This is a genomic window from Vreelandella rituensis (assembly GCF_003336665.1).
Lineage (GTDB): Bacteria > Pseudomonadota > Gammaproteobacteria > Pseudomonadales > Halomonadaceae > Vreelandella > Vreelandella rituensis.
Map to the genome: position 1 here is coordinate 1 of NZ_QPIJ01000030.1, position 49,826 is coordinate 49,826.

At 58.1% G+C, this 49,826-nt stretch carries 42 protein-coding genes and 3 pseudogenes; 24 read left to right on the forward strand and 21 right to left on the reverse strand.

Annotated elements, in window-relative coordinates:
• Positions 1–116: 116 nt before the first annotated feature.
• Both DU506_RS12550 and DU506_RS12555 read right to left on the reverse strand, forming a co-directional pair.
• The gene (locus tag DU506_RS12550; RefSeq protein ID WP_114487255.1) at positions 117–551 is read right to left on the reverse strand and encodes a hypothetical protein; all 435 of its coding nucleotides are present in this window, start codon (positions 549–551) and stop codon (positions 117–119) included.
• Positions 499–780: a hypothetical protein gene (locus tag DU506_RS12555; RefSeq protein WP_114487256.1), complete on the reverse strand. Its 282-nt coding sequence runs from the start codon at positions 778–780 to the stop codon at positions 499–501. The genes DU506_RS12550 and DU506_RS12555 overlap by 53 nt, the downstream gene beginning before the upstream one ends.
• 56 nt (positions 781–836) lie before the next feature.
• Here DU506_RS12555 and tnpA point away from each other — a divergent pair, with 56 nt between their 5' ends.
• Together tnpA and nhaD are read left to right on the forward strand one after the other, a co-directional pair.
• Positions 837–1,253: an IS200/IS605 family transposase gene (tnpA, locus tag DU506_RS12560; RefSeq protein WP_114487257.1), complete on the forward strand. Its 417-nt coding sequence runs from the start codon at positions 837–839 to the stop codon at positions 1,251–1,253.
• A gap of 398 nt (positions 1,254–1,651) precedes the next feature.
• Positions 1,652–3,148 carry a sodium:proton antiporter NhaD gene (nhaD, locus tag DU506_RS12565; RefSeq protein ID WP_114487258.1) on the forward strand — a complete coding sequence of 499 codons (1,497 nt, stop codon included), beginning with the start codon at positions 1,652–1,654 and terminating at the stop codon, positions 3,146–3,148.
• Between the two features lie 125 nt (positions 3,149–3,273).
• Here the strand turns inward: nhaD and DU506_RS12570 are convergent, their stop codons facing one another.
• Positions 3,274–3,492 (reverse strand): DUF2835 family protein, encoded by a 219-nt coding sequence (locus tag DU506_RS12570; protein WP_114487259.1) that lies wholly within the window; start codon positions 3,490–3,492, stop codon positions 3,274–3,276.
• 191 nt (positions 3,493–3,683) lie between these two features.
• Between DU506_RS12570 and DU506_RS12575 the strand changes: the two genes are divergently transcribed.
• Positions 3,684–4,334: a putative metalloprotease CJM1_0395 family protein gene (locus DU506_RS12575; RefSeq protein WP_114487260.1), complete on the forward strand. Its 651-nt coding sequence runs from the start codon at positions 3,684–3,686 to the stop codon at positions 4,332–4,334.
• On the opposite strand, the gene DU506_RS12580 is transcribed toward DU506_RS12575, so the two are convergent.
• The 5 genes and pseudogenes from DU506_RS12580 to DU506_RS12595 all read right to left on the reverse strand — a co-directional run bounded on the left by DU506_RS12580 (position 4,331) and on the right by DU506_RS12595 (position 10,271).
• Positions 4,331–6,055 carry a putative bifunctional diguanylate cyclase/phosphodiesterase gene (locus DU506_RS12580; RefSeq protein ID WP_114487261.1) on the reverse strand — a complete coding sequence of 575 codons (1,725 nt, stop codon included), beginning with the start codon at positions 6,053–6,055 and terminating at the stop codon, positions 4,331–4,333. The two genes, DU506_RS12575 and DU506_RS12580, sit on opposite strands and share 4 nt — an antisense overlap.
• 132 nt (positions 6,056–6,187) lie before the next feature.
• On the reverse strand, positions 6,188–7,513 hold the full coding sequence (locus DU506_RS12585; RefSeq protein WP_114487262.1) for a sensor domain-containing diguanylate cyclase: 1,326 nt from the start codon (positions 7,511–7,513) through the stop codon (positions 6,188–6,190).
• A gap of 267 nt (positions 7,514–7,780) precedes the next feature.
• Positions 7,781–7,888: pseudogene (locus DU506_RS21665) on the reverse strand (zinc ribbon domain-containing protein); the annotation flags it as partial.
• Positions 7,889–7,897: 9 nt separating this feature from the next.
• Positions 7,898–8,047, reverse strand: a pseudogene (locus DU506_RS21670) (helix-turn-helix domain-containing protein); the annotation flags it as partial.
• 301 nt (positions 8,048–8,348) lie between these two features.
• On the reverse strand, positions 8,349–10,271 hold the full coding sequence (locus DU506_RS12595; RefSeq protein WP_235825599.1) for a methyl-accepting chemotaxis protein: 1,923 nt from the start codon (positions 10,269–10,271) through the stop codon (positions 8,349–8,351).
• A gap of 334 nt (positions 10,272–10,605) precedes the next feature.
• Here DU506_RS12595 and DU506_RS12600 point away from each other — a divergent pair, with 334 nt between their 5' ends.
• On the forward strand, positions 10,606–11,280 hold the full coding sequence (locus DU506_RS12600; protein WP_114487265.1) for a hypothetical protein: 675 nt from the start codon (positions 10,606–10,608) through the stop codon (positions 11,278–11,280).
• Between the two features lie 18 nt (positions 11,281–11,298).
• Here the strand turns inward: DU506_RS12600 and DU506_RS12605 are convergent, their stop codons facing one another.
• Entirely contained in the window at positions 11,299–13,098 is a 1,800-nt protein-coding gene (locus DU506_RS12605; RefSeq protein WP_114487266.1) for a bifunctional diguanylate cyclase/phosphodiesterase, read from the reverse strand.
• Positions 13,099–13,374: 276 nt separating this feature from the next.
• Here DU506_RS12605 and fliD (DU506_RS12610) point away from each other — a divergent pair, with 276 nt between their 5' ends.
• Positions 13,375–14,778 (forward strand): flagellar filament capping protein FliD, encoded by a 1,404-nt coding sequence (gene fliD / locus DU506_RS12610; protein WP_114487267.1) that lies wholly within the window; start codon positions 13,375–13,377, stop codon positions 14,776–14,778.
• 128 nt (positions 14,779–14,906) lie between these two features.
• Positions 14,907–16,277: a flagellar filament capping protein FliD gene (gene fliD / locus DU506_RS12615; protein ID WP_114487268.1), complete on the forward strand. Its 1,371-nt coding sequence runs from the start codon at positions 14,907–14,909 to the stop codon at positions 16,275–16,277.
• A gap of 36 nt (positions 16,278–16,313) precedes the next feature.
• Here fliD (DU506_RS12615) and DU506_RS12620 read toward each other — a convergent pair whose 3' ends face one another.
• Positions 16,314–17,645, reverse strand: coding sequence for a UDP-glucose dehydrogenase family protein (locus tag DU506_RS12620; RefSeq protein ID WP_114487269.1), 1,332 nt, complete (start codon positions 17,643–17,645; stop codon positions 16,314–16,316).
• A gap of 178 nt (positions 17,646–17,823) precedes the next feature.
• On the opposite strand from DU506_RS12620, the gene DU506_RS12625 reads away from it, so the two are divergent.
• The 3 genes from DU506_RS12625 to DU506_RS12635 all read left to right on the forward strand — a co-directional run bounded on the left by DU506_RS12625 (position 17,824) and on the right by DU506_RS12635 (position 20,598).
• Entirely contained in the window at positions 17,824–18,123 is a 300-nt protein-coding gene (locus tag DU506_RS12625; protein ID WP_114487270.1) for a hypothetical protein, read from the forward strand.
• A 429-nt stretch (positions 18,124–18,552) separates the two neighbouring features.
• Positions 18,553–19,581, forward strand: coding sequence for a serine hydrolase domain-containing protein (locus tag DU506_RS12630; protein WP_181870764.1), 1,029 nt, complete (start codon positions 18,553–18,555; stop codon positions 19,579–19,581).
• Positions 19,582–19,683: 102 nt separating this feature from the next.
• Positions 19,684–20,598: a YihY/virulence factor BrkB family protein gene (locus DU506_RS12635; RefSeq protein WP_114487271.1), complete on the forward strand. Its 915-nt coding sequence runs from the start codon at positions 19,684–19,686 to the stop codon at positions 20,596–20,598.
• On the opposite strand, the gene DU506_RS12640 is transcribed toward DU506_RS12635, so the two are convergent.
• From DU506_RS12640 to DU506_RS12665, 6 genes are all read right to left on the reverse strand, one after another.
• Positions 20,586–21,047 carry a tellurite resistance TerB family protein gene (locus DU506_RS12640; protein WP_114487272.1) on the reverse strand — a complete coding sequence of 154 codons (462 nt, stop codon included), beginning with the start codon at positions 21,045–21,047 and terminating at the stop codon, positions 20,586–20,588. The two genes, DU506_RS12635 and DU506_RS12640, sit on opposite strands and share 13 nt — an antisense overlap.
• 55 nt (positions 21,048–21,102) lie before the next feature.
• Entirely contained in the window at positions 21,103–21,627 is a 525-nt protein-coding gene (locus DU506_RS12645) for a DUF1269 domain-containing protein (RefSeq protein ID WP_114487273.1), read from the reverse strand.
• A gap of 59 nt (positions 21,628–21,686) precedes the next feature.
• Positions 21,687–22,682: a nucleoid-associated protein YejK gene (gene yejK, locus DU506_RS12650; protein ID WP_114487274.1), complete on the reverse strand. Its 996-nt coding sequence runs from the start codon at positions 22,680–22,682 to the stop codon at positions 21,687–21,689.
• 53 nt (positions 22,683–22,735) lie between these two features.
• Positions 22,736–23,497 carry an ABC transporter permease gene (locus DU506_RS12655; protein ID WP_114487275.1) on the reverse strand — a complete coding sequence of 254 codons (762 nt, stop codon included), beginning with the start codon at positions 23,495–23,497 and terminating at the stop codon, positions 22,736–22,738.
• Positions 23,497–24,444, reverse strand: a complete 948-nt coding sequence (locus DU506_RS12660) for an ABC transporter ATP-binding protein (RefSeq protein WP_114487276.1) — start codon at positions 24,442–24,444, stop codon at positions 23,497–23,499. The genes DU506_RS12655 and DU506_RS12660 overlap by 1 nt, the downstream gene beginning before the upstream one ends.
• Positions 24,445–24,527: 83 nt before the next feature.
• A complete protein-coding gene (locus DU506_RS12665; RefSeq protein WP_114487277.1) occupies positions 24,528–24,806 on the reverse strand; it encodes a peptidylprolyl isomerase in 279 nt (92 codons plus the stop codon).
• Between the two features lie 183 nt (positions 24,807–24,989).
• On the opposite strand from DU506_RS12665, the gene DU506_RS12670 reads away from it, so the two are divergent.
• From DU506_RS12670 to DU506_RS12715, 10 genes are all read left to right on the forward strand, one after another.
• Positions 24,990–25,955 (forward strand): exopolyphosphatase, encoded by a 966-nt coding sequence (locus tag DU506_RS12670; protein WP_114487278.1) that lies wholly within the window; start codon positions 24,990–24,992, stop codon positions 25,953–25,955.
• Between the two features lie 146 nt (positions 25,956–26,101).
• Positions 26,102–27,295 (forward strand): NnrS family protein, encoded by a 1,194-nt coding sequence (locus DU506_RS12675; RefSeq protein ID WP_114487279.1) that lies wholly within the window; start codon positions 26,102–26,104, stop codon positions 27,293–27,295.
• 86 nt (positions 27,296–27,381) lie between these two features.
• Complete coding sequence (locus DU506_RS12680; RefSeq protein WP_114487280.1) at positions 27,382–29,496, forward strand: methyl-accepting chemotaxis protein; 2,115 nt, start codon at positions 27,382–27,384, stop codon at positions 29,494–29,496.
• Entirely contained in the window at positions 29,493–30,569 is a 1,077-nt protein-coding gene (cheB, locus tag DU506_RS12685; RefSeq protein WP_114487281.1) for a chemotaxis-specific protein-glutamate methyltransferase CheB, read from the forward strand. The genes DU506_RS12680 and cheB overlap by 4 nt, the downstream gene beginning before the upstream one ends.
• Complete coding sequence (locus tag DU506_RS12690; RefSeq protein WP_114487282.1) at positions 30,566–32,032, forward strand: CheR family methyltransferase; 1,467 nt, start codon at positions 30,566–30,568, stop codon at positions 32,030–32,032. Before cheB ends, DU506_RS12690 begins: the two co-directional genes overlap by 4 nt.
• Before the next feature lie 2 nt (positions 32,033–32,034).
• Positions 32,035–34,194 carry a hybrid sensor histidine kinase/response regulator gene (locus DU506_RS12695; RefSeq protein ID WP_114487283.1) on the forward strand — a complete coding sequence of 720 codons (2,160 nt, stop codon included), beginning with the start codon at positions 32,035–32,037 and terminating at the stop codon, positions 34,192–34,194.
• A gap of 116 nt (positions 34,195–34,310) precedes the next feature.
• Positions 34,311–34,667: a response regulator gene (locus DU506_RS12700; RefSeq protein ID WP_114487284.1), complete on the forward strand. Its 357-nt coding sequence runs from the start codon at positions 34,311–34,313 to the stop codon at positions 34,665–34,667.
• A 45-nt stretch (positions 34,668–34,712) separates the two neighbouring features.
• Complete coding sequence (locus DU506_RS12705; RefSeq protein ID WP_114487285.1) at positions 34,713–36,389, forward strand: diguanylate cyclase; 1,677 nt, start codon at positions 34,713–34,715, stop codon at positions 36,387–36,389.
• On the forward strand, positions 36,386–36,943 hold the full coding sequence (locus DU506_RS12710; protein ID WP_114487286.1) for a chemotaxis protein CheW: 558 nt from the start codon (positions 36,386–36,388) through the stop codon (positions 36,941–36,943). Before DU506_RS12705 ends, DU506_RS12710 begins: the two co-directional genes overlap by 4 nt.
• Entirely contained in the window at positions 36,940–37,329 is a 390-nt protein-coding gene (locus DU506_RS12715; RefSeq protein ID WP_114487287.1) for a hypothetical protein, read from the forward strand. The genes DU506_RS12710 and DU506_RS12715 overlap by 4 nt, the downstream gene beginning before the upstream one ends.
• A gap of 39 nt (positions 37,330–37,368) precedes the next feature.
• Here the strand turns inward: DU506_RS12715 and moaB are convergent, their stop codons facing one another.
• Together moaB and DU506_RS12725 are read right to left on the reverse strand one after the other, a co-directional pair.
• Positions 37,369–37,905, reverse strand: a complete 537-nt coding sequence (gene moaB, locus DU506_RS12720; RefSeq protein ID WP_114487288.1) for a molybdenum cofactor biosynthesis protein B — start codon at positions 37,903–37,905, stop codon at positions 37,369–37,371.
• Positions 37,902–38,234, reverse strand: a complete 333-nt coding sequence (locus DU506_RS12725) for a DUF1244 domain-containing protein (RefSeq protein WP_114487289.1) — start codon at positions 38,232–38,234, stop codon at positions 37,902–37,904. The genes moaB and DU506_RS12725 overlap by 4 nt, the downstream gene beginning before the upstream one ends.
• A 147-nt stretch (positions 38,235–38,381) precedes the next feature.
• Here DU506_RS12725 and mobA point away from each other — a divergent pair, with 147 nt between their 5' ends.
• On the forward strand, positions 38,382–38,969 hold the full coding sequence (mobA, locus tag DU506_RS12730; RefSeq protein ID WP_114487290.1) for a molybdenum cofactor guanylyltransferase MobA: 588 nt from the start codon (positions 38,382–38,384) through the stop codon (positions 38,967–38,969).
• Between the two features lie 11 nt (positions 38,970–38,980).
• Here mobA and DU506_RS12735 read toward each other — a convergent pair whose 3' ends face one another.
• A complete protein-coding gene (locus DU506_RS12735) occupies positions 38,981–40,261 on the reverse strand; it encodes an MgtC/SapB family protein (RefSeq protein WP_114487291.1) in 1,281 nt (426 codons plus the stop codon).
• A 173-nt stretch (positions 40,262–40,434) separates the two neighbouring features.
• Here DU506_RS12735 and ftsH point away from each other — a divergent pair, with 173 nt between their 5' ends.
• Together ftsH and DU506_RS12745 are read left to right on the forward strand one after the other, a co-directional pair.
• Positions 40,435–42,378, forward strand: a complete 1,944-nt coding sequence (gene ftsH / locus DU506_RS12740) for an ATP-dependent zinc metalloprotease FtsH (protein WP_114487292.1) — start codon at positions 40,435–40,437, stop codon at positions 42,376–42,378.
• 187 nt (positions 42,379–42,565) lie between these two features.
• Positions 42,566–45,595, forward strand: coding sequence for a bifunctional diguanylate cyclase/phosphodiesterase (locus tag DU506_RS12745; RefSeq protein WP_235825601.1), 3,030 nt, complete (start codon positions 42,566–42,568; stop codon positions 45,593–45,595).
• On the opposite strand, the gene DU506_RS12750 is transcribed toward DU506_RS12745, so the two are convergent.
• Positions 45,556–46,644, reverse strand: coding sequence for a CobW family GTP-binding protein (locus DU506_RS12750; RefSeq protein ID WP_235825603.1), 1,089 nt, complete (start codon positions 46,642–46,644; stop codon positions 45,556–45,558). The two genes, DU506_RS12745 and DU506_RS12750, sit on opposite strands and share 40 nt — an antisense overlap.
• Before the next feature lie 130 nt (positions 46,645–46,774).
• On the opposite strand from DU506_RS12750, the gene ilvD reads away from it, so the two are divergent.
• Both ilvD and DU506_RS12760 read left to right on the forward strand, forming a co-directional pair.
• Complete coding sequence (gene ilvD, locus DU506_RS12755; protein ID WP_114487294.1) at positions 46,775–48,481, forward strand: dihydroxy-acid dehydratase; 1,707 nt, start codon at positions 46,775–46,777, stop codon at positions 48,479–48,481.
• 314 nt (positions 48,482–48,795) lie between these two features.
• Positions 48,796–49,710 (forward strand): hypothetical protein, encoded by a 915-nt coding sequence (locus DU506_RS12760; RefSeq protein WP_147273752.1) that lies wholly within the window; start codon positions 48,796–48,798, stop codon positions 49,708–49,710.
• Positions 49,711–49,724: 14 nt separating this feature from the next.
• Here the strand turns inward: DU506_RS12760 and DU506_RS12765 are convergent.
• Positions 49,725–49,826: pseudogene (locus tag DU506_RS12765) on the reverse strand (IS5/IS1182 family transposase); the annotation flags it as partial.

Sequence of the window (49,826 nt, forward strand, 5' to 3'; positions counted from 1 at the left end):
GGCGCAATAGCGCTTTCTGACCTTGGATGGAATGTGCTTCTGTTTGCCTTTCTTGGCGAGGCCGGCCTTGTTCTTGTTGTACATGGCATTGATCGACTTGATCACCTTGCCCTTGATCAGACAGGACGATAGTCCGGCTGATTGGAAACGAGAGCTACAAGGTTGTCGATACCGATATCAATGGAAAATGCACGACGCATGTCAAGTAAGGTGGTGGGGGTAGCCTCCTTTTCATAGCCGACTTCAATGCAGAACGATGTGCCCAGTGGGACGATTCGGATGTCGGTGACAACCGCCTTGTCCGCCTTTTCGTTGAACGCTTGATGCTGACAAACCGTGGTCTTGACCGGCTGGAAGCCAACTGCCTTGGCGCCGCTCAAGTGGATCATGCCGTCGACTATTTTATAGCCGTTGCGATTGACGACATAGGTGCGAGCGCCCTTCGAGTAACCGGGGATTCTCGGGCACGCCTGGTACTTGTGAGGATTGATCTTGAAGTCATCTTTCGCCGCGAGCCAGCCCTTCCAGGCGTCGCCGACTATCTGCGTCATCCGTTGCCCCCCCCGCCGAAGGGAGTAGCTGATAAACGTCCTTGTGCTCTTTCTTCAGCAGCTTGTCGGCCTGGCTGGCACTGATCGGTGCCTCGGCGAACAGCGCCTGACGCATGTGATAGAGCGTTGCGTTCGCCACTTTTCTCGCGGCCGAACAATACCGATGGCAGGCCAGGTAGTTGGCGTGACCGGGACGGATCATGATGCGTTCGACGCGACGGACAGGCATGGATTGCTCCCCTGTGACGATTGAACTAACATTAGTGGCAAAGGAGATTAGTGTCAATGTCAAAAGCCTCATTAAGATCACACCCACATTGTGTTTTTAATCTAAAGCGTCACTTAGTGTTAGTGACCGCTTATCGGCAAGAGGTGATTACTTCGGCGATCATGGAGGACCTGGAAATACACATCCGTCGCGTTTGCGAGATGTCCGACGTGGGGGTGCTGGAATTTTCGGGTGAAACGGATCATGTCCATGTCCTGTTGGAACTTCACCCCTCCGTCATGCCGGACAAGCGGGTCAACAGCATCAAGACAGTGACGAGCCGGCGGATCAGGAAAGACCATTGGGAAACCATCAAGACACAGCTCTGGGGCGAGCGCTTCTGGTCCAGGTCGTACTGCATGCTCAGCGTGAGCGATGGTGCGAACACGGAGATCATCAAGCGCTACATCCAGAACCAGGCCAGGCCGTCCTGACGGACGGCGCGCTATCCATCCACGCCCAATGCGTGGCTTGGACGTGGAATTCCGCGCGAAATGTTAAATAAACTTTCAACGGAACGCCGCCTCACCAAACAAGTCGACAAATCAAGCACCCGTAGGTGCTTTTTTTGTGCCTGAAATCTTGTCTTCCCAAAATTCTGACTTCCCAACTTTTCTGCCATTGAACCAACCTCTGCCTTTCAGGCATAACTGAACCCTGTCAAAGAAAAAACTACAATTATCAATACGTTTTAATTACTAAAAAAAGACCGGATCAAGGAGCTATGGCTTGTTTCCTTTCGGATTTTTTCCATATTGCAGCGCAATATAGCCTGTTAGAATGATGCCGATTTTTCCTCCTTCTATAAACACACTTTAGGAAGCTCAACGCCATGCTCACTTTGAGTAATCTCTCCTTCAGGCCCCGACTAGGTTCTCGGCGGTCGTGGCTTGCTATGCCCGCTATTCCCATCCTCCTCACGCTACTGTTTTTCAGCCCTGGCGCTTACGCCGTTACTGGCAGCATGGACCTGACCAGTACCGGTGTCGGCTTTTTTGCCATTGCCATCTTCGTGCTCGCCTACATGCTGGTGATGCTCGAAGAAAAAATACACATGCGTAAGTCCAAGCCGGTATTGATCGCTGCCGGTATCATCTGGGGCTTGATTGGCTGGGTGTACGTACAGAATGGCATGTCGAGCGACTCGGAATATGCGTTCCGGGTTACCTTGCTCGAATTCACCGAACTGATGCTGTTTCTTTTGGTGGCAATGACTTACATCAATGCCATGGAAGAACGCAAGGTGTTTGATGCGCTGCGCTCCTGGATGCTACGCAAGGGTTTCAGCTACCGCACGCTGTTCTGGTTGACCGGTGGTCTGGCCTTCGTGATTTCACCGATTGCGGACAACCTGACCACGGCACTGCTGATGTGCGCGGTGGTCACCAAGGTGGCCGAAGGCGACAAGCGGTTTATCAACCTTTCTTGTGTGAATATCGTGGTTGCGGCCAATGCCGGCGGTGCCTTCAGTCCGTTCGGGGACATCACCACCCTGATGGTGTGGCAGGCCGGCATGGTCGAGTTTCAGGAATTCTTCGTTCTTTTTGTTCCCTCCCTGGTCAACTTCCTGATTCCAGCGGTGGTGATGAGCGTCTTCATCAAGAACGAGAAGCCCAAAAGCGTTTACGAAGATGTCTGGCTCAAGCGCGGGGCGCGCCGCATTGTGGCGTTTTTCCTGCTGACAGTGGCCACCGCGGTCATGTGCCATGTCTTCCTGCACTTGCCGCCGGTACTCGGCATGATGACCGGTCTGGGCTACCTTCAGTTCTTCGGCTACTACCTGCGCCGCAGCTTGCCACGCTCCCTGGAGCGCAAGCGTGAACGCTACAGCCGTCGCGGTGATAACAAGAAGCTCGAACAGCTAGGCAGCGTGGTGCCGTTCGATGTCTTCAACCGTGTGGCACGCGCCGAGTGGGATACCTTGCTGTTCTTCTACGGGGTGGTGATGTGTGTCGGTGGTCTGGGCTTCATGGGCTACCTGGGCCTGCTTTCAGAAGCCTTGTACACGGGTTGGAATGCTACCTGGGCCAACGTTGCACTGGGCGTCATTTCAGCGGTGATCGATAACATTCCGGTGATGTTCGCCGTTCTCACCATGGAACCCGACATGTCGCATGGGCATTGGCTATTGATCACCTTGACGGCGGGTGTCGGTGGTAGCCTTCTATCAATCGGTTCAGCGGCGGGCGTCGCGGTAATGGGCCAAGCGCGCGGCTCTTATACCTTCATGGGCCATTTGAAGTGGGCACCGATCATAGCGCTGGGGTATGTCGCCAGCATCCTCGTCCATCTATGGCTGAATGCTGAAACGTTTACCGTGTTTGGCTGATTTGCTTAGCCGCCTTCTTCGCGGCGTTATATTCGTGACGTTATCTTCGCCACTTCCCCCCACCGCCCGGTGGGGGTTCAAGTAAGCTCCCATACCCACCCCGGCAGCACTTTCCCACGTTGCGCTCATAACGGGCGAATGCTCATGAAGCGTCCTTCCTGCGAAAAATCCAACCGATACACCCCTTGGATACCCTCCGGGGTTATTACTCGGCGTATCGCCTCGGCAGGAAAAATCACGCTACGCCCATCGAGACTGCGGGTACGCACGTAGCCCGCCCGTCCTTCGTAATGAGCCAGGCATTGGTCGTAACTAAGTTCAATCACCACATCAATACTGGGCATAAGTAAACGCCTGAGCAGCCATACCAACAACCTAGCTTTTAGAAATAAAATTTAAAAAAACTAGCTTTAAAGAATTAGTCTTTACAAACTTGATGCTCAACCTTGCAGCTGGCAAGCCCCTCGCCGATACTGCATTTTACCTATCCTTAGCCTGTCGGTAACGCCTTATGCTCGTCTCGCCAGTGAATTTCATGCCAGTGACGGTGTTTTCCCCCGAGCCTACCCCTGCCTCGGCTCGCGTCGATGCCGCTTCACCTTCAAGGGGCGCGCCAGGCACGGGAACCCCGATACAGGAAGAAAAATCCGAGACTAACGCGGCCAAGAAAGACACACAGGCAACCAAGGAAGAGACTAAGGCCACCGGCGGCCCGACCCGGCCGGACGGTACGCCTCTTGACGACCAGGAGCTTCGGCACCTCGGTCAGCTCAAGCAAACCGACCGTTCCGTGCGTCAGCATGAACAGGCACATGAGGTGGTGGGCGCTCAATATGCCGGCAGCGCCAGCTATGAGTATGAACAGGGGCCGGATGGTCAACGTTATGCAGTGGCCGGTGAGGTTCCGATTGATTACGGTCCGGTGAGTGGTGACCCGGACGCCACCATCGAGAAAATGCAGACGGTGATAGCGGCGGCCCTGGCACCCGCCGACCCTTCCACGAAAGATCTTCAAGTCGCCGCTCAGGCCCGCCAATATCTATTGGCCGCGCAGTTGGAATCCGCCATGCTACGCAGCGAAATGGATCAAGCTCGCAGCGGCGTTGATACATCCAGTGACGCCGAGCCTTCTGAAGCGGTACCGGATGAGAGCGACGTTAGCGCACCTGCCGCCTCCGCCGCTTAGTGATTAAGCGGCTGGTTGACTTGCCGCCGGCTCAGCGAATTCCAGCCCTCTCGCCGGGGCCAGTTTCTTAACCACTGCGGGAGCTGATCAGCGGGCATCGGGCGTGCAATGCCATAGCCCTGAGCCAGCGCACAGCCCAACCCAACCAATGCCTTGGCATGTTCCAAGGTTTCCACGCCTTCGGCTAGCATCGGCCGTTTGAAGCGATTCGCCATGTAGATGACGCTTTCCACGATTGCCATGTCGTCTTCATCGGTCAACATGTCGCACACAAAGCTCTTGTCGATCTTGATCAAGTTGACCGGCAGCTGGCGCAAATGAGTCAACGACGAAAAGCCGGTGCCGAAATCATCAATCGCAAAACTCACGTCCAATTCCTGGCAGCGCGACATGGTGGCTAACGCTGCCTGAATATCGTGCATGGCGGCAGTTTCCAGCACTTCCAGTTTGAGCATGCCGGAAGGCACCGATGCATGGCGCTCCAGCAGTTGCTGAATACGGTTACTAAAATCCTCGACCAGCAAGTGGGTCGGGCTGATGTTGACGTTGATGGGCAGATGAATTCCCTGCGCCTGCCAACGCTCCTGTTGCAGCATGGCTTGTTCCAGCACCCATTCACCCAGGTCCACTTCCAGCAGAGTAGCCTCGATGATCGGCAAGAACATTCCCGGTGCCAGCAACCCTTCTTGCGGATGCTGCCATCGGATCAGGGCTTCCACTCCCACTACCCGCCCGCTACACATCTCGACCTGCGGCTGGTAGTACAGGCACAATTCGTTATTTCGCAAGGCCTCGATAAAGCGTTCACGCTGCTCATGACGCACCTGCAAAAGACGGTCCTGGCTCGGGTCGAAAATATGGAATGTATTGCGCCCTCGCTGTTTGGCGCGATACATGGCCTGGTTGGCATGGCGCAACAGCACATCGCCCTCGGCATGATCATTGGGGTAGAAGGTTACCCCCAGGCTGGCCGTCAAGTTGACGCAATGTCCTTCCACCATCAAGGGCTGACGAATGGCTTCCAGCAGCTTGTGAAAAAACGCTTCATCCACCCCGTTATGCAACAACAACACAAATTCGTCGCCACCCACTCGGGCCAGAACGTCATCACCAAACAAAAGATGGCTGATACGATGCGCAAACGAGGAAAGCAATAAATCGCTCTTGCTCACGCCGAGACGATCATTCACTTTCTTGAAAAAATCGATATCCAGTGAACATACCGCCATCGGCTTTTGGGTAACCTGCGCATGCTGCATGGACTCCTGAATCAGCTGGGTCAACAACTGCAGGTTGGGTAGGCCGGTCAGCGCATCGAAGAATACTTCACGGTTCAAATGCCGCGCATGAGAAGGGATAGCGGAAAGATCCGACAGCACAATGACATGGTGGCGAACAGCGCCTTGCTCATTGCGCACCCGGTTGATCGACATCATGCCCGGATATATGTGTCCTTCACGATTCTTGTAACTCACCTGCCCCTTGGTGCGATCACGCAACTGGATCTCTTTTTGCATCACCTGGGCAGTTTGGGCATCCTCCAGCGGCAGTATGCTGAAGGCTTCCAGCGTTTTGCCCGTCATCTCTTCTAGCGTGAACCCGGTCAACTCGGTGAAAGCAGGGTTAACATCAAGCACATGATTTTCTTCGTCCGTGAGAATAATCGCTTCGTTGGCATGGCAGAACACACTGGCGGAAGCCAGCTCATGCAGGCAAGGCATGGCCAATGGCGGCTCTCGCCTTTTACCGGGGCAAGTGCCACTGCTATTTTTTGGGCGTAAAAGTTGACACATAAACGTTAACTCTCCCTATTGGCCCATATCCATGCCATGCCTCGGCTGAGGCAAGTGACGTTAACTTTCCTCACAGCCAAACGGTTCCCGACATGCCACTACCTGATTGCGGCCTTGATGCTTGGCCAGGTAGAGCGCCTTATCCGCACGCACCAACAGCCTATCCTGATGTTCACCGGGCCAGTATTCAGCAATACCGATGCTGATGGTGATGTCATGCCCCGAGAAGGAGCGATTGGCCACGCGGCGCCGAATGCGCTCGGCAAATATCTCACCGCCCTCCAAGCCGGTACCGCGCAGCAAGACGGTAAATTCCTCACCGCCCCAACGCGCCAGAACATCACTGTCTCGCAGGCAGCCCTTGATGCATACGACCAGCTGTTTGAGTATCTCATCGCCCGTTTCGTGGCCATGGGTATCATTGACGGCCTTGAAGTGGTCGATATCAAAGATCAACAAAACGAACGAATCATCGGAATGGGCAACCTGGGCAACGCACTCGCTTATAGCACCATCAAAGGCCCGACGATTGTAGGCGCCGGTCAAGTGGTCGCGTGTCGCCTGGTCTTCCAGTTCGCGCTCAAGCGTCTTTCGCTCACGAATGTCATGAAATACCGAGACAAAATTACGCACACTGCCCTCAGCGTCCACTACCGCGGTAATCGATTGCCATAAGGGATAGATATCTCCGTACTTATTGCGGTTCCAGATCTCTCCTTGCCAATGTCCGGTCTCTCGCAAGGCTATCCACATTCGCTGATAAAAGTTTTTGTCATGCCGCCCGGACTTGAACAACCGGGGTGTTTTGCCAATCACTTCTTCGCTGCGATAGCCGGTAATATCGGTAAAGGCCTGGTTAACGCGCTCGATTACCATATCCGCATTGGTAATCACCGTGGCCTGACCCGTTTCGAATACCGTCGCCAATAGCCGCAGTTCGCTTTCCTGCTGGCGGCGTAAGGTGATGTCTTCCTTCACCGCGACAAAGTTGACGATCTCGCCCTGGGCGTTCTTGACCGGGGTAATGGTTTCCGACTCCCAATAAAGCTCGCCATTCTTGCGCCGATTAAGCAGTTCTCCTTGCCATACGTCCCCGGCGCGCAGCGTTTTCCACATATCTTGATAAATCACATCCGGGGTCATGCCGGATTGAATCACTGCCGGTGTCTTGCCTACCAGTTCCTCACGGCTGTAGCCGGTAATGGCGCTAAAACGCTGGTTAACGAATTCGATGACACCCTCGGCATCGGTAATGGCTGTGGCGATGGGGCTTTGCTCTACCGCGATATAGAATTGCTCAAAGCGTTTTTCCAGTGCCTTGTAAGCAACATCCAAGTTCGCCTCCGGCGAGGGCGTCAAAGATGAAAGGGAAGTCGGCTCAGTCATCACGGTGGTTCTCCTGCTACCGATCAGCGTCATTTCGCGTCTGATTGAGATGCCATTTTTATCCTGTTATGAGCATTCATCAAGACGTATGACAGGGTGGAGTTGACATCCTCCCCCACCTTCAGCGCTAGCGCGCTTGTGGAAGGGAATTTCCAGGTCGTCACCTCCCAGGTTCCTGCTTCGCTGTCCGTCGCCTCAATGCCTTGGCATTGCCGGTCTTACACAAACTCCACAGGCGTAACTTCCCGAGTGCCCCTCGGTAGTGCCTCAACTCTCAGCACCGGCTAACAGCGCGGTGCCGGCTTGTAGGATGTTGCGGGCGGCATTGACGTCGCGGTCGATGCCTTGGGTGCCGCAGTCCGGACAGTCCCAGGTGCGAACATTGAGCGTTTCCTGGCGTTGATAGAACGCATCGGTGCGATAGCGCAGCACTGCGTTCCAGACAAACCGCACACACCCAAACGTCCGCGCCAGCAGGATTTCCTGCTCGGGCGTCGGGTAGAATCGGTACTTGTAGGCGCGTTCGGTTTTCATGGCTTACAGTTTATGGTCATTTTCGTAAGAACTCAAGGCGTCCTCTCGGACGCCGCGCTTGTATCACCTCCCTTCGCGCTACGCGACTCAGGAAGAGGTATTACGCGCTTCTAGATAAGTATTGATCATAGCGAAACCAGACAACGAAAATGCTGCACTCATACTTTTTGACCGATCTGACTCCCTAACTTTTGATACACATCAACAAAACCCAAGATACCATCGGCATCTCGGGCTGTCCTATACCGCTTGAATCCTATACCAACTTGAGCTGCGGCGAATTGAGCTTGGTCGAATTGAGCTAGGCCGAAGGCAGCCGCGCCGTTGCTCGGCCCGTGTTGTCGCTCACCTTGTATTTGCTGATGACTCCCACCACTTCCTCGGCCTGTTCATCCAGCGAACGACTGGCCGCCGCCACCTGCTCCACCAACGCCGCGTTCTGCTGGGTAACCTGCTCCAGCTGGGTCATGGCGCGGTTGATCTCTTCAATTCCCACGGACTGCTCGGTGGTCGCGGAAGACATTTCAGTGACCAATTCGGCCATTTGCTGTGCCTGCCTGGCGATGGTACCCAAGGTCTCACTGGTGGAATTCACCAAGGTTTCGCCTTCACTGATGCAAGCCACATTATTATCGATCAGCTTACGAATCTCGTCAGCCTCTTGTGCGCTACGGCTGGCCAGCTTGCGCACTTCCTGGGCGACCACGGCAAAGCCACGCCCGTGCTCACCGGCCCGCGCGGCTTCCACAGAGGCGTTCAGCGCCAGCATGTTGGTTTGAAAGGCAATACTATCAATCGCCGCAATGATTTTGGTCACTTGACCATTGGCTTCGTGAATCTGGTGCATCGCCCCTTGGGCTTTAGCGGCAATATCGGTGGCCTGCCTTGCAGAGTCGGCCACATCGGCGGTCATCGCCTGGGCCTGATGCGCATTATCGGTGCTCTGGCGCACCGTCGCGGTGATCTCTTCCATGCTCGATGCCGTTTGCACCAGCGATGCCGACTGCTCTTCGGTACGTTGCGCCAAGTCCTGGTTACCCTGAGCAATTTCTCTACTGGCGACTTCCACCGATTGGGCATTTTGCTTGAGTTCGGCCACCAGCGCCTCGGTAGCGGCGGAAGCGTCGTTGAACGCCAGGTACAGTCGCGACAACTCATCATTGCCGGGCACGTCCAAACGCCGCGTCAGATCATTCCCCCTCGTCTCGATGCTTTCCAGCGCACGGATCAAGGGGCGCGTGATGCTGTGAACGATAAGGGTGGCCACCAGTATCGCGATGCCCGACGCCGCCACCGCAATAATCACATACAACCACAGGGCCTTGCGTGCATCGCTGCGCAAGGTTTGGGTCGTGGCGACAATCGTGCCCGCCACGCTGTCTTCCAGGGCTTTCAAGCGCCCGATCTTGACAGTCTGCCATTCGAACCATTGTTCCGGATTGACCCCGTAGCCGCCGGTTTCCGCCTGGGCGATAGCCAACTCGCGCAACCGTTCCAGCCGTTCGATTTGCTCACCGGAAAGCGCTTGGACCAATTGTTCGCGCTGTTCGCGACTGGCCAACACCGTGAAGCTTTCCAGAAATGCGCGTTCGGCACCCAGCAGCGAAAGAAAGCGCCGCAGCATGGGCTCGTTCATGCCATCGCCGGCAAACGCATTGGAAAGCAGCGCACGCTCGATACCCGCCAAATCCTTGGCTTCCAACAGGCTGTAATACGTCGCCAACTGGCGTGTCACGTCACCATTATTCGTCAGATGGCTGAGTTCACCCACCACTTCCATCAAGGCGTTGTTGATCCCGGTGTAATGCGCCAGCACGTCATTAGTGGCGATGCTCAGGGAATCGACTTGCGGACGGATGTTACGTGTCGCATCCAGCCGCCGAAGCGTGTGATCAATGCGTTCCTGGGCATTCTCCGTCAACGCCTCCCGATTCAGCTGATCAAGCTCTTGACGAAAAGCCGCGATTGCCTGATCGGTCATGGGGCGCTGATTGGGCAATCGTGTGTTGAAACTCTTGCCTTCGCTGCCCAGAAAGCCGGCAGTCATGCCACGCTCAAGCTGCACTTGATGAATCAACATCCCGGCCCGCCGGGCGACCTCGGTCATTCCCTGCAAGCGGTCGAGCTCTTGCACCACGCCTTGGCGTTCGCTGATGCCATTGAAGGCAAACCAGATTAATGCCAACAGCGGCAAGGTCAGCACCATGGCGAACTTGCGTCTCATGGAGACTCGGTGAAGTAGATTTGTCATTAACATGCCTTAAATTAACTAAGTTGATAAGGTTAGTCGCTTCGCTAAAAGCTGCTACATGCTATACGACAAAAGAACTATGGCAAACAGCTGTTTGAAGTAGCGAAAAACTCCGCCATTCTAAACAAACAGCTGAATCAAGCGCTGTCCTGGGACAAAGAAATCACCTAATTCGACTTGCTAGCCAAGAAGCAAGCTCATACCCTTGTGCGCGTTTCAAAAGGGAAAACGCTCATTCGAAGCGTTTAGAACATAAGCATGCCAACCGCCAAGGCGATATGGCATCACTTTATTTGCAGGGAACTTCATGAAAAAGATCATCGCAGCCACTCTGGCCCCCGCCCTCTTGTGCCTGGCTGCTGGGCAAGCACAGGCCTTCGACAACCGCGTCACCTTGGGCGCTCTTGGGGGTACTACCGGGGTAGGCGCGGAGCTTTCCTGGCGTTTTCACAAGCGCCTGGGGGTAACGGCACAGTACGCAAGTGGTCTGGACTGGGACGGCGAATTCGACACCGATGAGGTGGATTACGAAGGCGATATCGGCCTTTCAGCCGGCGCCCTCAAGGTAGATTACTATCCCTTCGCCGGGCGCTTTTACCTCACCGCCGGTGCCATGCTGCCGGACATGGAAGCCAATGTGCGTGGCACCGCCAAGGAGCAGCAGGATTTCGAGTTCAATGGCAATCTTTATACCACCGATGAGATAGGCGCTCTGCAGGGCCAGTTGACCATCGCCGATGGTGTCCGCCCTTACGCGGGCATCGGCTGGCGCAGCTCCCACCGCACCGGCTTCGGCGTCTTCTCGGAAATCGGGGTGATGGCCACCAACGTCGACGTCTCATTGAGCTCATCGAATAATTATGAAGCTACAGACCCTCTGCTCCGCGCCGACCTGCGCCAGGAAGAGCAGGAGCTTAAAGACGAAGCGGAAAAACTGCCTTTCTACCCGGTCGCCGTGCTCGGCATCAGCTATACCTTCTGACCAGCCAAACCAAACGGTCTAGCCAATCGCACGCAACGATGCCGCAGGCTCAAGCTGTTGAGCCTGCGGCGTCAAGCCTTCCCTGCTTTCGCGACGCTCAACAAACAGGCTGTTGCCGGCAATTTTCTTGGCCTGGTGCTTGAGCTCGGATAAATCAGCGGAGATATCCAACGGCTTGCAAGGGGTACCTATCTCGATAGGCTTGACCGCAATCGACACACTGACGATAGGAAAGAAACTCACCACGCCTCGGCGATTTTCCACCTGAATTCCTCCCCGTTCACGGTCACTGTCTGCATAGAAGTCAGGTGCCATGATCGCAAAATGTTCCAAGATCTGCTTGCACACATGCTGCCAATCTTCCACGCCTAACAGCATCATGAAATCATCCCCACCGATATGCCCGATAAACCCTCCAGCGTTTTCCACCTGGGATTGCAACAAGCGCGAAAGCGAAATGATGACGTGATCGCCACGGGCATAGCCGTAGGCATCGTTGAATGCCTTGAAGTTGTCCAGGTCGACATAGGCCGCGGCAAACGCCTGGCCGCTGTTCAGGTACTCGCTTAACGTCTCGTTGATCAGGATATTACCCGGCAAGCCTGTCAAAGGATTGGCGTGGCGCGCCTGGCGCACTTGAATCGCGGTGATTTCCCGCAGCAGATCGACGATATTGCCCATGCCCGCATAGGCGCCGTTTTCTTCCACGATCACGAAATCTTCCTGTTCGATGTCGCGGCTATCCGTCAGCTGGCGGCTCAGGGCTTCAAGCGAGGTATCTCCCGACGCGACCAGCATGCGGCCATCGGCGATATCCAGCACGTGGCGTTTGGCATATAACGCATGGCTGTAGGGATTGGTGAATAACGTCAGAAAAGCATTGCGGCGCACCACCCCGACGGGTTTTTCGTCTTCAACCACCGCCACACAACGCAGCCCAGGATGCGCGCGGAAACGCTCGGCAAGCGCAGGCACCGGGCATGTCGTCGTAACCGGCTCGATAGCACGAAAAATCGAACGCGCCGTGCGCCCTGCGGGGCCTTTCAACTGCGTCGCGGACGGCAGTAGCGTATCCACCTGCAAGGGTGGCTCGGCACTTGGGCGGGCGAAGTAGAACCCCTGCAATAGCGAAAGACTGCGATCCAATTCCCATAGGCACAGGTGCTCGGCGGCAGTTTCCACGCCTTCGGCGATCAGCTGGCAATTCAGGCTTCGCGCCACGTCCAGAATCGAGCGCAAAAATTCACGCTTCGCCGGTTCATGATCAATCCCCGCAATGAAATGCCGGTCCAGCTTGACGAAGTCCGGACGCAACTCCGACCAATGGCGCAAGCTGGAGTATCCCGCGCCCAAGTCATCCAGGGCCACCTGAAAGCCCATATCGCGGTAATGCTCCACCGCTTGGCACATCAACGCATAATCGTGGATCGGCACATGCTCGGTCAGCTCGATCACCACCCGTTCGGCAGGCAGCCCGGCCTGAGCGATGTAACTCAGGGTCAAGCCTTCGCGAAAATCGCGCTCGACGATCGTTAGCGGCATCACGTTGAGAAACAGCATGCCCGGCAGATCGAGTTCGGCAAAGCGACGTATCGCCAAGCGGCGACACAGCAGGTCCAGCTCCACCAGAAAACCCGCCTGAGTGGCCACCTCGAACAACCGCACGGGCGAATGTAGCGGCGAATCCAGTGGTCCTCGAATCAACGCCTCATAGCCATAAATCGATTGCTGACTGACATCCACGATCGGCTGGAAGACGACTTGCAAATCCTCGTGGGCAATCAAATAGTCAAGCCATTGGGCTTCTTGTACCGTCATGTATCGTTACCTGGCCGATGATATGAATCCATCCGCAGCCAAGCGTGATACAGCAATGTTGCGAGAAAATGACAGCGGTGAATTTACTAATATTTGAGGCAGTTGCCACCGCCGGCGCCAAAATCTTCTGTGTGGAAGGGGCTTTCAACCGAAAAATCGCTCAAGTTAGCGTTCGTCCCGCCGAGGGGTTAAAGTAATCACAATGCATTAATAATCTTGATGTGCGTGCCATGAATAGGTACCACGAACAGGTATCACGAAAAGGACGGCATGGTTATGGCTTCAATTTCTTCACTCGGCATCGGCTCCGGCCTGGACCTCAACGGCCTGCTTGATCAGCTCAAGGATGCGGAACGAGGCAAGCTGGAACCCATCGAGCGGCAACTGGAAAGCCAGCAGACCAGGATCTCCGCTTACGGCCAGTTGAAGAGCGGCCTTTCCAGTTTCCAAAGCGCGATAGGCAAGCTCAACGACACTTCCATGTATGAAAGCCTCTCCACCAGCGTGAGCGGTGAATCGGTAAGTGCTACTGCAGATGAAACCGCAATGCCGGGCAGTTACAACATTACGGTTGATACCTTGGCCACGCGCGGCACGCTGGCTTCCGATGGTGTGGGCGATACCGAAACAGCCATTTCTGGCACCGACGATCAGGTGATGACATTCACCTTTGGTTATGGAGACACAAGCACCACCACTGGCGTCTCGATCGCGGCCAATAGCTCGTTGGAAGCTATCCGCGATGCCATCAATGCCGACGAGAGCGCCGGCGTTGATGCCACCATCATTAACGACGGCAGCGACGGCACTAACTACCGCCTGGCGCTGAGTTCCCGCGAGACAGGTGCCGATGCCTCTATTTCAAACTTTTCGTTTAATATTGCTGCGCCCTTCGCAGCTGATGGCGGCGTTAATGTTGATGACGGCTCAAGTACGGGTACGCATCAAGCGGGCACCGACGCCTCTCTCAATGTAAACGGCGTAACAATCACTAGCACATCCAACCAGGTGGAAGGCGCCATCCAGGGCGTAACGCTCAATCTTCAGGAAGGCGGTGGCGCCACCAGCAGCGTGGTAGTGGAGCAAGACACCCTGGCGGTACGCGAAGCCGTGACGGGCTTTGTAAAGGCGTTCAACGACCTGAAAGGTAGCATTGGCGAACTGACCGCGTTCAACAGCGAAACCGGCCAGGCCGGTGATCTGCTGGGCGATAACACCGTACGCACGGTGGAATCGCGCCTACGGGGTGTTTTGGGCGGTGGTGTAGCCGAAGGACAATTTTCAATGCTTTCCAACGTGGGCATTTCGATGCAATTGGACGGCACCCTGGAAATCGATAACGACAAGCTCGATGACGTCATCGCCAACGATCAGGGCGCCTTGGCCGAGTTCTTCGCCGGTACCAGCGACGAGACCGGCATGGCCGGCAAACTCGACACTACTCTGAGCCAACTGCTGGGAACCAATGGCGCTGTTCAAGGGGCCATCAGTGGCGCGGAAAGCAGTATTGAAAGCCTTGGCAACCGCTACACCAGCATGGAACAAAGTATCGATCGGACCATCGATCGCTATCGCACCCAGTTCGGCCAGCTCGACGGCATGATCGCTCAAATGAATTCGACCAGTAGCTATCTGACCCAACAGTTCGATGCGCTGGATGCCCAGTTAGGTCGTGACTAGATGACCAGGCCGTGACTAGACAGCCACTATCTAGCATTTGCAGCTAAAGTTTTGGCGTTTCCCGCCGATGAAATAGGCTAACCCGCACGTTTTATGGTTTAGCCTTTTTCACTGAGGAAACGCCCAGTATGGCTACGATAACCTCCCTTGGTATTGGCTCCGGCCTGGATCTCAACGGCTTGATCGACCAGCTGAAAGACGCCGAACGGGGCAAGCTTGAACCCATCAAGCGCCAGCAGGAACAGCAGCAAGCCAAGATTTCTGCCTATGGCCAGCTACAAACCTCCCTCAACAGCTTCCAGGATGCCGTCGGCAAGCTCAACGACGCCTCGCTTTTCCAAAGTCTCTCCACCAACGTGCGTGGCGAAGGCATTGCCGCCAACGCCACTGCCGATGCGCTTCCCGGCCGTTACAGCGTTAACGTGGAGACCTTGGCCAAGGCCGGAAGCCTGGCCACCACGCGCGTCGACAGCCTGGATGACGTCCTCACCGGCGAAAATGCCACGCTTAAACTCAGCTTTGGCGCGGGCACCGAGACCTCCGAGGCCGTCATCAACCTGGAAGCCGGCAGCACCCTCGCCGACATTCGTGATCAGATCAATGCCGACAAGCAGGCAGGCGTTACCGCGTCCATCATCAACGATGGCACTGGCTATCGCTTGGCGCTGAACTCCAAGACCACCGGGGCCGATACCTCCATCCAGGAAATCGGCTTTACCGGCCTGGCAGCGGGCATGACGCTGGCGTCTGAAGGAGACACCAAGCGCGTCGGAAAAGATGCCCTGCTGGATGTCAACGGGGTTACGGTTACCAGCCCTACCAATGAAGTCAAAGGCGCGATTCAAGGCGTCACGCTCACGCTGGAAGAAGAAGGCAGCAGCAGTAGCGTGGTCGTGGAACGCGACACCCTGGCGGTACGCGACAACGTCAATGGTTTCGTGAAAGCCTTCAACGTCTTGAAAACCACCATCGACAAACTGACGTCCTTCAATGGCGACAGCAGCACCGCTGGGGAACTGCTGGGCGACAACACCGTGCGCACCATCGAATCGCGTTTGCGCAGCGTGCTGGGCGGTGGCGTCGCAGGCGGAGAGCTTTCCACCCTGAGCCAACTGGGCATTTCGCTCAAGCGCGACGGCACCCTGGAAATAGATGACAAGAAACTCAGCGGTCTGGTAGCCGGCGACCAGACCGCCATAAGCGACTTCTTCGCGGGCAGCGATAAACAAGGCGGCCTGGCCGGCAAACTCGACACCACCCTGAGCCAACTGCAAGGCAATAACGGCCTGATGAAAAGCTCCATCAGCGGCGCGGAAAACCGCATCGAGAGCCTCAACACCCGTTACGAGCGCATGGAAGCCACCATCGAGCGCACCATCGGCCGTTACCGCACCCAATTCAGCCAGCTGGACGGCATGATCTCTCAAATGAACCAGGTCAGCTCCTACCTCACTCAGCAATTCGACGCACTGGACTACCAGCTCGGCCGCAAGAAGTAACCCGCCGGCAGGGGTGGCTTTGAGTATTGGCGGTCTCTACCCCCCGGTGCTGCTGCGCCCGACCCCTAGATAGCGCATTCCGGCTTCCTGGACGGCCTCCGGGGTGTAGAGGTTGCGGCCGTCCACGACGACTTTCGCCTTGAGCTGCTCGCTGAGCCAGGCGAAATCCACGCTGCGAAACTCCTTCCATTCCGTGCAGATAACCAGGGCATCGGCGCCTTTTACCGCTTGAATGCGATCCCCGACCAGCACCAAGTCATCGCGCTCGCCGTAGAGGCGACGACACTCTGTCATAGCTTCCGGATCGAAGGCTTGTACCCTGGCACCGGCTTGCCATAGCGCTTCCATCAGGGTGCGGCTGGGCGCTTCACGCATGTCATCGGTATCGGGCTTGAAGGCCAGCCCCCAGACGGCGATGGTCTTGCCTTCCAGCTCACCCAAGGCACTTTCAAGCTTGGTGTAGAGGGTGTGCTTCTGGCGCTGGTTGACCGCTTCCACGGCACTGAGCAGTTGCGGCGTGTAGCCGTATTGGCGGGCGGTGCGTTCCAAAGCCTGCACATCCTTGGGAAAGCAGGAGCCGCCGTAACCGCAACCGGGGTAGATGAAGTGATAACCGATGCGCGGGTCGCTGCCGATACCGCGGCGCACGTCTTCTACATCCACCTCCAAGCGTTCCGCCAGGTTGGCGATTTCATTCATGAAACTGATCTTGGTGGCAAGCATGGCATTGGCAGCGTACTTGGTCAGCTCGGCGGCGCGCACGCTCATGAACATCAGCTTGTCGTGGTTGCGGTTGTAGGGGGCGTAGCATTCGCGCATGCGCTGCTTGACCCCTTCACTCTCGGTACCCACGATAATCCGCGCACCGCGCGTGAAGTCGTCGATCGCCGCGCCTTCTTTCATGAATTCAGGATTCGAACACACATTGAAGGCGTGGCTGGCGCTGCGTGCTTCCAGCGCCGCGGTAATCTCGGCGGTGACTTTTTCCGCGGTACCCACCGGCACGGTGGACTTGTCGATCACCAGTTTGTAGCCCTGCATGTGCTCGCCAATCGTGCGGGCCACCTCAAGCACGTAGCGTAAATCGGCGCTGCCGTCTTCATCCGAGGGCGTTCCCACAGCGATGAACAAAAGCTCCCCTGCATTGACGGCGGTGGCGGCATCCGAAGTGAAGCACAGCCTGCTGGCCGCCACGTTGTGCGCCACGAGAGTACTCAGGCCGGGCTCGAAGATGGGCACTTCTCCGGCTTCCAACTGGGCAATGCGCTGGGCATTGACATCCATGCAGGTGACCTGGTGGCCCACTTCCGCCAGACAGGCACCGGCCACCAAGCCGACATAGCCGGTTCCGAATACGCTGATATGCATGAGGTTTCCTGTTTGCTGATAGCTGCGTCAAGACGAGCTTAGCATGCCGGCCAAAAAGGAGTTGAGGTCGGTTGAAAAAAATAGAAGGATAACGACTTTAGTCTGAGTACGACTTTGGTTTATAATGCGTCGCAGCAACTTATTTTTACCAGGGGTTTCCCCTCAGGAGATCATCTCCATGTCTTACGATACGACCACTCACCTGCAACGCAGCCTTCGCCAATGCCTGTCCACCGTGGCGGCACTGCTTTACGATCATGGCCATGTGCTGGAAAGCATCACCCTGTCTCACCGCGGGCTGGACCAACGCGAGCTTGGCTCCCTAGGCACCGCTTCCCGCCAATGGAAAGCCTGCCAGAAAGTGCTGGAAAGCAGCGAAGCCGCTACCTACAACGAGCATGAGCGCTTCGTATTGACCCATATGGGCCGCGAGCTGATGTTCGACATGTTCGGCCAGGGTGCCGCTGACTGCGCCTGAACGCCAACAAGCTCTTGCTTAATATCGATAGGTTTTGGTTATCCACAGGCGCTCAATAGCTCGATGAAACGCCCCACGGCCGGGGCTTCATCTTGCACGGCCGTGGGGGCTCATCAGATCTTTATCCAACATCCAGCGCTAGCGCAATCCCAGCAGGGAAAGGATGAACAACACAACCACGATCAACCCGATGATGTAGATAATATTACGCATAGCGATATTCCTTGCTTTATTAGCTTACAGTACAGGGAGTGGCCTGACGCAATGCCGGCCAACCCTCTCAGCCTAACAGCCATTCCAGAAAGTTGCCTGAATTCCGGTCTCTCCGACTAGAGTGAGCCTTCACTTTTCCTGCTTGAGCGTGCCCCCAAGGAACCTTGCCTCCTGGCAGAGCTCGAACGTGGATGCCCTCAATCAAGGAATGATGTCATGCGTCTTGCTCGCCTGTGCCGGCTACCCGGCGTGATCACGTTACTGTTCAGCACTCAGGTTTTGGCTGCCGCGCCGCCAAGCGATAGTACGCTGACTGCCATGAGCACGGCAGCGCAGCGCCTTGAGCCGCTGCATAATATCGTGGTCGCTCATCAGGGCGAGATCATCCATACGCATCACCAGCGCGGGCCTGCCGTCGATCAGCCCGTCAACATCAAATCGCTTTCCAAAACCGTGCTTGCCGCCCTGGCAGGCGCCGCCATCGAAGAAGGCATCATCGAATCGGTGGAACAACCGGTGGTCGATCTGCTCGGCTCTCTGGTGCCGGCGGATGCCGTCCCCAAGGTCGAGGAAATCAGCGTGGGGCACCTGCTTTCGATGCAGGCGGGACTCGAGCGCACCTCCGGGGATAATTACAGCGCCTGGGTCGCCAGCCGCAATTGGGTGGCGTATGTACTCAGCCGTCCTTTCGAAGACGAGCCCGGCGGCATCATGCTCTACTCCACCGGCTCCAGCCATTTGCTTTCCGCCGCCCTGACCCAAGCCAGTGGTGAATCCACCCTGGCGCTTGCAAGGCGCTTGCTGGGCGAGCCGCTGGATATCAGGATTCCCACCTGGCCGCGCGACCCTCAAGGCATTTATTTCGGCGGTAACAACATGCGGCTTTCCCCACTGGCGCTGATCCAGATCGGTGAGCTTTATCGCAACGATGGCCGCGTCGATGACCAAAGAGTACTACCGGAAGGCTGGGTCGAGACCTCCTGGAAGCCGCGCGGCACCTCGAAATGGACCGGGGATGGTTACGGCTACGGCTGGTTCAGCACCCGGATCGCCGATGAATTGGTCTACTACGGGCGTGGATTCGGTGGCCAGGCGCTGTATGTGGTGCCGTCACGCGATTTGACGGTTGTCATCACCTCGAACCCCCACCCGCCGTCGCCGGGCAGAGGCTTTCAAGGCAAGCTCAATCGCCTGATGGATATCCTGCTGACGGAACAAACCCAGGTGGAGGAAGACACGCCCTGAGGCATACAACGAGGAATCGGCACACAATAGAAAGAGCTGTAGACAGGATCCAGTCCAGAGGGGACACTGGTAACGAGCCCGCGCGCAAACAGATGAGTCCCCATGCAGCACACCCGCTTTTGGAGCACGACCCTCTTGCCTCAGCTGGCGCATTTTACCTGGCGTGTGCTGTGCGCCTTTGTGCGTAACCGCGGCATTTTGCTCGCCGGTGGCGTGGGTTACAACGTGATGCTTTCAATAGTGCCCCTTCTGGCGCTGCTCGGTGTACTGCTGACCCATATCGTCGACGAACAACAGTTGCTCGGCGTGATCGCGATCCAGGCCCAGCACCTGACACCGGCACATGCCGATATCCTGATTGATGCAGTGCGCGCCCTTCTCGATTCTCGCGAGGCCATCGGAAACTTCGGGATCGTGGTACTGCTGGTGTTTAGCTCCTTCGCCTTTCGCATGCTCGAAGATGCCATGGGGATCATCTTCCACCAACCCGACAATCCCATCCGGCGCAGTGCCTGGGTATCGGCGCTACTGCCTTACGCTTTCATGCTGGTGCTGGGCAGCGGAATTCTCAGCCTGACGCTGCTGGTCTCGGCGACAAGCGCCATCAATGAACTGTTACTGGTGATGTCCGGCCATGGCCTGCCCTTTGCGGGCCTCTCGGTATCGCTGCTTAACCTGCTCAGTTTCATCGGTGTTTTCGTGCTGTTCAGCGGCATTTACAAGGTGTTGCCGGTGGTACGCATCTCGCTACACCGTGCGGTGGTGGGAGGGTTCGTCGCGGCGTTGTTGTGGGAAGGCGTGCGCCTGTTGTTGATTTTCTACTTTGCCCATGTGTCATTCGTCAATGCCGTCTACGGCTCGTTGGCGACCTTGATCGTGGTATTACTCAGCCTGGAGGTAGGCGCCATCATCTTGCTGCTGGGCGGCCAGGTAATCGCTGAGCTTGAGCACAGCCATCGGGTGGGCGTGGCCTGGCACATCGACCCACGCCGGGCGGTGGTGACTCACGTCGACTGACGTTCTTCTTCCACACTCAGCTTGGTACGAATGAAATCGCTGTGCCCGACATGCAACAGATCCGCCAGGCGACGGATACGGTGCTCCTCCAGCGGGTCGACCTTGCCGTCGGCCCAGGCCAGCTGCCACATCAACCTGACCAGTTCCACACGCTGTTCATAACCGTAATGCTCCTTGATCAGGCTGACGAACTGATAATGATCCACGGCGTCTTCGACTTCCTGGCGCGCCAGCTCCATCAGCTCGTCCACCGCCGTGCCGCCAAGATGATAACGCTCTCTGAGCAGGTGCCTCAGGGTGGAAAGCTCCGCCTCACTGACCTGATGGTCGGCGCGCATCACCTCACATAGAAGCGCGGCGGAGGCCAGTTCTAGCGTGTAGGCGTCGCCCTGGCGGCTTTCCGGCTCGACCAGGCTACGCTGGAAAAACTGCTGAATGGCATCAAGCATCTATCGGGTCTCCACAGGGATACAGTTGTCAGATTTCCTTGACGGCGAGCCCGGGTCAGTGGCCCTGGCCCAAGTGCGCTTTCTTTTCTCGGGGCGTCACTTTATCGATCACCACCTCGGGATGATGGCTGTGGATCACGGTCCGGTACTCGTCTTCGCGTTCGTCGGGAACATCCGCCATCATCAGCATGGCACCGCCCTTGATGGGTTTCTCGAACTCGCTGATCTTTACGTCTTTCACGGAAACCCCCAGCATCGTACTGGTCCAGACCCCGAACAGCGCACCAAAAAGCGTCATGCCTACCAGCATCCAGATCAGGTTGGTGCCTTCGAGTATGTAATGGATGACAAGGCCCAATACCGCGCCTATCGCGCCCCCTATCAACAAGCCGCGCTTGGATGCATTGGCGACATCGGAGGTCTGGATAAGCGTGGCATTCGGCACGCCTTCCTTTTCCAGCGGCCTCCAGTCCTTGCCCACAACGTGCAAATGATCCTTGGTCAAGCCCATGGCATTGAGTTCATTGGCGATATTGGAGGTGATTTCCTTGTCAGGAATCAGAAAATACAGACGCTGCATGGCCTTTACTCCTTATCCTCTTACTCCTTATCCTGCCACGCCAAGGCGGTACGGCTCGATCAGCGCCGTTTAAGCTGATCACGCAACTGGGTCGGAACCTTCTTGATGATCAACCGATCCTGCGCTTCGTCATACTCGATACTTGAGCCCAGCAAGTGCGAATCAAAACTGATCGAGACGCCGCCAGCGCGCCCTGTGAAGCGCCGAAACTGGTTCAATGTACGCTTGTCGGGCGGGATCTCCTCTGCCAAACCATAGTCGGCATTACGGATGTGATCAAAGAACGCCTTGGGCTTTTGCTCGTCGACCAGCCCGGAAAGCTCCTCTAAAGTGATCGGCTCGCCACGGCGCAGCTGTTCATCGGCATAGCCTACCAGGGCGTCGGTTTTTTCACGGCTGGCCGCGTCGTCGAAGTCTTCCTGCTCCACGTAGTCGCTGAAAGCCTTGAGCAAGGTGCGGGTTTCGCTGGGCGCATCGATGCCCTCCTCCATGCCGAGAAGCTCGGCCATCGCTTCGGCGAGTTTCTTGCCGCCACGATCCTTGAGAAACGACACATACTGGGCCTCAGGAGCCGCGTTTTGCCATTGCGTCAGGTTGATGCGCGCCGCCAGGGTTAACTGGCCGAGATTGAGCTGTGCGGCGGGTACTGCCGTGTGGCTGTCGTCAATACCGATACCGTGGCGCTGATGCACAAGCGCCAGGGTCAGGGTGTCGGTTTCGCCTTGGCGTGCATGGCCGAACACCAGATAACCCCCCACGGCAAGACGTTCTTCAAGCACCCTGCACAGCCGCTCGCCGATCTCACGGCTGAGCTGGGAAAAGTCCTGGTCACCGGCCAGATAAGCGGCCAACCAACCGGAAAACGGGCTGGCGCCCTCGCCTTCCACGAAGCGACCCCAGCCCTTGGGCTTGGTGTTGTAGGCATCGTTGACCGCCGCCATCAAGTCATCCATCACGGCACTCGAGGGATGCGCCTGCGGCGCGGCGTGGAGTTTCAAACGATCGCCTTCAGCACTGGGCTCAAGGCGATGCACTATGCTTTGCAGTAACGGCATGATTCACTCGGCTGGAACGAAACGGTAGGTGGCAAGAATGGCTAGTTGGCAAATTACGGCTTGAGGCGATAACCGGTGCGAAATATCCAGCTGATCAGCGCCAGACACACGCCCAAAAATAGCAGGATCATGGCCACACTGGCGGCCAGGCTGACATCGCTGACGCCATAGAAGCTCCAGCGAAAGCCACTGATCAAGTAGAGCACCGGGTTGAACAGGGTCACGCCTTGCCAGAACGGCGGCAGCATGTCGATGGAATAGAAGCTGCCCCCCAGAAACGTCAGGGGAGTGATCACCAGCAGTGGCACCAGCTGCAGTTTATCGAAACCGTCGGCCCAGATGCCGATGATGAAGCCCAATAGACTGAAGGTGATCGCGGTGAGCACCAGAAACGCCATCATCCACAGCGGATGTGCGATCTCCAACGGCACGAAGAAGCCGGCGGTGGCGAGTATGATCAAGCCCAATACCACCGACTTGGTCGCCGCCGCCCCGACATAGCCGATCACGATTTCCAGATAGGAGATGGGCGCCGACAGCAGCTCGTAGACGCTTCCCGAAAACTTGGGAAAGAAAATGCCGAAAGAGGCATTCGAGACACTCTGGGTCAGCAGCATCAGCATGATCAAACCGGGCACGATGAAAGCCCCGTAACTGATGCCATCGATCTCGCTGATTCGCGACCCGATAGCCGCCCCGAACACCACGAAATACAACGAAGTGGAAATGACCGGCGAGACAATGCTCTGTAACAGGGTGCGGCGGGTACGCGAAAGTTCCGCCATGTAAATGGCACGAACGGGATAGAGGTTCATCAACGCTCCTTGACCAGGTCGACGAAGATATCTTCCAGTGAGCTCTGGCGGGTATGCAAATCCTTGAAGACGAGACCGGCCGCCTCAACGTCGGCCAGAAGTGCAGAAATAGTACTGCTTTCCTGGCCTTCCGCACCGCCGGCCCGAGAGGCATCGTAAGTGTAGATCAGCTCGCTGCCATTGGCGGCAAGTTGCAGGTCGTAGGCGGCAAGGGCCGGCGGCACGCTATCCAGCGGTTCGTGCAGGTGCAGGGCCAGCTGCTTACTGCCCAGCTTGCGCATCAGGGCGGCCTTGTCTTCCACCAGCACGATTTCACCGTTGTTGATGACGCCGATACGGTCGGCCATTTCCTCGGCCTCTTCAATGTAATGCGTGGTGAGAATAATGGTCACCCCGCTTTCGCGCAGCTGACGCACCACATCCCACATCTCACGGCGCAGCCCGACATCCACGCCGGCGGTGGGCTCATCCAGAAACAGAATGCGCGGCTCGTGAGACAGCGCCTTGGCAATCAGCACCCGGCGCTTCATGCCGCCGGAAAGCGTGATCAGGCGATTATTGCGTTTGTCCCACAGGGTGAGCGATTTGAGTACGCGTTCTATATGTCCCGGGTCGGGCGGCTTGCCGAACAACCCGCGGCTGAAATTGACGGTGTTCCAGACCGTCTCAAAAGCCTCGTTGGTCAATTCCTGCGGCACCAGGCCGATGCGGGAGCGCGCCTCGCGGTAATCGACCTGGTTATCGAAGCCATCCACCACTACCTGGCCATCCGTGGCATTGACCAGCCCGCATATCACGCTGATCAAGGTCGTCTTGCCTGCGCCATTGGGGCCGAGAAGGGCAAATATTTCGCCCCGCTGAATGTCCAGGTCAATCTGTTTGAGCGCCTGGAAGCCTCCCTCGTAAGTCTTGTTGAGGGCACTGACACGGATGATTGGTTCGCTCAAGACAAACTCCCATCGACCGTGGCGAACCGCCACGGTCGAGTAGTGTAGTGATGCGGGAAATGCTTACCGCTCTTTGACTGGCATCAAGTGCGGCTGGTGACTTCCAGCAGGTGGTAACCGAACTGCGTCTTCACCGGGCCTTGAACCTGGTTCAGGTCGGCGCTGAATACCACCTTATCGAACTCCGGCACCATCTGGCCGGGGCCGAAGGTACCCAGTTCACCGCCCTGTTGGCCGGAGGGGCAGGATGAGTGCTCCCGGGCCACCTCGGCGAAGTCCTTGCCGTTCTCGATCTCTTGCTTGAGGGCGTTACATTTTTCTTCGCTGTCTACCAGAATGTGACGTGCGCTGGCCTTTGCCATGGGGATGCTCCTGTTTTTCAATGGTGTGATCATTTCACGGGAAGGGATAACAACACCACAAGCTTACCACGCAAATCGGCTGGGATTCGGCCTGACATTGCAGGCGCGAATTCTCCAGGAATGTTTCGCCTCCCCGCCCGGGCTGGTATCTTCTTGTCACTTTCGTTTACCCGAGGATATACGATGTCGGCTTCCGATTTCTCCCAGCATGCCCATCAAGGCTCTCCGCAATTCCGTCTGGTTACCCGGAGTGATTTCGATGGTCTGGTGTGCGGTGTACTACTCAAGCACTTGAACTTGATCGATGAGATCACCTTCGTGCATCCCAAGGACATGCAGGACGGCAAGGTCGAGATTACCGATCGGGATATCACCACCAACCTGCCGTACGTCGCGGGCTGCCATTTGGCATTCGACCATCACCTGAGCGAAACCGTGCGCAACACCGAGCGCGCCGCCAATCATGTTATCGACGCGGACACCCCCTCGGCGGCACGCGTCGTCTGGCAATACTACGGCGGCCATGAGGCCTTTCCGGCGCGTTGGGACGCCATGATGGAAGCCGTGGACAAAGGGGATTCCGCCCAGTTCAACCGGCAGGAAATTCTCGACCCCCAGGGCTGGGTGCTGCTCAATTTCATCATGGATGCACGTACCGGTCTCGGGCGCTTCCGCGAGTTTCGCATCTCCAACTATCAGCTGATGATGCAACTGATCGATTACTGTCGCGACCACAACATCGACCAGATCCTCAACCTGCCGGATGTGCGCGAACGGGTGGAGCTCTACCGCGACCATGAAGACAAGGCCAAGGAGCAGATCGAACGCTGCGCCAGCGTGCACGACAACCTGGTGGTGCTCGACCTGCGCGAGCAGGACCCGATCTATGCCACCAACCGTTTCGTGATCTACGCCCTCTACCCCCAGTGCAACATTTCCATCCACCAGATGTGGGGCCTGAAAAAACAGAACACGGTGCTGGCTATCGGCAAATCGATTCTCGACCGCTCCAGCAACACCAATGTCGGCGAGCTGTGCCTGGACTACGGCGGTGGCGGCCATCTCAATGCCGGCACCTGCCAGATCGACAACGACCAGGCCGATGCCACACTCCATGATATTATCTCGCGCATCAACGCCGACGGCTGACGCCTGATCCTTGGCGCGAGGTGACGAGCTTCCACCGTGACAAGACGCGGCTGTAACAAGGCTTGGATTTATTGATGCGCGTCATGGTTGTCAGGGCGTAATTACGTCACCATGGCGATACCTTACTGAATTACTCGGGTATCGCCATGCAAGCTCTTGTCCGGTTAGATCGAGTCCCCTTGCTGGGTTTGGCATTTCGCCCCTTCTTCTTGCTGGGTGCCGCTTTCAGCATCATCGCGCTGCTGATATGGCTGGCCTTTTGGCACGGCAGCATCTGGTTGCGCCCTTACGGCGGGCTGGTGTGGTGGCATCAGCACGAAATGATTTTCGGCTTTGCGGCGGCCATCATTGTTGGTTTCCTGCTCTCGGCGGTACAAAACTGGACGGGCAAACGCAGCCTGCATGGCGGCCCCCTGCTTGGTCTGGTGTCGGTGTGGCTAGCTGCGCGCCTGTTGCTGGCATTTCCCATGGGCATACCCGCCGCCTGGCTGATTGCGCTGGATGTGGCGTTTCTTCCTCTGGCCGCGTTGGTCGTGGGCGCTCTGGTGGTGTCAGCCAAGCGCTGGCGCAACCTGATCTTCCTGCCAGTGCTCACGCTTCTGGCCCTGGCCAATCTGGGCATGCACCTGGGCTGGGCATGGGGGGATGCCACCCTCATTCGCGACGCCGCTTACCTGGCAGTGCTGTTGATCGGTCTGCTGATGGTGGTGCTCGGCGGGCGTGTCATTCCGTTTTTTACCTCCCTCAAGCTGGGCCGCGCCCAAGTGGCGGGCCTTGCGTGGCTGGAAGCCGCGACGCTAGGCAGCACCGCTCTGGTCGTGGTCTTGCAGGCGTTAGTGGTGGTCGCTGTGCCGGTGCCCGCGGCATTGCTCGCGGGGGTCTTGCTGGTGGCAGCGGTCACCAACGGCATGCGATTGGCACGCTGGGAGAGTTTGCGCACCCGGCATGAGGCGCTCCTTTGGGGACTCCACCTGAGCTATGCCTTCATCGTGGTCGGGCTGGGCATGTGGGCGCTGGCACTGCTGGGGGCATGGCGGGTGGAACTGGCCGTCCATGCGCTGACTATCGGCGCCATGGGCGCCATGATGCTGGCCATGATCTCCCGCGTGTCCCTGGGCCATACCGGACGCCCGATACGTACCTTGCCGGGTATCGGCTGGGCACTAGCGCTTCTGTTTCTCGCCGCCGTACTACGCGCGCCTCTTCTGGCGGTGATGCCGCAGATGAGCCACTGGGTTTACAGCGTCAGTATCCTGGCCTGGTGTGTGGCTTACGCTATCTTTCTGGCGCACTACAGCTGGCCGCTTCTTTCCCCACGAAAGGATGGCAAAGAAGGGTAGTAACTGGATGAGACAGTCATGTAAAAGTATGTCACGCTAAGGCCAGTGCATAACCTTCCCCACCTCTCTTGGAGTCATGGCGCAACATGAACCTTCAATGGAAAAGCCTGCCCTTACGGCGGCGGCTATTTATTGCCTTCGGCAGCGTGTTGGCCCTGGCGATGCTGCTGGCTCTCGGATTGCAGTCTCGCGCGCATACCGAATCGCGGATCGAGAGCTTGCTGGAACAGGAACTGCCTACCCAGCTGGAAAAGCTAGCCTCCCAGCTGAGTTTGCGCCTGACCCCAGGGCTTGCGGTCTCGGAAAGCCTGGCCAATAGTTATTTCATTGAGCAGTGGGTGCGGCAAGGCCTGCCGGAAGAACGCCATGACGAGGTAATCGTTTACCTTGAGCGTCTCAAGCAGCAGCTCAACTTCGAGCTGTTGTTCATTGCCGCCCAGTATGCCGGGCGCGGCCACTACTATCAGTTACGTAACGGAGAGCTGGAACACCGTTACATGCAACCTCCTGGCAATGACGATGACTGGTACCACGAGTTTCTCGCCCGCCAGGTTCCCTATGAGTTGAACCTGGATGCCGATACCTTCACGCCCGAAGAAGCCTTCATGTTTCTCAATTTCTCGAGCCAGACCACAACGGCTGATGGCAAACCGTTAGTGGTGGCAGGCGCAGGACTCGACGTCTCGCGCATGGCCAGCATGGTCGAGACGTTTCAACTCGGTGACACCGGACACGCGACCCTGCTGAATGTCGACGGCAAAGCCGAGCTTGACACCCAAGGCACCCTGCTTGAGCAGGACACCCTCGATGGCAGTGGCAACCGTTTACTGGGTAACGAGCCGTTAGATATCCGAGAAATTACCCGCGATGGAGAACGCTGGCTGGTTGGCACCCTATGGCTGCCCGAGTTGCAGCGTCACCTGATGGTGGAAGTGTCGCGTGCCGACTATACCCAGAGTATTCAGGAGCAATTCTACGTCTCTGTGGGACTCGGCCTGATTATCTTGTTGCTCACCCTGGGAGTGCTCTATCCCTTGACCGGCAACCTGGTACGCCCATTGGTGTCTTTCCAGCGCCAGCTCAAGGAAATCACCCGTAATCTGGACCTGGGAAAGCGCATAGAAACCGCGGACCGCGCCGAGCTGGGCGACCTTGCCGACCAGACCAACCAGCTGCTGGAGCGTCTCTCTCAAGCGATTCATGCCATCTCGCGCAGCGCCGGCGACCTTTCCCAAGTGGCGGAACGACTGGCCCAGACGGCCGGGCTTTCCGGAGGGCAAGATGACTTCAACCAGGAGGCCAGCCAGACCATGGCCGCGGCAGTCGAGGAAATGGCTTCCTCGGTGGCTGAAATCACCTCGACCATGGAAGAGCTTTCCACCTCTTCGACCCAGATTGCCGATCATTCGCAATCGGTGGTCAATGTCGCCAACCAGACCCTGGAATGCAGCCGCAAGGGCAGCACAGCCATGCAGATGCTTCAGACGCGGATGCAGGATATTCGCACCGACAACGCCCGCAGCCTGGAAGAGATCATGACGCTGGGCGCCAAGTCGAAGCAGATCAGCAAGGTCATGGAGCTGATCAACACCCTGGCCGCCCAGACCAAGTTGATCGCCTTCAATGCCGCCCTTGAAGCCTCGAGTGCCGGGGAATCCGGGCGGCGCTTTTCGGTTGTCGCCAGCGAAATTCGACGGCTGGCGGATAGCGTCACCGATTCCACCCAAGAGATCGAAGGTCATACCGACGAGATTCAAAATGCGATAAATCGCCTGGTGGTCACCTCGGAAAAGGGCGCCGCCTCGATTGAGAAAGGCGTCGACGTCAGCGCCGATACAGCCAAGGATCTGGATGCCTTGCTGAGTGCCGCCAGCCAGACCAGCAGCGCCGCCCAGCAAATCTCTCTCTCGACCCAGCAACAGAAGACCGCCAGTAGCCAAGTGGTCATTGCCCTGAGAGACATTGACGCCGCCAGTACCCGTAACGCCCATTCGGTACGCAACATCACCGACATCAGCCAGGACATGATCCATATGTCGGGCGAACTCAATCATCTCGTTCAGGAGTTCTCGCTCAAACCGCCGCCCGGGGGAAACCCGGCGTCGGGTAACCAGCCATCGCAAGAAGATGCTCAGGGATCGGAACAACAGCAAAAACATAAGCAAGCTCAGCCACGGAGCAATGAGCGAGACCCGGCATGATCCGGGTGGTGATCGCCGATGACAGCCGTGTGGCACGCGACGTCTTGCGCTCGATCCTTGAGCGCGCCGACGACATCGAGATAGTCGGTGAAGCAGTCGACGGCCGCGATGCGGTAGACAAGGTGCGCGAGCTTGCGCCTCATGTAGTGACCATGGATCTCAACATGCCTCGAATGGACGGTATCGCCGCCATTGAAGAAATCATGTACAGCCGCGCGCGCCCCATTCTGGTAGTCAGCGACCGCTCGGACGCCGAATCCGCCTATCGTGCCCTGGAGGTCGGGGCGCTGGACGTCATTACCAAGCCGGAACTCGAGGGCGAAGCCGCTGACGCCTTCCTCTACAAGGTGCGCCTGTTGGCGGGCGTCTCGGTCATCACACGCTTGAGGCGTTACTGCTGGCCACCCGCCTCTCGACCCACCGACACCGGCTTGCCTGCGGCCCCTGAGCAAAGCGCATCCAGCCCCAGCCCTTTTTCATGCATTTTCGCCATTGCCTGCTCCACCGGCGGCCCTCAGGCGCTGGCTCGGCTGTTATCCCAGCTGAATACGCCCTTCCCGGCGCCGATCCTGATTGCCCAACATATCAGCCACGGCTTTATCGATGGCATGGCGCAATGGCTGGCGACGCGCTGCCGGCTACCGGTCAGGGTCGCCAGACACAACGAAGCGTTGCAGGCCGGCTGTGTCTACCTTGCGCCTTCGGAATACAATCTCAGCGTAACGCTTCATCACCGCCTGCAGTTGTCGCCCAGCCCGCCGGGGACAATCTATCACCCCAGCGGCGATGTGCTGTTGGCATCGGTAGCCGAGGTGTATACCCATCATGCCATCGGCATCATCATGACCGGCATGGGCAGGGATGGGGTTCTCGGCATGAGCGCCATTCATCGCCGGGGTGGCGTGACCCTGGCTCAGGATGAAGCCAGCTCGGTGATCTACGGCATGAACCAGGAAGCGGTCAATGCAGGTGTCATCCAGCAGATATTGCCGCTCGATGAACTCGCCGCCGCCATGGACCGCCAGGCCCTACGCCGAAAGCCGGCCGGTATGGCGCCGGGGAGCCGCTCATGAACCCGCTGGCCCCTTTTAAGACGCTAGTGAAAGAACGTTGCGGCCTGCATTTGGAAGGGCTCGCGGAAGACCGTCTCGCCAAAGCGCTTACCCAGTTGCGCACCGCCCATGCCCTGCCCGACCTCCAGGCCACCTACCACCTGCTGGAAAGCCGGGAGTCGGTATTCGCCGCCCTGATCAGCCAACTGACGGTCAACGAAACCTATTTTTTCCGTGAGCCGGAACAGCTCGACCTGGTGGCCGACACCCTGGTGCCGCGATTGCTTGAACAATGTACAGGCACGCGCCCCTTGCGCCTGTTGAGCGCCGGCTGCTCCTCCGGGGAAGAGCCTTATAGCCTGGCGATGGCCTTGCACGAGCGTTACGGCGAACGCACCCGAGCGCTGTTTCATATCGACGGTGGCGATCTCGACAGCCAGATACTCGCCAAGGCAAGGCGCGCCGAGTACAGCGGCTTGGCGTTTCGCACCCTGAGTGCCCCTCGGCGTCAGCGTTACTTCACCCCGCTCGGGTCGCGCTACCAACTGATCCCGACGATTCGTGACCTGGTGCATTTTCAAGAACTTAACCTGCTCTCCGCCACCCTGCCTGAAGCCTTGGGCCAATATGACGTGATCCTGTTTCGCAATGTCTCGATCTATTTCTCGCCCGAGACCCGCCGATGCATTCAGGCGCGCCTGAAACAATGGCTCAAGCCCGAAGGCATCTTGCTGTGCGGCACCGCGGAAACATTGGGAAACGATCTAGGCCTGTTCCAGCTGGTAGAAGAAAACGGCCTGTTTTATTTCACACAGATGCCCACCGGTTCGCCGACGGCGCTCGAGCCCCGACCAGCGTCCACGGATGTCCCGGCAACGTCCTTCCCCGAGCCGCCTGAGTTGAAGGGGCCTGCACTGGAGACGCCTGCGCCGCCGAATCCTGTGCAAACGTGCGAAGAGATTCGCGAACACCTGCAGGCGGAACACTGGGAGCATGCCGAACAGGCCCTTGAAACCCGGCTTGCCCAGCACCCCGACTGCCGGGAAAGCCGCCTGATCAAGGCTTACTTACTCTTCAACCGTAAAGCTTTCGAGGCGGCGAATGCCTTGCTTGCATCGCTTCTCGAAGAGACACCCTGGTCGGTGGATACGCTGATGCTGGCCGGTCTGGTGGCACGTTGGCAACAGGCACCGGAAACCGCGGCACGCCACTTCAGGCACGCCATCTACGTGGCCCCCGAATGTTGGCCGGCGCATTTTTATCTCGCCGATATTTACCGGATGGACGCCATAGGCAAGGATGCCGCCGTCCGAGCTCAGCGCGGCTACAGCGCCGTGCAACGGCTACTCGCCGGTAACCGCCAACCGGCGACCGGTCTGGTAACGATTCCGCCGCCATTGCCCCCCGGCGATGCCTGCTTTCTCGCCCAACGCCACCTTGCCACCCTGGTCCTCGATCGGCACGCAACGACGGGAGCCTCCTGAGCATGGCCTTGGACATTCAGCGATTCATTCAGCGCTTCATTGAAGAGGCCCTGGACCATTTGGGGCGCATGGCCGAAGGCATTGCCGCCCTGGAGCGGGACCGAGCGAATACCGAGCGTATCAATGAACTGTTTCGCTCGGCGCATACCATGAAAGGCTCTTCGCGGATGCTCAAACTGACCCCGATCACCGCCACCGCACATAGCCTGGAAGAATTGCTCAGCGCCTTGCGAGAGGGCCAGCAATCCGCCGGACCCGAGATTATCGGCCTGCTCTATCAAGGCATGGATGCGCTCTCCGACCTGGTCGGGCTACTTGCCGACGGCAGCGCGCCCGAGGCGCTGCCGGCTGCCAACCCGGCATTATGCCAAGCCTTGGAAGCGGCCGCATCGGGCCAAGACAATCCGTGCGCCTCAAGCACGCCCTTACCCGCTGACGTTTCTACAGCCACACTTTCGCCGACGGCTGAGCCTTCGCCAACCGCTACGCCCGCTGCCGAAGAGCCGGGCGAAATGCGCTTGAACGATAGCGTACGGGTGCGTCTTGAGCGGCTCGATGAAGTGATTCGTCTGATGGGTGAGGTACTCTCCGGCCACACGCACATGCATCATTTGGCCGGTTGGGCGCGCCGCTTTGCCGGTAACACCCAGGCCCCCGACCAGAGTGAACTGGCCGCTTTCAGCCGCGAATTGAGAGAGGGGGTGCTCACCCAGGAGGCGCTGATGGTCGAGCTGCATGACCGGGCGCTACAGATGCGCATGTTACCGCTGAATATCGTCTTCGACCCCCTGAGTCGGTTAGCCCGCGATATGGCGCGCTCCCTGGGCAAGCAGGTGGATTGTCGGGTGCGTGGCAGCGAAATCGAACTGGATCGGCAGATGATCGATCACCTCTCCGACCCGCTGGTTCATCTGCTGCGCAACGCCCTGGATCATGGCATTGAACCGCCCGAGGTTCGCCTGGCGGCGGGCAAGCCCGCGCGCGGCCAACTGACCCTGGAAGCCTGGCAGGATGGCGGCTGGGTGATGATCGAGGTGAGCGATGACGGCGCCGGCATTGCGCTTGCCGCCCTGCGTGAAAAAGCCTTGCACAAGCAACTGCTCAGCCGCGAACAGCTCGATGCGCTAAGCGAGCGTGAGACACAGGAACTGATCTTTCGTCCGGGGTTTTCCACCAGCGCTCTGATTACCGATTTTTCAGGACGCGGGGTGGGCATGGATGTGGTCAAGCGGTCGGTCGTCGACACCTTGAGCGGCGACCTTCAGCTCACCAGCCGCCCCGGCCAAGGGACATGCTTCACTCTTCGGCTGCCGCTATCGCTGGCGATGATGCGGGTATTGCTGTTTCAAGCCGGTGGCTTGACCCTGGGCGTCACCGCTCAATACGTGGTCGAGCTGGTCGAGCTTCCTGCCAGCCGTTTCATCGCCACCGCAGGCGGCTGGGCGCTTACCCTGTATAACGAGTTCATCCCCGTGATTGCCTTGGCCGAATTGCTCGGCCTGCCTTCAACGGCTGTGGCAACGAGCGATGCACCCAGCGAGGCGAGAGACCCCGGCCGACTGCTGCTGGTGGTGCATCAGGGTCATGAGAAACTTGCGCTGATCATCGATGCGCTGGTGGAGGAAGGCGACCGGGTCATCAAGCCGTTACCCAAGCATTTGCGCAGCCTGCCGCTGATATCCGGCATGGTCACTCATCAACGCAACGACCTGGTCAGCCTGCTGCATGTGCCCGCCCTGCTCGAACGGATGCGACAAACCAGCATGCCGTCAACCCAAAAGGCGCCATCGACCCGGGCCCACCGCGTGCTGGTGGTCGACGACTCCCTCAATACCCGCGAGATCGAAAAAGATGTACTCGAAGCCTGGGGCTATCACGTCACGCTGGCTGAAAACGGCGAGGACGGTCTGCAAAAAGCCTTGGCCGAATCGTTTGATGCGATCCTGACGGACGTGGAAATGCCGCGCATGGATGGCTTCGCCCTGACCGCTCGGCTGCGTGAAGAGCACGCGTATCGCCACTGTCCGATCATCATCATCACCTCGCGCGAGAAAGAGACCGACCGACGCCGGGGGCTCGACGTAGGTGCCGATGCCTACATCGTCAAAGGCAGTTTCGACCAGAACATTCTGGTTGATACGCTCAAGGCATTATTGGGCTGAATACGCTACGCATTGTTAAACGACGAACCAGTGTTTATTGACCAACGAACCACTGTTTTATCGAACAACGTCCCATGAGTGGGCTCACCATGAAGAACCAATTGAGGAGCAGGAAAGTGCGCATACTGGTAGTGGATGATGATCTGCTGGCGGGAGAAATGATCGCAGCGATTCTACAAGAGGATGGCCATGAGATCCTGCTGGCTAGCGATGCCATGGATGCCATGACTCAAGTCGACCATCATGAGGATATCGCGGTCATTGTCAGCGATATGCACATGCCGTTGATCGACGGCATCGAGCTTTATCGCACCTTGCAAGAACAGGGCATCCACTTGCCATTCATCTTGCTCACTGGAAATGCTCCGGAATTTATCGATGCCGAGAAAATCGGGCTCACCGCCTGTCTGATGAAAGATGCAGACATGGACGTTACGTTGAGAGACGCGATTTCCAGCATTTTAAACCATTGAATTATAGGCTGGAACTATCACCTTCACCTTCTTTCGGGTAGCCCCATGTCGAAAACGCACCTGTCACTACAGGACAAGATTAGCGAACTTCGCCAACGCTTCATCGAGCAATTTCCTGCCCGGCTGACGATTGTCACCGAGCAACACCAGCGCCTGAGCGAAGCACCCATCGAGCAGGCTCGTCTTGCGCCGGAACTGCACCGCTTTTTCCACAGCGTGAAAGGCACCGGCAATTCCTTGCGATTCCCTCAGCTGGCGGCACTTGCCGACCAGGCTGAAACGCTGATCACCCAAAAAGAGTCCGCCTTGCTCGATGCCGAAGTGCTGGCGGAATTAGGCTCACTGCTTGAACGAATGGTGGAAGTCCACACCCTGGAAAGCCATGCGCTCCGCCTTGCGAGCGCTGCTGATGGTTTCGAGCCGGATTTCGAACTGAATCAGGAACAAGGCGCCGCTTCGGCTACCCAGAATCCACGGCTGATTTACCTATGCGATGATGAACCCGACCAGGTGGCTCAGCTGATGCATCATCTGCGCTGCTTCGGCCATGACGTCGTGCATTTCTCCACCACCGAGGCATTCTTCGATGCCGTCCTGATGCAGCCCCCGGATGCGGTGATCATGGACGTGCACTTTCCCCAGGGGAAAATAGCCGGCACGGAAACCCTCGCCAATCTGAAGCGCCTCACTGATTTCGACCTGCCCGCGATCGTTATTTCGGGTCACGGCGATTTCACCTCGCGCTTGAGTGCCGTGCGCGCCGGCTGCCAGGGGTACTTCATCAAGCCGGTCAAGCCGCTGGATGTGATGCTCGCGCTGGACGAACTCACGACACCGCAAAAAGAAGAGCCGTTACGCGTGTTGCTGGTGGATGATGAGCCCGACGTCGCGAGCTATCATGCCTTGCTGCTGGAACAGGTAGGCATGGTGGTGAAAGCGGTGCATCTGCCGTCGGAAGCGTTTGCCGCCCTTGAGCGTTTCAGTCCTGATCTCTTGCTGGTGGATTTCTACATGCCCGCCTGCTCCGGCAAGGAGCTGGCCAGCATCATTCGCCAACAGCCGGAATATGTCGGCTTGCCGATTCTGTATCTTTCCAGCGAAACTGATAGCCGCAAGCAGCTTTCCGCCATGGGCGCCGGCGTCGAAGCCTTTCTCACCAAACCGGTGGTGCCGGAGGAACTGGTCACCACGGTGCAGCTACATGCCGAACGCCTGCGGTTATTGCGCTCATTGATGATCCGCGACAGCATGACCGGCCTTTACAACCACAGCACCACCACCGAACTGATCGGTAAGTCACTGGCACATGCCTCGCGCAACGATGAGGCGCAAACCATGGCCATGATCGACATCGATAGTTTCAAGGAGGTCAACGACACCCACGGCCACCTGGCAGGCGATCAGGTGATCGTGACACTGGCACGGCTGCTGCAAAGTCGTCTGCGCCAGTCCGACATCGTAGGACGCTACGGCGGCGAGGAATTCGTGGTGCTGCTCAAGCAGACCACCGCGGGGCAGGCCAGGGATTTGATGGATACATTGAGAGAAGATTTCTCGCGGATCGACTTTCATACCAGCGACCAATGCTTTCGTTGCACCTTCAGTGTGGGAATCAGCGCCTTTCCCCGGCATGCAAGTACCGAACCCCTGCGCCTTGCCGCCGACCAGGCGCTGTATCGCGCCAAGGCCCTGGGGCGCAATCGCGTCGAGGTGGATCCATGAGCCATGCCGGCACGAGCCTTGACCAGGCCCTGAACAACCGCCGCCGCCAGCAGGAAGAGGTGGTGAATGTCGACGAACCCATGACACAGCTGGTGGTGTTCAGCCTGGCCGGACAACGTTTCGCCCTTCCCGGCGAAAATGTCACGGAAATACTGGGAGGTGACCAGAGCGTCTATCTTGTGCCGGGCATGCCCGCCTCCGTCGAGGGAGTGATCAACCTGCGCGGCGAAATCGAATCGGTGATCACCCTGTATTCGCTGTTGCAGCTTACTTTTCCCGATACTGATCTTCCCGGCCCAGCTCCTCCCGGTTCGGTGGCCGCAGGCATGATCCTGATGGCTCAGACCGAGGGAATGCGCAGCGGCTTGCGCATCGAACAGCTGGAAGATGTCTGCGACGTGCCCAAAAGCGTGCTGAAACCACCGCCGGCGGCGTTACCCTCGCATTTGCGTCCTTACGTCACGGGCCTATGGGAACAGGAACAGACCCAACAGGCGGTGGCCGTGCTCAACCTCAACGCTCTTTTTCGTGACTATCGCCAAGGGCTGGGATGATGCAAGACACCCGAGTGGCGCTGGTCGCCTTTACGCTGAATAGTGCTCGTTTCGCCCTGGAAGCGGCTTGCGTCCAAGCCATGAGCGACCATCGCCCGAAAGCCGCCCCTGCTGAGCATTGCCATCGTGCAAGCAGCCTGTTCCCATCCCGGGACGAACCGAGCATTGACACCTCGCACTGGTTGACGCTTGGGGATGATCAGGGTAGCTGGTATCTCGAAGTCGCAAGCGATGTCGAGCTGGTGAACTTGCCGGAGAGTCGAATCCATCCCCTACCTGCCTTGCTCATCGAGCGGCGGCAGATACCCGCGCTTGTGGCGCTGGGCGATTATCAGGGCGAGTTGATGGCATTACTCGATGCGCGTCTCATCCGCCCCTGCAACTGAAACACTTGAGGATTTTTCAGCATCATCGCCAAGGCTCGCTCATCCCTTTGGCGTCCAGTCATGCTGGCCTCGCTCGGGAATCACCAGGTTGGCAAAGTTGCACGGCTTATGCCGACTGTCCAGCTGCGTCGACAGGATGCCATCCCAGGCAGTGCGGCAGGCACCGGTGGAACCCGGCAGGCAGAACACCACGGTGGCATTGGCAAGTCCCCCCAGGCAGCGGCTCTGGATGGTGGAGCTGGCCACCTCCTGGTACGACAGCTGACGAAACAGCTCACCAAACCCCTGGATCTGCTTGTCAAGCAACACCGCTACCGCTTCCGGGGTGGAATCACGCCCGGTGAAGCCGGTTCCCCCGGTGGTCAACACCACCTGCACTTGAGTGTCGGCGATCCATCCGGCGACCATGGCACGAATCCGGTAGACGTCATCGGGCACGATGCGCTTTTCCACCAGTTGATGCCCGGCAGCGGTTAGCCGCTCGACAAGTAGCTGGCCGCTGCGGTCGCTGTCTTCGGTGCGCGTATCGGAAATGGTGAGTACCGCGATGTTGAGCGCATCCATCGGTTCGCTCATTGCGCCTGCTCCTTTTCCTGGGCGGCTTTTCGCGTTTGGCGATTCTCGAAGGCCGCCATTTGCTCAGGGGTGGCTTTCTGCTGGTGGTTGTCTTTCCATTCGGCGTAAGGCATGCCGTAGACATGCTCACGTGCAGACTCGTAATCCAGGTCGGCACCGCGCTCATCGGCAGCACTCACCAGCCACTTGGAAAGGCAGTTGCGACAGAAATCCGCCAGGATCATCAAGTCGATGTTCTGCACTTCCTTGTGCTCGTCAAGGTGCTGGAGCAAGCGACGAAAGGCGGCGGCTTCGAGTTCGGTACGGGTGGCGTCGTCAAGATGCTGCATGGAAAATCTCCCGCTTTTTAGATGGCAAATAGGTGTGGCAATCAGATGCACTCAGCTTAACAAAAGACACAGGAGCGACCACCATGATAGTTGTATCAGCTATTGTTCAGACACTTGTTCATCTCGCATTCACCTGGAGGCGCATCGATGATTTCCCGCGCTGAGCTGACCGGCCTGATTCTGGCCGGCGGCAAAGGCCGCCGTATGGGCGGTCGCGACAAGGGCCTCGAACTGTTCGCCGGTCAGCCGTTTGTGGCCCATGTACAAGGCCGCCTCGCCGATCATGTGAGCGAAGTGTTGATCAACGCCAACCGCAACCTCGAACGCTACGCCGACTTCGGCGACCGGGTGATCGTCGATAGCGAAAGCGGGTTTCTAGGGCCGCTGATGGGCATTTATACCGGGCTCCGGGCGGCCTCCACCCCCTGGGTTGTGGTGACGCCCTGCGATACCCCCGTGCTGCCCATGGACCTGGTGGCACGACTGGTAAACGGCATTGGCGACAATGACATCGCCGTGGCCGACGACGGCGAGCGCCTGCATCCAGTGGTGGCGCTGATTCGCACCACCCTGATCGATGACCTCGAACAGGCCCTGAGCCAAGGCGAGCGCAAGGTCGAGCGCTGGCAGGCACGCCACGCCTGGTGCCGGGTGGACGTTTCAGATTGCGCCCAGGCGTTTATCAATCTCAACAGCGAAGCCGACAAGCACAGTATGGACAAGCGCAATGGCTAAGCAGAGGTTTCCTAGGTCAACCAAGCCACCAACAACCCCACCGCAAGCGACAGCAGCATGGGCAGCGCCACGCGCCTACCCAGCCGGTAAGTGCCGATGAAGGTGGACAGTCCTGTCTTGAACAGGTTATTGGCTGAGGCGGCAATCACGATGCCCAGTATGGCCGTTCCCCCTTCTATGGTGGTCAGCGACATACGCGATAACGACAAGGTGATGGGCGCCACGTCAGCAAGCCCGGACGTGGCGGCCAGCAAATAGACGCCGGTTTGGCCCAACACCTCCCGTAGCCACTCTCCCAGCACCAGAATCAGCGCCAGCATCGCTCCGAGCAACAAGGCAATGCGCAGCTCCAGGGGGTTCTGGGTCAAGGTGGGCCTTTCGACCTTGAGCTTACGGTGCTGGGTGCGCCAGATAAAAAATGCCGGCACATACAAGGCCAGCCCCATCAGTAGAATCGGCGGCGTCAGTGTGGGTAGCAGGCCGGGATTGATCAAGGCCGTGTAGAGTAGAATGCGCGGAAACATGGTGCCGCAGGCCAGCAGGATTCCTACCGCCAACATCGGCTCCAGGTCGGAGTTTCGACGCGACTGGCGGGCGTACTGCAGCGTCAAGGCGGTGGATGAACTGAGCCCAGCAAACAGCCCGGTGAATAGAATGCCTTTTTCGGTACCCCCGATACGGATAGCGAAATAGCCGACAAAGGAAATCGAGGCGATCAGCACCACCAGCCACCAGATATGATAAGGATTGAGCACCCCGCCCGGCCCCATGCTCTCGTCCGGCAGCAACGGCAGCATCACCACACTGATCAAGAGCAGTTTGAGCCCCGCATCGAGTTCGTGGGACTGCAATTTGTACAATAAACCGTGAATTTCACGCTTATTGTCGAGAATCACCGCGGTAATTACTGCACAGGCCGTGGCCAAGGCAAGGTTGATCGCCACCGCAATAGCCCCGAAACAGAAGGTCAGCAGCAGCCCTATCATGCCGGTAATGCTGTAATTTTGCGTTTCGACTGTATGCGCTCGCCATGCCACCAGACTGATCCCGGCTACCGCTAAAAAAATCAGCGGAAAAGCCCAGGGCGTAAGGGCTTGCGAAAGCAGCGCGGCAATCCCCCCCAGCAGCCCCACCAACGCATGGGTACGAATACCCGCCACTCGTTGTCCGGCTTTCTTTTCCCGAGCCACCCAACCGCGTTCGATTCCGATCAAGGTGCCTAACAGCAAGGCCACGACCAGGCGAATGATGGTTTCGTTGGTGGCAAAGAATTGCTGTGTGATGTCATCCATGAAGGGTTGCTCGCTAAGTCCAGAGGGCTGATTCAGGTCAACGAATTTTTAACAAAGTGGTTTTGCCAAGGTATCGTTTGTCAGAGTAACAAGGTATTCCGGGCAAGCTGTGCCTACGCTGAAAGGAGTCTTCTAGACTGGAGGTAGCCATATTCAACAACCATGGGGGTGCCATGTCCAAAATCGATCGCAGAACCTCATCGTCCTCCAAGGATTCACATTCAGATAAGCCGGAAGAAAAGCGCTCTCCTTTCCAGAATGAACCCCCAGCCGCCAGACAACAATGGCTGCTGTTTCTTTGGCTGACGCTGGGTATTTTCCTGACATTTAATTACTTCGATGCCACTGAGCAGCAGAGCCAGGTGGAACTCACCTATTCGGAGTTTCTTGACGCCGTGGAAGCCGGCCACATCGAGGAAGTGACCCTGCATGGCCAGGACGTAGAGGGCAGTTTCAGTGACGCCGGCCGACAAGCCCGTGAGGCCGAGGACGTCGAAACCTTCGAGACCATACGCCCGGATGTCGAAAGCAGTCGCCTGCTGGAACGTCTGGAGGCCAATGGCATCGGGATAGCGGCCAGGCCCGTCGACCCGCCCTGGTGGCAGCGCATGCTGGTCGGCGTATTGCCATGGGTGCTGTTTCTCGGCTTGCTGTTCTGGTTCTGGAATCGCATGCAACAACGCGCCATGTCGGGGGGTGACGGCATTTTCAGCATGGGAAAATCCAAGGCACGCCAGGTGCGCAGCGAAGACAGCAAGGTACGCCTGGATGACGTCGCAGGCTCGGAGAACGCCAAGCAGGAGGTCATCGAAGTGATCGATTTTCTCAAGAGCCCACAACGCTTTCAGGCCTTGGGAGCCAAGATTCCCCGCGGGTTGCTGTTGATGGGTCCGCCCGGCACCGGCAAGACCCTGATGGCCAAGGCGGTGGCCGGCGAGGCAGGCGTGCCCTTCTTCAACGTCAGTGGCTCGGAGTTCATCGAGATGTTCGTGGGCGTCGGTGCCTCGAGGGTGCGCGACATGTTCCAGAAAGCCAAGGAGCAGGCCCCCTCCGTGATCTTCATCGACGAACTGGACTCCATCGGTCGTTCACGCGGGACGGGGATGGGGGGCGGCCATGACGAACGCGAGCAGACATTGAACCAGATTCTCGCCGAGATGGACGGCTTCGAGGAAGGCGAATCGGTGGTGGTGCTGGCGGCCACCAACCGTCCGGATGTGCTCGATTCGGCCCTGCTGCGGCCGGGGCGTTTCGACCGCAAGATCACCCTCGAAAACCCTCACCGTGATGCTCGCTGCAAGATACTGGAAGTGCACACCCGCAAGATGCCGCTAAGCGATGACGTCGACCTGAAGCGCCTGGCCGAGATGACCACCGGTTTTTCCGGCGCGGATCTGGCCAACCTGGTCAACGAGGCGGCCTTGCTGGCGGGGCGTCGTGAACAGAAGGAAGTCGACTGGCAGTGCTTTTCCGATGCTCGCGATCGACTGTTACTGGGTGAAGCCAAGGATGTGGGGCTCACGAATGAAGAACGGCATCTCGTCGCCTACCATGAATCCGGCCATGCCCTGCTGGCGTATCTACTCCCCCACGCCGACCCACTCGAGAAGATGTCCGTGCTGCCGCGCGGGCGTTCGCTAGGCGTGACAGCCCAGGTGCCGGACGAAGACCGCTACAACTACCAGGAGTCTTATCTGCGTGACCGTCTCACGGTGATGTTCGGCGGACGCCTGGCGGAGTCGCTGGTCTTCGAGGAAACCAGTAGCGGTGCGGAAAACGACTTGCAGCAGGCCACCCAGTTGGCGCGACGCATGGTGGCGCGCTGGGGAATGAACAAACGTATAGGGCCGATGATGTGCGCTCAAAGCCAGGAGCACCCTTTCCTAGGCAAGGAAATGGCGCAACAGCGCGAACACAGTGAAGAGACCGCCAATCTGATCGATGAGGAGATTCGAGGCCTGTTGCAGGAAGTCGAAGCGCATGGCCGTGAATTGCTCAAGCAGCATCGTCAGGCACTGGATGCACTCGCTTCAACCCTGGAAGAACATGAAACCCTGGATGCTGGGGAAATCCACGAAATACTTCATAAGCACACGGCTCATCAACACACCTTGTAAAAACAGGGTCAATTTGCTTGTGCACCGGTCAGCCGAATGGCTGGCCGGGGTTAAATAGCAGAGGATTAACGTTAATTTACGTCTTATCTTGATACTATGCATGAGATTTTCCGTTTAAATAAGGTCTTTTAATCTCATGCGTTGGTTTGACACCTCCCATACTCAATCACCGGCCACGTCATACCAGATGTATCGACGTCGTGCGGTTGCCATATATCTGCTGGCACTCGTGGTGATGGTCACCATGCTGACCTGGGTATTGAGTGACCAATATCAACGCGATATTCAGGCAGGGCGTGAGAAGGGGGCGGTACGTGCGGACCTGATCGCCGAATGGGTAAACAATGTATTCATGGTGAATGAATACACCCTGGTGGGTGTCTCCCAACTAGTGGGAACGCCGGGACAATCAATATTTTCTCTTTCAGACGATACCGCTCGAAGTATCGACACCTTTCTGGCGACACGCCGCGACAGCATGCCGATTCTCGATGAGCTGGGGTTGACCGACGCCAACGGCCGAGTCATCCTTTCTTCTAACCCTTCGTATTCAGCGGGTTACGATGTCAGCGACCTGCCCTTCTTCGAGGCGTTCGCCCGCGACTCAAGACGTGATCAACTGGTGACACCCCTGGTCTGGTCCGCTCACGATCAACGCCATTATATTATCCACCTGCGCCGCTTACGGAGCCTGGAAGGCCACACCGAAGGCTTTAGCGTTGCCTGGCTCAACCCCAGCGTGTTTCACGCCACCCTGAAAAACCTGGGAAGGACGCCCGGGGAAAATATTACTATCGTCGATAATCAAATGCAGCTGGTCGCGCGCCATCCCGAATCGACGGACAGCTTGAATGCAAGCACCATAGGGGCGTCTATCGACAAGGCGTTTGCTCCGGCATTTATCCAGAGCAAGGAGCAGCCCACCAGCCTGCGCATGACATCCCCGCTTGACGATAAAGACAGACTTTACTGGCTGCAACAGGTCAATGAACTGCCCTTCATGGTAATGGTAGGCGAGGATCTTCAAGGGTTGTTGAGTAACTGGATGCAACGCCTATGGGTACTTGTCAGTGTCGCCTTGCTTGTGGCGTTACTGGGAGGTTTGGTGCTGCGCCACTACATAGGACGCCTAGGGCTGGAAGAAACCCTGAACCAGCGCATGGCCGAACGTGAACAGGCACGCTATCAAGCCCGCACCCGAGCCGCTCGGCTCCAGGCCCTGGTCAGCTCGATACAGGACATGATCTTCGTTTTTGACCAGGCGGGTCGCTTCACCTATGTGCATGCCGTTGCCCAAGAGCGACTCGCCCTCGATCCCGAAGCGGCACTCGGGCAGCATTACCGCGACGTTCTGCCCAAGTCGGTCGCTGAACGCTTCGCGGAAGTGTCCACTCGGGTGCGTCATACGGAAACGTCCGAAGAATTCGAGTATTCCCTGCGTATCAAGCGAGAAATGCACGCCTTTCATTCGGTTGTCAGTCCGCTCAAGGATGCCGCCAATGCCTTTAGCGGCGTGCTGGCGGTAGTGCGCGATGTGACCCAGGCCAAGGCCAACGAAGCTCAGATGAGAATCGCAGCGACAGCCTTCGAGACCCATCTGGGCATGCTGGTCACGGACGTCCACGGCAATATCCTCAAGGTCAACAGCACCTTTACCCGGATCACCGGCTATCACCAGGACGAGGTGATGGGGCGCAATCCTCGAATGCTCAGTTCGGGGCATCATGACAAGGACTTTTACCGCAAGTTGTGGCAAAGCGTCGCGAAAAACGGCAGCTGGCAAGGGGAAATATGGAACCGGCGCAAGAACGGTGAAATGTTTCCCGAGTGGCTGACCATCAGCGCCGTGCATAACGAAAAGGGCGAACTGACCAACTATGTGGCGACGCTGAGCGATATTACCGAACGCAAGGCCGCCGAACAGGAAATCCATCAGCTAGCGTTTTACGACCCCCTGACCGGGCTTGCCAACCGCAGGCTACTCCAGGAGCGTCTGGAGCAGGCCGTTCAGAGCAGCTGCTCACCCAAGCAAGCTTGTGCCGCCTTGCTATTCATTGACCTGGATAATTTCAAGCAGGTCAACGATACCTTGGGCCCTTATGCGGGTGACCAGTTGCTGCAACAGATTGCCCGAGAACTTGGCCAGGTGCTCGATGAAAGCGATACCTTGGCGCGCCTGGGCGGCGATGAATTCGCGATATTGGCGCATAACCTGGGGAGTACTCCGGAAAAGGTGGCGGCAGTGGCCGAGCGATTGGCTCGCAAACTGCTCGCAGTTCTGCAACGCCCCATTTCGCTGGGAAGCGAGTCACTCACCATTACGGGGAGTATCGGCATTACCTTGCTCTGCGGAAGCAGCGCCACCCAGGATGAAGTGCTCCAACAAGCCGATATGGCCCTTTTTCAGGCCAAGCAAGCCGGCCGCAATACCTTGCGCTTTTTCGACCCGGCGATGCAGTCACGCCTGCAACACCGGGCTCGGCTGGAAGCTGACCTGCGCAAGGCGTTACCCAATAACGAACTGGTGCTCTATTACCAAGCACAGGTGAACGCCGCCGGCACCCCCACCGGTTACGAAGCCTTGCTGCGCTGGGTACATCCCCTACGTGGCATGATCTCGCCGGGCGAATTCATTCCCCTGGCCGAGGAAAACCGGCTGATCATCGAGATAGGTGCCTGGGTGCTGGAAACCGCCTGTCGTCAATTGGTGGCCTGGGCCGACGATCCCAGCAAGGCGACACTGACGCTGGCGGTCAACATCAGTCCGGTGCAATTTCACGAGCCGGACTTCGTCGAGCGAGTCATGCAAATTCTCGAGCGTACCGGCGCCTCTCCTCGGTATCTCAAACTCGAGTTGACCGAAAGCCTGCTCGTCGAAGCCCAACAGCAGGCCCGCGAAAAGATGCTGCGCCTGAAACAGACCGGCTTGAGCTTTTCGCTGGATGATTTCGGCACCGGCTATTCATCCCTTGCCTATCTCACTCAGTTACCGCTGGACCAGCTCAAGATCGACCAATCCTTCGTACGGCATCTGCTGGATGATCTCGCCAATGCAGCCATCGTCGAAAGCACTATCGGGCTGTCTCACAGCCTGGGGCTGGAAGTAATCGCCGAAGGCGTGGAAACCGAGGCTCAGCGAGCCTGGTTGATCGAGCATCACTGCCACGCCTTCCAGGGTTATTTGTTCGCGCCTCCGCTTCCGCTCGAGTCGTTGTGATCGCGACAGGCCTTGAACCCGCTGGCCAAGCTGTCGGCGCTGGGTAGGGCTTGCGGTGGCGCGATGATCTCCAGGCGTGAATCCTGACGCCAGGCACTGTTTTGCATGTGCATGGCGCCTTCGGCACGGTTGAGAAGCTTCCAGCCGTCCTGGGTATGCAGGATGCCTTTGACGCGAACCTCTCGAGGCAGTGCGCTGAGTTGGGCGGTGAGCTGATCGAGATCGAAGCATTTCTCGGGATGCCAACGCCAGCTCAGGCTGGTATAGCCCAGGGCGCTGCCGGTCTCATGCTGAGGTTTTCCCAAGGGGGGCGGTCTATCCACCACGGCAGCAAAAACATCATCCAACATGGCGGGCGCCGCAGGGACATGCAATGCCTGATGCGAGGCCGGCCTGGAAGGGGCGGCTGCCGTCGCGGCATGGCGGTTTTTCAGCGGTTCGCTTTTCAACTGGCCGCTTTTCAACAACAGATCGATCGGCAAGGCGCCGTGAGGGGCCTCGACCAGCCATTTTTTCGGCGGCCAGTAGGACTCCACCCGTTCACGAGCGGCCTGTTGCTGCGCGATGCTTGCCTGGTCGGTCATGGTCAGCACCACGGCATCGGCCATTTCCAGCTGGTCGCGGAAGGTCTCGTGTTCGCGCACCCGCTGTTCATCGAGTCGGCGCGGATCGAGGGTGGCGATGATGTCCTGAACATCCAATACCTCGGCAAACGCCTCGCCGCGCAGCATATCGAGCAGCCCGGCAGGGTGGCCGAGTCCGGAAGGTTCGATGATCAAACGATCCGGGCGATGGCGGTGTAGCAGGTTAACCAGGGTGGCCTGCATCACGAACGCCAGCTGACAGCACAGGCAGCCGCCGGGCAGCCCTTTGACGATCACATCATCGCGTTCGGTGAACATGGCCTGATCGATACCGATCTGCCCGAATTCATTGACCAGCACCGCCCAGCGTTCATCCACAGGCTTGTTTTCGATCAGGCTGTGGATAAGCGTGCTCTTGCCGCTACCCAGAAAGCCGGTGATCAGATGAGCAGGTATCTTTTTCAAAATTAGCCTCCGGTCATGTTCATAAAGCGTACCACTATTTAGTGACGACTAGCCGCTGCCTCTTGCCAGCGCGCCTCCAAGCGGCCACCCTTTGCTTCAGCCACTATTTCAACCTAACTGGAGCTCGCCCATGAGCGATTCGCCTACAGATCCCCGTCGTCGACATTCCGCCCCGGTGGTGGATGGTGTCGGTAAAGCCGCCAGCCGTGCCATGTTGCGTGCGGTGGGCTTCAAGGATGAGGACTTTACCAAGCCCCAGGTAGGCATTGCCTCTACCTGGAGCAACCTTACGCCCTGCAACAGCCATATCGATGAACTGGCCAGACAGGCGAGCGCCGGCGCCGATGCCGCCGGGGGCAAGGGGGTAATCTTCAATACCATCACCATTTCCGATGGCATTGCCAATGGCACGGAAGGCATGAAGTATTCGCTGGTGTCGCGGGAAGTGATCTGTGATTCCATCGAGACGGTAGCCGGCTGTGAAGGCTTCGACGGCCTGGTCGCCATCGGCGGTTGCGACAAGAACATGCCGGGTTGCCTGATGGGCCTGGCACGGCTTAACCGCCCCAGCGTGTTCGTCTATGGCGGCACCATCCTGCCCGGCAAGGGCCACACGGATATCGTCTCGGTATTCGAGGCCATGGGCGCTCACAGTCGCGGCGATCTCGACCTGATCGAACTCAAGCAGATCGAGGAAACGGCGATTCCCGGCCCCGGCGCCTGCGGCGGCATGTACACCGCCAACACCATGGCCTCGGCGATCGAGGCATTGGGCATGAGCCTGCCGGGAAGCTCGGCGCAAAACGCCGTCTCGCAAGCCAAGCACGACGACTGCCACGCCGCCGGGCAAGCGGTGCTGGCACTGCTCGAGCGTGACATCAAGCCTTCCGACATCATGACTCGCGAAGCCTTCGAGAACGCCGTCACCGTGGTGATCGCACTCGGCGGTTCGACCAATGCGGTGCTGCACCTGATCGCCATGGCCAATACCGTGGGGGTCACACTCGATCTCGACGACTTCACCACCATCGGCAAACGCGTGCCGGTGCTCGCCGACCTGCGCCCCAGTGGCCATTACATGATGAGCGAACTGGTGGCGATCGGCGGCATTCAACCGCTGATGAAGTTGCTGCTCGACGCGGGCCTGCTCCACGGCGATTGCCTGACGGTCACCGGCAAGACCCTGGCTGAAAACCTGGCCGAGGTCGCCCCTTACCCCGACGACCAGACCATCATCGCCCCGCTTTCGGCCCCCCTGAAAACCGAAAGCCACCTGCGTATCCTGTTCGGCAATCTGGCACCCGAAGGGGCAGTGGCCAAGATCACCGGCAAGGAAGGTACACGCTTTTCCGGTACCGCTCGGGTCTTCGGTTCCGAAGAAGAAGCCCAGGCACGCATCAATGACGGCACCGTGGTCGCGGGCGACGTGGTGGTGATTCGTTACGAAGGTCCCAAGGGCGGCCCGGGGATGCGCGAGATGCTCACCCCGACTTCCGCCATCATGGGCCGGGGGCTGGGCAGTGAGGTGGCGTTGATTACCGACGGGCGTTTTTCCGGCGGCAGCCACGGCTTCGTGGTCGGGCATATCTCGCCGGAGGCCTTCGACGGCGGCCCCCTGGCGCTGGTGGAAGACGGTGACATGATCACCATCGATGCCCAGGTCAATACCATCGAGATCGACTTAAGCGACGAGCAAATGACCCGTCGCCGCGCAGCCTGGCAAAAACCTGCACCCCGTTATACCCGCGGCGTGCTGGCCAAGTATGCCAAGGTGGTCAGTTCGGCCTCGACCGGCGCGGTGACGGATATTGCGGATGGCCCTGAACTCAACAAATAAGCACAGCGACTGAGGGGGCGCGGGCTTGCCTGGCCCCGGGTCGTGGTGTTCATCAAGGATGTCGACGGCTAGTGGATCGAGGTCGCACCGGCCGACCGGCTCTCTGCTCTGGGCGATTGAGCTCAAGTCCGAGTTCGCCAGGAAGGCATGGTACCCTCCCGCTAGATCGGGAGAGAGCCACCATGGCCAAGGATTCGCACCCTACCTCTGGCGCGACCGCAAACGACGTCTCACTTCGAGACAAGGTCGCGTTCCTGTCGAGTTCCCGGGCTTACGCCGGTTTCGAGGGCAAGGTCGACGTCAAGGAGACCCACATGGCCTGGGTCTTTCTGACAAAGGATCAGGTCTACAAGCTCAAGAAGCCTGTCGAGTACAATCATCGCGACTGCCATGACCCGCGCGACCGCGAGTTTCTTTGCCACGAGGAGGTTCGCCTCAACCGTCGCCTGGCACCAGAGGTTTACCTGGGTGTGGCATCGCTGGGGCTGGATTCCGAGGGCCGGCTCAAGATCAATGGCGAGGGAGAGGTGGTCGACTGGCTGGTCGTGATGAAGCGACTGCCCGAGCATCTCATGCTGGATGCGGCGCTGTCGCAGGGCACTGTCACCAGGGCCCGGGGCACCCGGGTCGCCGAGCGGCTCTCAGGCTTCTATCAGGGCCTCGAGCCGGTCGAGATGTCGATAGAAACCTACCTGGATCATTTCAAGCGCGAGCTCGACAGGAGTCGAGAGGTCATCGCTGATACGCGATTCTCGGTGACAAGGGATGGGGTGGTGCCGCTCATCGACCGCCTCGACCGCCTGCTCGCCGAAGAGCCTGACCTGCTGGGGGAGCGCGCGCATCAGGGGCGGATCGTCGAGGGGCATGGTGATTTGCGCCCCGAGCATGTCTGCCTCACCGAGCCTCCCGTTGTCATCGATTGCCTCGAATTCAGCCGCCCTCTGCGGCTGGTGGACCCCTTCGACGAGTTGAGCTTCCTGGGCCTCGAGTGCGACCGCCTCGGGGCCGCCTGGATTGGCAAGCTATTGGTCAACGACTGCGCCCGGACGCTCGATGATCGGCCAGACAGGCGGTTGCTGGCCTTCTATAAGGCGTATCGTGCCTGTCTCAGAGCTCGTCTCTCGCTTGCTCACCTGCTCGAGCCGGATCCGCGCACGCCGGAAAAATGGGAGCCCCAAGCCAGGGAATACCTAGCCTTGGGGCAGCAGGCCTGCCGTGAACTGGACTAGGGCCTGTTGACCTTTCACATGGGTAGCCATAAAAAACCGCAGGCCAAGGCCACCATGCTTTCGTAGTTTCGTTTGAGTTTGTCATACCGCATCGCTATCGCGCGATACGGCTTCAA

Coding starts and splice junctions, on each gene's coding strand:
- DU506_RS12550 (WP_114487255.1), bottom strand. CDS start 551: ATGACGCAGATAGTCGGCGACGCCTGGAAGGGCTGGCTCGCGGCGAAA.
- DU506_RS12555 (WP_114487256.1), bottom strand. CDS start 780: ATGCCTGTCCGTCGCGTCGAACGCATCATGATCCGTCCCGGTCACGCC.
- tnpA (WP_114487257.1), top strand. CDS start 837: ATGTCAAAAGCCTCATTAAGATCACACCCACATTGTGTTTTTAATCTA.
- nhaD (WP_114487258.1), top strand. CDS start 1,652: ATGCTCACTTTGAGTAATCTCTCCTTCAGGCCCCGACTAGGTTCTCGG.
- DU506_RS12570 (WP_114487259.1), bottom strand. CDS start 3,492: ATGCCCAGTATTGATGTGGTGATTGAACTTAGTTACGACCAATGCCTG.
- DU506_RS12575 (WP_114487260.1), top strand. CDS start 3,684: ATGCCAGTGACGGTGTTTTCCCCCGAGCCTACCCCTGCCTCGGCTCGC.
- DU506_RS12580 (WP_114487261.1), bottom strand. CDS start 6,055: ATGCCTTGCCTGCATGAGCTGGCTTCCGCCAGTGTGTTCTGCCATGCC.
- DU506_RS12585 (WP_114487262.1), bottom strand. CDS start 7,513: ATGACTGAGCCGACTTCCCTTTCATCTTTGACGCCCTCGCCGGAGGCG.
- DU506_RS12595 (WP_235825599.1), bottom strand. CDS start 10,271: ATGAGACGCAAGTTCGCCATGGTGCTGACCTTGCCGCTGTTGGCATTA.
- DU506_RS12600 (WP_114487265.1), top strand. CDS start 10,606: ATGAAAAAGATCATCGCAGCCACTCTGGCCCCCGCCCTCTTGTGCCTG.
- DU506_RS12605 (WP_114487266.1), bottom strand. CDS start 13,098: ATGACGGTACAAGAAGCCCAATGGCTTGACTATTTGATTGCCCACGAG.
- fliD (WP_114487267.1), top strand. CDS start 13,375: ATGGCTTCAATTTCTTCACTCGGCATCGGCTCCGGCCTGGACCTCAAC.
- fliD (WP_114487268.1), top strand. CDS start 14,907: ATGGCTACGATAACCTCCCTTGGTATTGGCTCCGGCCTGGATCTCAAC.
- DU506_RS12620 (WP_114487269.1), bottom strand. CDS start 17,645: ATGCATATCAGCGTATTCGGAACCGGCTATGTCGGCTTGGTGGCCGGT.
- DU506_RS12625 (WP_114487270.1), top strand. CDS start 17,824: ATGTCTTACGATACGACCACTCACCTGCAACGCAGCCTTCGCCAATGC.
- DU506_RS12630 (WP_181870764.1), top strand. CDS start 18,553: ATGCGTCTTGCTCGCCTGTGCCGGCTACCCGGCGTGATCACGTTACTG.
- DU506_RS12635 (WP_114487271.1), top strand. CDS start 19,684: ATGCAGCACACCCGCTTTTGGAGCACGACCCTCTTGCCTCAGCTGGCG.
- DU506_RS12640 (WP_114487272.1), bottom strand. CDS start 21,047: ATGCTTGATGCCATTCAGCAGTTTTTCCAGCGTAGCCTGGTCGAGCCG.
- DU506_RS12645 (WP_114487273.1), bottom strand. CDS start 21,627: ATGCAGCGTCTGTATTTTCTGATTCCTGACAAGGAAATCACCTCCAAT.
- yejK (WP_114487274.1), bottom strand. CDS start 22,682: ATGCCGTTACTGCAAAGCATAGTGCATCGCCTTGAGCCCAGTGCTGAA.
- DU506_RS12655 (WP_114487275.1), bottom strand. CDS start 23,497: ATGAACCTCTATCCCGTTCGTGCCATTTACATGGCGGAACTTTCGCGT.
- DU506_RS12665 (WP_114487277.1), bottom strand. CDS start 24,806: ATGGCAAAGGCCAGCGCACGTCACATTCTGGTAGACAGCGAAGAAAAA.
- DU506_RS12670 (WP_114487278.1), top strand. CDS start 24,990: ATGTCGGCTTCCGATTTCTCCCAGCATGCCCATCAAGGCTCTCCGCAA.
- DU506_RS12675 (WP_114487279.1), top strand. CDS start 26,102: ATGCAAGCTCTTGTCCGGTTAGATCGAGTCCCCTTGCTGGGTTTGGCA.
- DU506_RS12680 (WP_114487280.1), top strand. CDS start 27,382: ATGAACCTTCAATGGAAAAGCCTGCCCTTACGGCGGCGGCTATTTATT.
- cheB (WP_114487281.1), top strand. CDS start 29,493: ATGATCCGGGTGGTGATCGCCGATGACAGCCGTGTGGCACGCGACGTC.
- DU506_RS12690 (WP_114487282.1), top strand. CDS start 30,566: ATGAACCCGCTGGCCCCTTTTAAGACGCTAGTGAAAGAACGTTGCGGC.
- DU506_RS12695 (WP_114487283.1), top strand. CDS start 32,035: ATGGCCTTGGACATTCAGCGATTCATTCAGCGCTTCATTGAAGAGGCC.
- DU506_RS12705 (WP_114487285.1), top strand. CDS start 34,713: ATGTCGAAAACGCACCTGTCACTACAGGACAAGATTAGCGAACTTCGC.
- DU506_RS12710 (WP_114487286.1), top strand. CDS start 36,386: ATGAGCCATGCCGGCACGAGCCTTGACCAGGCCCTGAACAACCGCCGC.
- DU506_RS12715 (WP_114487287.1), top strand. CDS start 36,940: ATGATGCAAGACACCCGAGTGGCGCTGGTCGCCTTTACGCTGAATAGT.
- moaB (WP_114487288.1), bottom strand. CDS start 37,905: ATGAGCGAACCGATGGATGCGCTCAACATCGCGGTACTCACCATTTCC.
- DU506_RS12725 (WP_114487289.1), bottom strand. CDS start 38,234: ATGCAGCATCTTGACGACGCCACCCGTACCGAACTCGAAGCCGCCGCC.
- mobA (WP_114487290.1), top strand. CDS start 38,382: ATGATTTCCCGCGCTGAGCTGACCGGCCTGATTCTGGCCGGCGGCAAA.
- DU506_RS12735 (WP_114487291.1), bottom strand. CDS start 40,261: ATGGATGACATCACACAGCAATTCTTTGCCACCAACGAAACCATCATT.
- ftsH (WP_114487292.1), top strand. CDS start 40,435: ATGTCCAAAATCGATCGCAGAACCTCATCGTCCTCCAAGGATTCACAT.
- DU506_RS12745 (WP_235825601.1), top strand. CDS start 42,566: ATGTATCGACGTCGTGCGGTTGCCATATATCTGCTGGCACTCGTGGTG.
- ilvD (WP_114487294.1), top strand. CDS start 46,775: ATGAGCGATTCGCCTACAGATCCCCGTCGTCGACATTCCGCCCCGGTG.
- DU506_RS12760 (WP_147273752.1), top strand. CDS start 48,796: ATGGCCTGGGTCTTTCTGACAAAGGATCAGGTCTACAAGCTCAAGAAG.